Origin of the sequence: Streptomyces lunalinharesii, assembly GCF_039532155.1 — a bacterium.
GTDB classification, from domain to species: Bacteria; Actinomycetota; Actinomycetes; order Streptomycetales; family Streptomycetaceae; genus Streptomyces; species Streptomyces lunalinharesii.
This window is the reverse complement of the sequence record NZ_BAAARK010000050.1, coordinates 1-43,664: the sequence shown is the minus strand read 5'-3', so window position 1 is coordinate 43,664 and position 43,664 is coordinate 1. Positions and strand designations below refer to the sequence as shown.

The 43,664-nt window shown below is 73.8% G+C and carries 36 protein-coding genes and 1 pseudogene; 13 read left to right on the top strand and 24 right to left on the bottom strand.

Annotation, left to right across the window (positions count from 1 at the left end):
• Positions 1–209 (top strand): hypothetical protein (locus tag ABD385_RS37060; protein ID WP_344584138.1); only part of this gene is annotated, 209 nt, incomplete at its 5' end.
• Here the strand turns inward: ABD385_RS37060 and ABD385_RS37055 are convergent.
• The 11 genes from ABD385_RS37055 to ABD385_RS37005 form a co-directional block, all read right to left on the bottom strand.
• On the bottom strand, positions 199–822 hold the full coding sequence (locus ABD385_RS37055) for a TetR/AcrR family transcriptional regulator (protein ID WP_344584136.1): 624 nt from the start codon (positions 820–822) through the stop codon (positions 199–201). The two genes, ABD385_RS37060 and ABD385_RS37055, sit on opposite strands and share 11 nt — an antisense overlap.
• Positions 810–1,562, bottom strand: a complete 753-nt coding sequence (locus tag ABD385_RS37050) for an enoyl-CoA hydratase family protein (RefSeq protein WP_344584134.1) — start codon at positions 1,560–1,562, stop codon at positions 810–812. Before ABD385_RS37050 ends, ABD385_RS37055 begins: the two co-directional genes overlap by 13 nt.
• Positions 1,559–3,175, bottom strand: coding sequence for a 4-coumarate--CoA ligase family protein (locus ABD385_RS37045; protein WP_344584132.1), 1,617 nt, complete (start codon positions 3,173–3,175; stop codon positions 1,559–1,561). The genes ABD385_RS37050 and ABD385_RS37045 overlap by 4 nt, the downstream gene beginning before the upstream one ends.
• Positions 3,176–3,292: 117 nt before the next feature.
• Positions 3,293–4,468 (bottom strand): acyl-CoA dehydrogenase family protein, encoded by a 1,176-nt coding sequence (locus tag ABD385_RS37040; protein ID WP_344584130.1) that lies wholly within the window; start codon positions 4,466–4,468, stop codon positions 3,293–3,295.
• 101 nt (positions 4,469–4,569) lie between these two features.
• Entirely contained in the window at positions 4,570–6,510 is a 1,941-nt protein-coding gene (locus ABD385_RS37035) for an acetyl/propionyl/methylcrotonyl-CoA carboxylase subunit alpha (RefSeq protein ID WP_344584146.1), read from the bottom strand.
• A gap of 30 nt (positions 6,511–6,540) precedes the next feature.
• Positions 6,541–8,139, bottom strand: a complete 1,599-nt coding sequence (locus ABD385_RS37030; protein WP_344584129.1) for an acyl-CoA carboxylase subunit beta — start codon at positions 8,137–8,139, stop codon at positions 6,541–6,543.
• The gene (locus tag ABD385_RS37025; RefSeq protein ID WP_344584127.1) at positions 8,136–9,839 is read right to left on the bottom strand and encodes an acyclic terpene utilization AtuA family protein; all 1,704 of its coding nucleotides are present in this window, start codon (positions 9,837–9,839) and stop codon (positions 8,136–8,138) included. The genes ABD385_RS37030 and ABD385_RS37025 overlap by 4 nt, the downstream gene beginning before the upstream one ends.
• The gene (locus tag ABD385_RS37020) at positions 9,836–10,639 is read right to left on the bottom strand and encodes a TIGR03084 family metal-binding protein (RefSeq protein WP_344584126.1); all 804 of its coding nucleotides are present in this window, start codon (positions 10,637–10,639) and stop codon (positions 9,836–9,838) included. Before ABD385_RS37020 ends, ABD385_RS37025 begins: the two co-directional genes overlap by 4 nt.
• Positions 10,640–10,815: 176 nt before the next feature.
• Positions 10,816–11,019, bottom strand: coding sequence for a DUF397 domain-containing protein (locus ABD385_RS37015; protein ID WP_344584124.1), 204 nt, complete (start codon positions 11,017–11,019; stop codon positions 10,816–10,818).
• Between the two features lie 2 nt (positions 11,020–11,021).
• Positions 11,022–11,870 carry a helix-turn-helix domain-containing protein gene (locus tag ABD385_RS37010; protein ID WP_344584122.1) on the bottom strand — a complete coding sequence of 283 codons (849 nt, stop codon included), beginning with the start codon at positions 11,868–11,870 and terminating at the stop codon, positions 11,022–11,024.
• A 697-nt stretch (positions 11,871–12,567) separates the two neighbouring features.
• Positions 12,568–13,512 (bottom strand): EamA family transporter, encoded by a 945-nt coding sequence (locus tag ABD385_RS37005; RefSeq protein ID WP_425585567.1) that lies wholly within the window; start codon positions 13,510–13,512, stop codon positions 12,568–12,570.
• 200 nt (positions 13,513–13,712) lie between these two features.
• Here ABD385_RS37005 and ABD385_RS37000 point away from each other — a divergent pair, with 200 nt between their 5' ends.
• Together ABD385_RS37000 and ABD385_RS36995 are read left to right on the top strand one after the other, a co-directional pair.
• Positions 13,713–14,564, top strand: a complete 852-nt coding sequence (locus ABD385_RS37000) for a LysR family transcriptional regulator (RefSeq protein WP_344584119.1) — start codon at positions 13,713–13,715, stop codon at positions 14,562–14,564.
• Positions 14,565–14,802: 238 nt separating this feature from the next.
• Positions 14,803–16,581: an FG-GAP repeat domain-containing protein gene (locus ABD385_RS36995; protein WP_344584118.1), complete on the top strand. Its 1,779-nt coding sequence runs from the start codon at positions 14,803–14,805 to the stop codon at positions 16,579–16,581.
• Positions 16,582–16,684: 103 nt separating this feature from the next.
• Here the strand turns inward: ABD385_RS36995 and ABD385_RS36990 are convergent, their stop codons facing one another.
• Positions 16,685–19,678, bottom strand: a complete 2,994-nt coding sequence (locus ABD385_RS36990; protein WP_344584116.1) for an FAD-binding and (Fe-S)-binding domain-containing protein — start codon at positions 19,676–19,678, stop codon at positions 16,685–16,687.
• A gap of 74 nt (positions 19,679–19,752) precedes the next feature.
• Here ABD385_RS36990 and ABD385_RS36985 point away from each other — a divergent pair, with 74 nt between their 5' ends.
• The 3 genes and pseudogenes from ABD385_RS36985 to serC all read left to right on the top strand — a co-directional run bounded on the left by ABD385_RS36985 (position 19,753) and on the right by serC (position 21,468).
• Entirely contained in the window at positions 19,753–19,929 is a 177-nt protein-coding gene (locus tag ABD385_RS36985) for a hypothetical protein (RefSeq protein ID WP_344584114.1), read from the top strand.
• Between the two features lie 79 nt (positions 19,930–20,008).
• Positions 20,009–20,185 (top strand): annotated as a pseudogene (locus ABD385_RS36980) (WYL domain-containing protein); the annotation flags it as partial.
• Between the two features lie 164 nt (positions 20,186–20,349).
• On the top strand, positions 20,350–21,468 hold the full coding sequence (gene serC, locus ABD385_RS36975) for a phosphoserine transaminase (protein ID WP_344584112.1): 1,119 nt from the start codon (positions 20,350–20,352) through the stop codon (positions 21,466–21,468).
• A gap of 88 nt (positions 21,469–21,556) precedes the next feature.
• On the opposite strand, the gene ABD385_RS36970 is transcribed toward serC, so the two are convergent.
• Positions 21,557–22,333: a DUF6333 family protein gene (locus ABD385_RS36970; protein WP_344584110.1), complete on the bottom strand. Its 777-nt coding sequence runs from the start codon at positions 22,331–22,333 to the stop codon at positions 21,557–21,559.
• A 242-nt stretch (positions 22,334–22,575) separates the two neighbouring features.
• Here ABD385_RS36970 and ABD385_RS36965 point away from each other — a divergent pair, with 242 nt between their 5' ends.
• Positions 22,576–22,989, top strand: coding sequence for a PPOX class F420-dependent oxidoreductase (locus ABD385_RS36965; RefSeq protein WP_344584109.1), 414 nt, complete (start codon positions 22,576–22,578; stop codon positions 22,987–22,989).
• Positions 22,990–23,022: 33 nt separating this feature from the next.
• Here the strand turns inward: ABD385_RS36965 and ABD385_RS36960 are convergent, their stop codons facing one another.
• Entirely contained in the window at positions 23,023–24,078 is a 1,056-nt protein-coding gene (locus ABD385_RS36960) for a WD40 repeat domain-containing protein (protein ID WP_344584107.1), read from the bottom strand.
• Positions 24,079–24,177: 99 nt separating this feature from the next.
• Between ABD385_RS36960 and ABD385_RS36955 the strand changes: the two genes are divergently transcribed.
• A complete protein-coding gene (locus tag ABD385_RS36955; RefSeq protein WP_344584144.1) occupies positions 24,178–24,849 on the top strand; it encodes a GDSL-type esterase/lipase family protein in 672 nt (223 codons plus the stop codon).
• Between the two features lie 42 nt (positions 24,850–24,891).
• A complete protein-coding gene (locus ABD385_RS36950; RefSeq protein ID WP_344584105.1) occupies positions 24,892–25,893 on the top strand; it encodes an aldo/keto reductase in 1,002 nt (333 codons plus the stop codon).
• A 210-nt stretch (positions 25,894–26,103) separates the two neighbouring features.
• Here ABD385_RS36950 and thpR read toward each other — a convergent pair whose 3' ends face one another.
• From thpR to ABD385_RS36935, 3 genes are read right to left on the bottom strand one after another with little or no spacing between them, the layout of a single operon-like run.
• Positions 26,104–26,670, bottom strand: coding sequence for an RNA 2',3'-cyclic phosphodiesterase (thpR, locus tag ABD385_RS36945; RefSeq protein ID WP_344584103.1), 567 nt, complete (start codon positions 26,668–26,670; stop codon positions 26,104–26,106).
• Positions 26,671–26,714: 44 nt separating this feature from the next.
• Positions 26,715–28,202: an MFS transporter gene (locus ABD385_RS36940; RefSeq protein WP_344584101.1), complete on the bottom strand. Its 1,488-nt coding sequence runs from the start codon at positions 28,200–28,202 to the stop codon at positions 26,715–26,717.
• Positions 28,203–28,229: 27 nt separating this feature from the next.
• Complete coding sequence (locus ABD385_RS36935; protein ID WP_016572425.1) at positions 28,230–28,667, bottom strand: MarR family winged helix-turn-helix transcriptional regulator; 438 nt, start codon at positions 28,665–28,667, stop codon at positions 28,230–28,232.
• 141 nt (positions 28,668–28,808) lie between these two features.
• Here ABD385_RS36935 and ABD385_RS36930 point away from each other — a divergent pair, with 141 nt between their 5' ends.
• A complete protein-coding gene (locus tag ABD385_RS36930; protein ID WP_344584099.1) occupies positions 28,809–29,009 on the top strand; it encodes a hypothetical protein in 201 nt (66 codons plus the stop codon).
• Between the two features lie 21 nt (positions 29,010–29,030).
• On the opposite strand, the gene ABD385_RS36925 is transcribed toward ABD385_RS36930, so the two are convergent.
• On the bottom strand, positions 29,031–30,503 hold the full coding sequence (locus ABD385_RS36925; protein ID WP_344584097.1) for an NCS2 family permease: 1,473 nt from the start codon (positions 30,501–30,503) through the stop codon (positions 29,031–29,033).
• 271 nt (positions 30,504–30,774) lie between these two features.
• On the opposite strand from ABD385_RS36925, the gene ABD385_RS36920 reads away from it, so the two are divergent.
• The 3 genes from ABD385_RS36920 to ABD385_RS36910 all read left to right on the top strand — a co-directional run bounded on the left by ABD385_RS36920 (position 30,775) and on the right by ABD385_RS36910 (position 35,126).
• Entirely contained in the window at positions 30,775–31,056 is a 282-nt protein-coding gene (locus ABD385_RS36920) for a DUF2530 domain-containing protein (protein WP_344584095.1), read from the top strand.
• A 189-nt stretch (positions 31,057–31,245) separates the two neighbouring features.
• Positions 31,246–33,669, top strand: coding sequence for an HAD-IC family P-type ATPase (locus tag ABD385_RS36915; protein WP_344584093.1), 2,424 nt, complete (start codon positions 31,246–31,248; stop codon positions 33,667–33,669).
• Positions 33,670–33,914: 245 nt separating this feature from the next.
• A complete protein-coding gene (locus ABD385_RS36910) occupies positions 33,915–35,126 on the top strand; it encodes a cytochrome P450 (protein WP_425585566.1) in 1,212 nt (403 codons plus the stop codon).
• Positions 35,127–35,233: 107 nt separating this feature from the next.
• On the opposite strand, the gene ABD385_RS36905 is transcribed toward ABD385_RS36910, so the two are convergent.
• From ABD385_RS36905 to ABD385_RS36880, 6 genes are all read right to left on the bottom strand, one after another.
• Complete coding sequence (locus ABD385_RS36905; RefSeq protein WP_425585565.1) at positions 35,234–36,532, bottom strand: cytochrome P450; 1,299 nt, start codon at positions 36,530–36,532, stop codon at positions 35,234–35,236.
• Positions 36,529–37,191: a GTP-binding protein gene (locus ABD385_RS36900; RefSeq protein ID WP_344584089.1), complete on the bottom strand. Its 663-nt coding sequence runs from the start codon at positions 37,189–37,191 to the stop codon at positions 36,529–36,531. Before ABD385_RS36900 ends, ABD385_RS36905 begins: the two co-directional genes overlap by 4 nt.
• Positions 37,172–37,528 carry a DUF742 domain-containing protein gene (locus ABD385_RS36895; RefSeq protein WP_344584087.1) on the bottom strand — a complete coding sequence of 119 codons (357 nt, stop codon included), beginning with the start codon at positions 37,526–37,528 and terminating at the stop codon, positions 37,172–37,174. The genes ABD385_RS36900 and ABD385_RS36895 overlap by 20 nt, the downstream gene beginning before the upstream one ends.
• Positions 37,525–37,938, bottom strand: coding sequence for a roadblock/LC7 domain-containing protein (locus ABD385_RS36890; protein ID WP_344584085.1), 414 nt, complete (start codon positions 37,936–37,938; stop codon positions 37,525–37,527). The genes ABD385_RS36895 and ABD385_RS36890 overlap by 4 nt, the downstream gene beginning before the upstream one ends.
• On the bottom strand, positions 37,935–39,515 hold the full coding sequence (locus tag ABD385_RS36885; RefSeq protein WP_344584083.1) for an ATP-binding protein: 1,581 nt from the start codon (positions 39,513–39,515) through the stop codon (positions 37,935–37,937). Before ABD385_RS36885 ends, ABD385_RS36890 begins: the two co-directional genes overlap by 4 nt.
• Positions 39,516–39,901: 386 nt before the next feature.
• Positions 39,902–43,159 (bottom strand): sacsin N-terminal ATP-binding-like domain-containing protein, encoded by a 3,258-nt coding sequence (locus ABD385_RS36880; protein WP_344584140.1) that lies wholly within the window; start codon positions 43,157–43,159, stop codon positions 39,902–39,904.
• Positions 43,160–43,664: the final 505 nt, after the last annotated feature.

Genomic DNA, 43,664 nt, shown 5'->3' with positions numbered 1-43,664 from the left:
CACCCCTTTCCCACCCCCATACGGGAGGGGTCGGGTTGGCGGGTGGTGGGGTGCCCGGACGTAAAGCGCAGCAGTCCGGGCACCCCACCACCCGCCAACCCGACACCGCACCCCAACAAGCCCCGCGCAGCGGCAACGCGCCGCAGGCGCAAAACAGCAACCACCACGGCGGGAAAGCCAAAAACGTGGGAAGCAAAATCAACGGGTGAGGACGGAGTCCAGGATCTTCGCCCATTGGGCGACGACTCGGTCTCGGCGTGGTGTGTCGTCGGTCAGGAGGTTGGCGAGGCCCAGGCCGCGGGCCATGTCGAGGAGGCCCTGGACCGTTTCGCGGACGCCGGGGACGGATTCGTCGGCGGCGAGCAGGGCCACTGCGGTGCGGTGGGCCTCGCGGCCCACCCTGGCCTCCAGGGCGGTGACGCGGTCGCGGAGTTGTTCCTCGTCGGTGGCGGCCACCCACAGGTGCAGGGCGGCGCGGAACAGCGGGCCGGTGTAGAGGCCGACCACCTCTTCGACGATGCGCCAGGTGCGGGCGAGGGAGCCGGCCGGCGGCAGGTCGTGCGCGAGTGCCTTGAGCGCGCCCCGGCGTTTCTCGGCGACGTGCTCGACGGCCGCGGTGAACAGGTCCTCGCGGGTGCGGAAGTGGTGCTGGGCGGCGCCCCGGGAGACGCCGGCGCGTTCGGCGACGACGGAGACCGTGCTGCCGCTCCAGCCGCGTTCGGCGAGGCAGGCGACGGCGGCCTCCAGGAGTTTGAGCCGGGTGGCGCGGCTGCGCTCCTGTTGGGGCTCCTTGGGGCGGCGGGCGGGGGTCAGCGCGCCCATTTCGGGTCCCGTCGTTCGAGGAAGGCGGTCATGCCCTCGCGGGCCTCGGCGGAGCCGAAGAGCCGGGCGGAGTTTTCGGCGAACGCGTCGGTGTCCCGGTCGAAGGCGGCCAGGAGGGGGGCGGTGACGAGTTTCTTGGACTCGGCCAGGCCCTGGGGGGAGCCCTTGCGCACTCCGTCCACCAGGGGCGTCAGGCCGGCGTCGACGTCGTCGGCGGCGAGGGTGACGAGGCCGATCCGGGCCGCTTCGGTCGGGCCGAACTTCTCGCCGGTCAGGTAGTAGCGGGTGGCGGCGCGGGCGTCCAGGCGGGGCAGCAGCGGCAGCGAGATCACGGCGGGGGCGAGGCCGAGCCGCGCCTCGGTGAAGGCGAACGTGGACTGCGGGCCGGCGACGGACAGGTCGCAGGCGCCGAGCAGTCCGAGCCCGCCGGCCCGGACGTGGCCGGTCACTCGGGCGATGACGGGTTTGGGCAGGGCGACGAGGGCGCGCAGCAGTCGGGCGAGGGCGAGCGGGCCGTCCTTGGCGTCGCCGGCGGTGGCTTCGGATAGGTCCGCGCCGGCGCAGAACGTGCCGCCGGTGTGGGTGAGCACCAGGGCGCGGACGGTGTCGTCGGCGGCGGTGTCGGCGAGGGCCTGGTGCAGTTCGGCGACCAGGCGGGTGGAAAGCGCGTTGCGGTTGTGGGGGGAGTTGAGGGTGAGGGTGGTGATACCGCGCTCGTGGGCGCGCTCCACGTACGTCATCGGGGCGTCGAGCTCCTTTCCCTGGCGCGGAGTTCGCGCCGCAGGATCTTTCCGGTGGTGGCGCGCGGGACGCTGTCCAGGAACTCCACGCGGCGCACCTTCTTGTAGGGGGCGACTCGGCCTGCAACGTAGGCGATGACCTCGTCGACGGTGAGGGCGGCCCCCGGTCGGCGGACCACGAACGCCTTGGGGATCTCGTTGCCGTCCGCGTCGGGGACGCCGATGACGGCCGCGTCCGCGACGGCCTCGTGGGCGAGCAGCAGCGCTTCCAGGTCGGCGGGGGCCACTTGGTAGCCCTTGTATTTGATCAACTCCTTGACGCGGTCGACGACGTGGAGCCAGCCGTCGGCGTCGGTCCGTCCGACGTCGCCGGTGTGCAGCCAGCCGTCGGGGTCGATCATCGCGTCGGTCTCGGCGGGGCGGCCCAGGTAGCCGCGCATCACCTGCGGGCCCCGGATGACGATCTCGCCGCTCTGCCCCGGGCCGAGGTCCCGCCCGGTCTCCAGGGAGACGATCCGCAGCTCCGTACTGGGCAGGAGGGTGCCGACCGCTCCTGGCGGCGGGGCGTCCGCGTCGGGCGGTACGACGTGGGTGGCCGGGGAGAGTTCGGTCATCCCGTATGCCTGGAGGACGGCAGGCAGGCCCAGGCGGCGGGCGCAGGCGGCGGCGAGTGTGGCGTCCAGGGGCGCGGCGGCGCAGAGCACGCGCCGCAGGGAGGTCAGGTCGAAGTCGTCGACCATCGGGTGCTTGGCGAGCGCCAGCACGATCGGGGGCGCGGTGTAGACCTCGGTGATGCGGTGCTGCTCGATGGCGGTGAGGAACTGGCGCAGGTCGAAGCGGGGCAGCACGACGACGGTGGCGCCGTTGCGCAGGGGGGCGTTCATCAGCGCGGTGAGCCCGTAGATGTGGAAGAAGGGCAGGACGGCCAGGACGCGGTCCTCGGGGCCGTTGGCCAGCACTGGGGCCAGTTGGGCGAGGTTGGTGGCGATGCTGCGGTGGGTGAGCATCACGCCCTTGGGGGCGCCGGTGGTGCCGGAGGAGTACGGGAGCGCGGCCAGGTCGGTGGCGGGGTCGATCCGCGGGTCGGGTTCGGGGTGCTCCTCGGCAGCCAGGTCGAGGACGCAGCGGTGGCCGTCGGCGCGGTCGCAGAGGAGGATCTCGGCGATGCCGCCGGCCTGTTGGGCGGCGGCCCGGGCGGTGTCCAGCAGTGCCGCGACGGTGACGATCCGGGACGCCCGGGAGTCGGTCAGCTGGCGGGCGAACTCGGCCTCGGTGGCGAGCGGGTGGACGGTGGTGACCGCGGCCCCGCAGCGCGTGGCGGCGTAGAACACGACGGGGAAGAGGACCGAGTTGGGGCTGTGCAGGGCCAGCACGTCGCCCTTGCCCAGTCCGGAGGCGGCGAGGGCGGCGGCCAGGCGGCGGCTGAGGTGGTCGAGGGCGGCGTAGTCGAGGGTGTGGCCGGTGAGCGCGTCGACCAGGGCGGGGCGGGTGCCGTGTGCGGCGGCCCCGCCCAGGACGGCGTCGTGGATCGGCACCTCCAGGGGCGCGACGTCGGGGTGGGCGCTGCGGAAGACGTGGGCGGGGTGGGGCGTCTCGGGTGCCTTGCGTGCCATGGGAGGGACCTTCCCTGGGGGCGGCGGTGGACGACGGGGCCGGGCCTTCCTTCCCGTGTGCCGGGTCGGTGCGCGCCGCGCCCGGTGGTCGGGGCCCGGCGCGCACCGCCCGTTCGCTCAGTACGACTTGGGCAGTCCGAGGGACTGGTGCGAGAGGAAGTTGAGGATCATCTCCCGGCTGACCGGGGCGATCCGCGCCACCCGGGCGGCGGTGATCAGCGATGCCAGGCCGTACTCCTGGGTGAGGCCGTTGCCGCCGAGGGTGTGCACGGCCTGGTCGACGGTGTGCACCGCGGCCTCGGCGGCGGCGTACTTGGCCATGTTGGCGGCCTCGCCGGCGGCCAGGTCCTCGCCCGCGTCGTAGAGCAGGGCCGCCTTCCGCATCATCAGGCCGGCCAGTTCCAGTTCGACGTGGCACTGGGCGAGGGGGTGGGCGATCGCCTGGTGGGCGCCGATCGGCTCCTTCCAGACCTGGCGGGTGCGGGCGTAGTCGACGGCCCGGGCGAGCGCGTAGCGGCCCATGCCGAGGGCGAAAGCGGCGGTCATGATGCGTTCCGGGTTGAGGCCGGCGAAGAGTTGCAGCAGGCCGGCGTCCTCGTCGCCCACCAGGGCTTCGGCGGGCAGCCGCACGTCGTCCAGGGTCAGCTCGAACTGCTTCTCCGGGGCGGCGAGTTCCATCGGCACCGGGCTGCGGCCGAAGCCGGGGGCCGCGCGCTCGACGATGAACAGGCAGGGCTTGAGCTTGCCGGTGCGGGCGTCCTCGGTGCGGCCGACGATCAGCGTGGCCTCGGCGATGTCGACGCCGGAGACGAAGATCTTCCGCCCGTTGAGGATCCAGTCGGTGCCGTCCCGGCGGGCGGTGGTGGTGATCCGGTGCGCGTTGGATCCGGCGTCCGGTTCGGTGATGCCGAAGGCCATCTTGCGGCTGCCGTCGGCCAGTCCGGGCAGCCAGCGGCGTTTCTGCTCCTCGGTGCCGAAGCGGGCGATGACCGTGCCGCAGATCGCCGGGGAGACCACCAGCATCAGCAGCGGACAGCCGGCCGCCCCCAACTCTTCGAGTACGAGGGCGAGTTCGGTGATGCCGGCGCCTCCGCCGCCGTACTCCTCGGGCAGGTTCACCCCGAGGTAGCCGGCCTTGGCGGCCTCCTGCCACAGCGCGTCGGTGTGCTGGCCCGCGGCGACGACGGCGGTGAAGTACTCCCGGCCGTAGCGCTTGGCGAGCGCGGCGACGGCGGCGCGCAGGGCGCGGTGTTCCTCGGACTCGATCACGGAGTTGCTCAGGGCGGTGCGCATGACGGCTCCTGGGGCGGTGTGTGAGTGCCTACGGTGACGGGTGCGGTGCGTGGGCCGGTCGTGGGGCCGGTGCGGTGCCCGGGCCGGTCGTGGGGCCGGCGTCAGTCGGTGACGACGGCGAGCAGCGTGCCGACCTCGACCTGCTGGCCGGTGCGGGCCGGCAGCGCGGTCACGGTGCCGGCCGCCGGCGCGGTGATCCTGTGTTCCATCTTCATGGCCTCCAGCCACAGGAGCGGCTGGCCGGCCGCCACCCGGTCGCCCTCGGCGAGTCCGTCCGCGATCCGCACGACCGTGCCGGGCATCGGGGCGAGCAGCGATCCGGGCTCCGTGCGGGCGGTGGGGTCGGCGAACCGGGGCAGCGCGGTGAGGGCGCGGGCGCCCAGTGGGGAGTCGACGTGGACCCGGTCGCCGTAACGGGCGAGCGCGAACGTCCGCCGCACCCCGTCGACCTCCAGCACCACCTCGTCGCCGGCCAGGGCGAGCAGCCGCACGCCCGGGAAGCCCTCGGCGCTCAGCTGGCCGCGGCCGAGCCGGTAGCGGACCCGGTGGGTGCGCTCGCCGCAGGCGTACTCCTTGAACTGGGGGCCGGCGGGGACGTTGCGGAAGCCGCCGAAGCGGGAGCGGCCGTGCGCGTCGGCGAGCGCGGCGGCCAGCGCGCACAGGGCGTCGCCGGCCGCGTCGGCCGGGCCGGTCGCGGTGAGGGCGTCGAGGTGGCGGCCGTAGAAGCCGGTGTCGAGCCCGGTGGCGGTGGCGAATTCGGGGTGCCGCAGCGAGCGGACCAGCAGGTCGCGGTTGGTGCGGGGGCCGTGGATGCGGGCCCGTTCCAGGGCGCCGGCCAGTTTGCGCACCGCCTCGGCGCGGGTGGGTGCCCAGGCGACGACCTTGGCCAGCATCGGGTCGTAGTGGACGCCGACGGTGTCGCCGTCGGTCAGGCCGGAGTCCAGGCGGACGCCGTCCGGTACGGCGATGCGGTGCACGGTGCCGGTCTGCGGCTGCCAGTCGGCCGCCGGGTCCTCCGCGTAGAGCCGGGCCTCGACGGCGTGGCCGTGCGGTTCGGGCAGTGCGGCGGGCAGCGGGCGGCCCTCGGCGACGGAGAGTTGGAGGGCCACCAGGTCGAGCCGGTAGATCTCCTCGGTGACCGGGTGCTCCACCTGGAGGCGGGTGTTCATCTCCAGGAAGTGGGCCCGGCCGTCGGCGGTCACCAGGAACTCGACGGTGCCGGCGCCCCGGTAGTCGAGGGTCCGGGCGGCCTGGGCGGCGGCCCGGTGCAGGGCGTCGCGGAGCGCGTCGGGCAGTCGGGGTGCCGGCGCCTCCTCGATGACCTTCTGGTGGCGGCGCTGGAGCGAGCAGTCGCGGGTGCCGAGCGTCCAGACGGTGCCGTGCGCGTCGGCGAGCACCTGCACCTCGACGTGCCGCCCGCCCTCGACGTAGGGCTCGACGAACACCTCACCGTCCCCGAACGCGGCCGTCGCCTCGGTCCGTGCCGACGCCAACGCCTCGTCCAGCGCGTCGAGTTCCCGCACGATCCGCATGCCGCGCCCGCCGCCGCCGGCCGCCGCCTTCACCAGCAGCGGCAGGTCCGCGGCGGTGACGGCGGCCGGGTCGAGGGGCGCCAGCAGCGGCACCCCGGCCGCGGCCATCAGCTCCTTGGCGCGGGTCTTGGAGGCCATCGCCTCGATGGCGGCCGGCGGCGGCCCGATCCACACCAGCCCCGCGTCGCTCACCGCGGCGGCGAACGCGGCGTTCTCGGAGAGGAACCCGTACCCGGGGTGGACCGCGTCCGCGCCGGCCGCCAGCGCCGCCTTCACGATCAGCTCGCCGCGCAGGTAGGTGTCCGCGGGTGCCTCGCCGGGCAACCGGACCGCGGCGTCCGCCTCCCGGACGTGCGCGGTGTCGGCGTCCGCGTCGGAGTACACGGCGACGGTGGCGACGCCCAGTTCACGGCAGGTGCGAAAGACGCGGCGGGCGATCTCGCCGCGGTTGGCGACGAGGACCGAACGGATCTCGGTGCAGCCGGTCTCCCGGGCGTCGCCCCCGGGCACGGTCGCAGAAGCGTTGCTGGTCACGGAACCTCACATCCGGAAGACGCCGAAGCCGCCCCGCGCGCCCTCGACCGGCGCGGTGTGGACGGCGGACAGGCACAGGCCGAGGACGGTGCGGGTGTCGCGCGGGTCGATGACGCCGTCGTCGTACAGCCGCCCGGACAGGAACATCGGCAGCGATTCGGCTTCGATCTGCTGCTCCACCATGGCGCGCAGCGCCGCGTCGCCGTCCTCGTCGTAGGGCGCTCCCTTCGCGGCGGCGGAGGCCCGCGCCACGATGGAGAGCACCCCGGCGAGCTGCTGCGGGCCCATCACCGCCGATTTGGCGCTCGGCCAGGCGAACAGGAACCGCGGGTCGTACGCCCGCCCGCACATCCCGTAGTGCCCGGCCCCGTACGACGCGCCCATCAGCACCGACAGGTGCGGCACCCGCGAGTTCGACACCGCGTTGATCATCATCGCGCCGTGTTTGATGATGCCGCCCTGCTCGTACTCCCTGCCGACCATGTAGCCGGTGGTGTTGTGCAGGAAGAGCAGCGGGACGTCGCGCTGGTTGGCCAACTGGACGAACTGCGCGGCCTTCTGGCTCTCCGCGCTGAACAGCACCCCCTGCGCGTTGGCGAGGATCCCGACCGGGTAGCCGTGCAGCCGGGCCCAGCCGGTGGTCAGGCTCGTCCCGTACAGCGGCTTGAACTCGTCGAAGTCCGAGCCGTCCACGATCCGGGCGATCACCTCGCGCGGGTCGAACGGTGCCTTGAGGTCGCCCGGGACGATGCCCAGCAGCTCCTCCTCGTCGTACGTCGGCGGCGCGGCCGGGCCCGGATCGGCCTGCGCCTTGCGCCAGTTGAGCCGGGCCACCACCCGGCGCGCCTGCCGCAGCGCATCGGGCTCGTCCAGCGCGAAGTGGTCCGCCAGTCCCGAGGTGCGGGCGTGCATCTCCGCGCCGCCCAGCGACTCGTCGTCGCTCTCCTCGCCGGTCGCCATCTTCACCAGCGGCGGCCCGCCGAGGAAGACCTTGGCCCGCTCCTTCACCATGATCACGTGGTCCGACATGCCGGGGACGTACGCGCCGCCGGCCGTCGAGTTGCCGAAGACCACCGCCACCGTCGGGATGCCGGCCGCGGACAGCCGCGTCAGGTCCTTGAAGAGCGCCCCGCCCGGGATGAAGATCTCCTTCTGGCTCGGCAGGTCGGCGCCGCCCGACTCCACCAGGCTGACCACCGGCAGCCGGTTGGCGCTCGCGACCTCGTTGGCCCGCAGCGCCTTCTTGAGCGTCCACGGGTTGCTCGCCCCGCCGCGCACCGTCGGGTCGTTGGCGGTGATCAGGCACTCCACGCCCTCGATCACGCCGATCCCGGTGACCAGCGACGCCCCCACCGCGTAGTCGCTGCCCCAGCCGGCGAGCGGCGACAGCTCCAGGAAGGGCGTGTCCGGGTCCACCAGCAGCTCGATCCGCTCGCGGGCCAGCAGCTTGCCGCGCGCGCGGTGCCGGGCGACGTACTTGTCGCCGCCGCCGGCGAGCGCCTTGTCGTGCTCCCCGGCCACCTCGTCCAGCTTCCCCAGCATCGCCGCCCGCCGCTCGGCGTACTCCGCGCCGGCGGTGTCGAGCGCGGTCCTCAGGACGGTCACAGCAGAACCTCCGGTATCCGAACGTGACGGGAGCGCAGCCACTCCCCCAGCGCCTTGGCCTGCGGGTCGAACCGGGCCTGCGACGCGACGCCGTCCCCCAGCAGCCCCTCGACGGTGAAGTTCAGCGCCCGCAGGTGCGGCAGCACCTCCCGCCGCACCGTCAACTCGGCCGTCTCCGGGAGCAGTTCCCGCAGTCGCCGCACGGTCAGCTCGTGCGCCAGCCAGCGCCATCCGTCGTCCGTGCGGGCCCACACCCCGACGTTGGCCGATCCGCCCTTGTCGCCACTGCGGGCCCCGGCGACGAGCCCCAGCGGAGCCCTCCGGGTCGGGCCCGCGGGCAGCGGCTCGGGGAGTTCCCCCGTGACGGCGGCCGGTTCCGTGACCCGCGCCGGTGCGGGCGGCACCGCCACCCGCTCCCCGTCCGGCAACACCGCCACCTGCGCCACGTCCGCGGCCGCCACGTACGCCGCCTCGAACACGCCGTACGGGGCGCCCTTCCCCGGCGGCGCCGTCAGGTGGAAACCGGGGTAGCTGGCGAGCGCCAGCTCGACCGCGGCCCCGCTCACGGCCCGTCCGACGGCCTCCGCGTCCGGGTCCCGCACCACCAGCCGCAGCAGCGCGCCGGCCTCCTCCTGGACCGCCGCGTCCCCGTGATCGGTCCGGGCCAGCGACCAGTCGACCTCCCGCGGCCGGCGGCCGGCGCGGTCCAACGCCGCCTCCAACTGGCCCCGCACCAGCGCCGCCTTGGCCTCGATGTCGAGGCCGGTGAGCACGAACACCACCTCGTTGCGCCAGCCGCCGAGTCGGGTCAGCCCGACCTTCAGCGTCGCCGGCGGCGCCTCGCCCCGCACCCCGTCGATCCGCACCCGGTCCGGCCCGTCAGCCGTCAGCCGTACGGTGTCCAGCCGCGCCGTCACGTCCGGCCCCAGGTAGCGGGCGCCCGTCGTCTCGTAGAGCAGCTGGGCGGTCACCGTCCCCGTGGTGACGGCGCCCCCGGTGCCCGGGTGCTTGGTGATCACCGCACTGCCGTCGGCGTGGATCTCGGCCAGCGGGAATCCGGGCCGCCGCAGGTCCCCCAGCTCCTCGAAGAACGCGTAGTTCCCGCCGGTGGCCTGCGTCCCGCACTCCAGCACGTGCCCGGCGACGACCGCGCCCGCCAGCCGGTCGTGGTCGTCCGCTGCCCAGCCGAAGTGCGCCGCGGCCGGCCCGCTGACCAGCGCCGCGTCCGTCACCCGCCCGGTGACGACGACGTCCGCGCCGTCCCGCAGGCACGCCGCGATCCCCGCGCCGCCCAGGTAGGCGTTGGCGGTGAGCACCCCCTCGCCCCACCCCCGCCCCAACAGGTCGTCGCCCTCGACGTGCGCGACCCGCACCGGCACGCCGACCCGTGCGCTCAACTCCCGTACCGCTGCGGCGAGTCCGGCCGGATTCAGCCCGCCCGCGTTGGTCACGATCCGCACGCCGCGCTCGACGGCGAGCCCCAGTCCCTCCTCCAGCTGCCGCAGGAAGGTCTTGGCGTACCCCAGCCGCGGGTCCTTCAGCCGGTCCCGGCCCAGGATCAGCATCGTCAGCTCGGCCAGGTAGTCCCCGGTCAGCACGTCCAGCCGCCCGCCGGTCAGCATCTCCCGCACGGCCTCGAACCGGTCGCCGTAGAAGCCGGACGCGTTCCCGATCCGCAGCGGCTCCGCGCCCGCCGTCACCGTCGCGCCCCGCCCGGCGCCCGCCCCGGTCCCGCCGGCCCGGCGAAGGACTGCGCGATGCCCAACCACCGTTCGGCGTCCGCGCCTACGGCCACCAGGCAGACGTCGTCGCGATGCACCCGCTGCGTCACCAACAGGCAGAACTCCAGCGCCGTCCCGCTCACCCGCTGCGCGGCCCCCGCCGGCCCGAACGTCCACGCCTCGCCGCCGGGCCCGGTCAACTCGACCCGGAACTCCTCCCCCGGCGGCGTCAGCCCGCGCACCGCGTACGCGTAGTCCCTCGCCCGCACCCCGATCCGGGCGACGTGCCGCAGCCGCGCGGTCGGCACCCGCCGCACCCCCAGCGCGTCCGCGACGTCCTGCCCGTGCGCCCAGGTCTCCATCAGCCGCCCGGTCGCCACCGACGCCACGCTCATCGGCGGCCCGTACCAGGGCAGTTTGCCGCCGGCCGGCTGCGCCGCCAGCACCTCCAACAGCTCCGCCCGGCTCGCCCGCCAGCGCGCCAACAGCTCGGCGGGCGCCATCCGGGCCCCGCGCTCGGCCCCCGCGTCCACGAACGTCTCCGGCGACGCCATCGCCGCCGCCACCTCGCGCCCGAACCCCTCGGGGTCCACCGCCGACTGCACGGCCCGCTCGTCCGTCCACAGCAGGTGCGCGATCTGGTGCGCGACGCTCCACCCGGCCGCCGGGGTCGCCCGACCCCACTCGGCTTCGGGCAGCCCCGCCACCAGCCCGTCCAGCTCCTCACCCTCGGCCCGCAGGTCCGCAAGGACCTCCCGAACCTCCCGCGGATCGGCCATCGCGCGCTCTCCTCATCCACGCCGGTCGCCCATGTCCCTTACGGACAGGGCGCGTTGACAGCTGCGGTGATGCGAGAACCGAGCGTGGCAGCGCCACCAGAAACAATCAAGCACGCATGCATGATTTTCTGCCATGCCGCGCCGAACTCTCTCGACGCGCCCGCCCCCTGCCTGAACTACCGCCGCACGGGCGCCACGTCGGCCGCGTAGCGGAGGAAGGCGGCCCAGGTGGTAGGGGTGAGGGTGAGGTGGGGGCCGGCCGCCTCCTTGGAGTCGCGTATGTGGATCTGGGTGGTGGCCGCAGTGGCGGCGACCTCGACGCATTCGCCGCCGGCGGAGCCGCTGTAGCTCGACTTGCGCCAGACCGCTTCGCTGTTCATACCTAACCCGCCAACTTCTCGATGAATTGGATGGATTCCCCGGTGGAAAGAGCCTGCGTACGCATCATGGCATAGCGATCCACGAGCTCAGCGACCTTCTTTCGGTCGGAGACGACCTGGCTCCTTGCGTGGCCTTCCAGGTAGCCCAGCGTGCGCGGGTCGGGCATCTCCAGCAAGACCATTCCACCATCGATACAGGGATGTTCCTCAACGTTCGTCGGCATGACCTGAACGGATACATTGCGCAGCCGTAGCCGCTCCAAGACCCTCACCATCTGCTCCCGGTGAACTTTCCGACCACCGATTGGGCGCTCCAACGCACACTGCTCGACGACGAAATGCACCGGCGGCCGGTCCTCGCGGGTGAGCAGCACCTGCCGTTCGAGCCTGCCGGAGACCAGACGCTCCACCTCGTCGTCGCTATGGATGGGGACATGCGATTCGATCACCGCACGCGCATAGTCCTTCGTCTGCAACAGCCCGGGCACAACCAGCGTCTCGTACGAGCATCGCCGCATGCACTTCCGCTCCAGTTTGGCGACATCGCGGAAGAACGTCGGGTACTGGGCCTCCTCCAGCAGCGGGATCGCCGCCCTCAGCACGCCCCTCGCGCCCAACAGCTCGTCCGCCCGCTCCACCGTCGCCGGATCGGGGATGCGCTGGGCCAGCTCGTACGCCTTGATCGTGTGAGGCGCGTAGCCGAGCTTCGTCCCCAACTCCTCCCGGCTCAATTCGGCCAGTTCCCGGAAGAGTTTGAGCTGGCCCCCGAAGACGCGCAGCGCCTTGGACGTGCCCTCTCCACTCCCGCCTGAATTCATCATGTTGCCGACCTCCTCGGATACAGCCGTCACCGCACGTCACTACGGATACTCTCCGTACGCGCGCCATCACTGGCCAGGCTAGGCAGGTGGTTCGACGATCGGGGGTATGAACCAGAAAAAGCCCTCATCCGGGGACAGGGACAGTGCTTTGGCCCAAGGACAGCGGGCCGCAGAGGAGTTGGCGTCGGCGCTCGCCACCGTGGGGTTCGTATTCCCCTCCCTCCGCGGCGGTTTTCCCGTCCTGGAGCGGGGGCGGGTAGAACTGGGCGGAATTTCCGCTTCCGAAGTGTTCCGGCTGGCCGCGTGGATTCGTGAACGTACGGAAATGCAGCGGAGGCGGGCCCGGTGAAGATCAGCCCGCGTCGGATGACGCTCTCGGTGTACCGGGTTTCGGCGGCCGGTGAACGCACTCCGTTACGCACGGTCGTCGTGCGGACCGACGATCCGATGCGGCTCGTCGACGACATGCCGGGGCGCTATCCGCCCTGCGCGTGTCCGACGTGCAGGCCCACGGGCGGAAAGTCGTCAACGGCGTAGGCCGGAGGGGATGTCCCGGGGTGCGCCCGCAGGATCTCGAGCGAACGCCGGGGTATTCCTCATCCCACACCAGAAGCGCCCGCACCGAGGACGTACCCCGGGGCAGCCCCTCCGGCCCCACCCGCCAGGCACAACCCGCAAGGCGCCCGCCCCCACGGCGGCAGAGCCGACCACGCAGGCAGCCCAACTCTCAGCGCCGCGCCCCACTGAGCACGGCCCCCGCGCTGGCCACCACCACCAGCCCGATGGCCACCAGCTCCACCCACCCCAACGCCTGCCCCAGCACCAGGAACCCGGCCGTGGCGGCCGCCGCCGGCTCCAGGCTCATCATCACCGCGAAGCCCGACGCCGGCAGCTTCCGCAGCGCCAGCAGCTCCAGGGTGTACGGCAGCACCGACGACATCAGCGCCACGGCCGCCCCCAGGCCCAGCGTCACCGGGTTCAGCAGCGCGCCGCCCGCGCTGGCCACCCCGAGCGGTAGGCTCAGCAGCGCCGCGACCGTCATCGCGAGCGCCAACCCGTCCGCCTGCGGGAAGCGCTGCCCGGTCCGCGCCGACAGCAGGATATACGCGGCCCACAGCCCGCCGGCCGCCAGCGCGCACCCGGCGCCGACCAGATTCAACCCGTCGAAACCCGCACGTCCCAGCAGCACCACGCCGCCCAGCGCCAGCGTCGCCCACAGCATGCTCAGCAGCCGTCGCGACGTCGCCACCGACAGGATCAGCGGGCCCAGGAATTCCAACGTGACCGCGGCGCCCAGCGGGATCCGGTCGATCGCCTGGTAGAAGAGCGAGTTCATGCCGGCGAGCGCGACGCCGAACGCGACGATCGTCGCCCAGTCGCCCCGCCCGTAGCCCCGCACCTTCGGCCGGCACGCGACCAGCAGCACCAGCGCCGCCACCACCAGCCGCAGCGTGACCACGCCCAGCGCCCCGGCCCGCGGGAACAACAGCACCGCCACCGACGACCCGAACTGCAGCGAGACGATCCCGCCGATGACCAGTCCCACCGACACCAGCCGGCTGCGGGCCCGCGCCGCGCCCGCCCCGGCCCCGCCGCGGGCCGCGGCCGCCGCCTCGGCCGAGCGCACCTCGGGCGAGGGCGGCACGGGCGAGGACGGCACGGGCCGGGGTATCTCCCCGCCCGCCGCCTCGACGGCGGAACCGACGGGCGACGCGGGGGCCGGGCGGGAGCCGGCAAAACCGGCGGACGAGGGGGAGCGCTCGAAGTCGCCGGAGCCGGCGGGCGACGCGGGAGAAGCATTCACGTTCCCACGCTACGACCCGCGTTCGCGCACGTGAAATGCGTTTTCGCCGGTTGTTATGCTCCGCACGCATGAGCATCGAGCTGCGTCATCTCCGCTGCTTCCTCGCCGTCGCCGACACCCTCAGCGTGACCCGCGCCGCCGAACGCCTCCACCTCACCCAGCCCGCCGCCTCGCGCACCCTGCGCCAGTTGGAGGACGCCCTCGGCGTCCGCCTCGTCGACCGCTCCACCCACCACCTGGCGCTCACCCCGGACGGCGTCGCCTTCCGCGACCAGGCCGCCCTCGCGGTCGCCGCCTTCGACCGCGCCCTGGCCTACGGGCACCACGCCGGCTGGCCGCTCCGCCTGGGCCACGCCTGGTCGGCGGCCGGGGCGGACACCACCACGCTGCTGCGCCGCTGGCACGAGGAGCACCCGGACACCCCGCTCCAGCTCCTGCGCATCGACGACCGCACGGCCGGCCTCGCCCGCGGCGACGTCGACGTGGCCCTCCTCCGGGGCGAGGTGCGGGCCCCCGGCCTGGTCACCGAGCAGCTGACGACCGAGCCCCGGGTGGCCGGCCTGCCCGCCGACGACCCCCTGGCCGCCCGCCCCGCCCTCTGCCTCGCCGACCTCGCCCCGCGCACCCTCGCCGTGAACACGGTCTCCGGAACCACCACCCTCGACCTCTGGCCGCCCGAGGCCCGCCCCTCGTCGACGCTCACCATCGGCAACACCGACGACTGGATCGCCGCCATCACCGGCGCCCGCGCGGTCGGCGTCACCACCTCCGCCACCGCCGGCATGCACCCCCACCCCGCGATGGCCTACGTCCCCCTGACCGACGCCCCGCCCGTCCCCGTCGTCATCGCCTGGCGCGACGCCCCGGGCCACCCCCGCATCCCGGACCTGGTGGCGTTGGCCCGTGAGGTGATGGGCTGAGGAGCGAGCGGCGTTCGCGGCCGGGCGGCCCGCCAACTCCCCACCTGACACGGCACTTTCGATTCGTAACCGAAATCGGCTTCACCATTCCGTCACCGCTTGTACACTCCTTCCACCCGGGCGCCTTCACCCTCCGCGCGCCCCCTGGGGCACTCCCCAGCGGGCCCGCGTGAGCCGTGCACCCTGCACCCACCCCGTGATCCGCCCGGTCCTGTCGCTGCTTCCTGTGGGGGGAACCTTGACTTCCGCTGCACCCGTCCGCTCGGGCCGGGCGCGCTCCCGGCGCGCCCGCCGCCTCGCGGCCTGCACCACGCTCGTCCTCTGCGCCGGCACCCTGCTCTCCGCGCCGGCGTCGGCCGAGGACCGACCGACCGCACCAAACCGGCAGACCACCGCGCACCGCCCGGCCGACGACCGGCAGCCGACCCTGATGCGCCCGCCGCGCGGCGCGGAGCGGCGGGGGGTGGCGGGCGAGGGGACTGCCGTGACCACCGCCAAGGCTCCGCCGCGCTTCGACCTCAACGGGGACGGCCTGAGCGAAGTCCTCTACCGGGCCCAGGACGACGGAGTGCGCGTCGCCCTGTCCGACGGGTCAACGGTCAGCAGGTTCAACCTCGGCGGCTCCGCGGGCGAAATGTTCAAGGACATCGTTCCCGTCGGCGACCAGGACGGCAACGGGACCATGGAAGTCCTCTCCCTGTCGTCCGACGGAACCCTCGCCCTCCGCAGCAGCTACGCCACGTCCGATGCGACGTACCCGCACTGGTCGGGGAAGGGGTGGCAGGAGTACAACAAGATCCTCGCCCCCGGCGACCTGACCGGCGACGGCAAGACCGATCTGCTGGCCCGCGCGCCCTCCGGCGAGCTGTACCTCTACCGGTCCAACGGCCGCCTGGTCGCCCCGTTCGCCGCCCGCGTCAAGATCGGCGGCGGTTGGCAGGGCTACGACCAGATCGTCGGCGTGAACGACGCGAACGGCGACGGGCACGGAGACCTCTACGCACGCACCCCGGCTGGCGACCTCTACTTCTACGCGGGCACCGGCCACGCCTCGGTCCCGTTCCAGGCCCGGGTGAAGGTCGGCTACGGCTTCGGGATCTACAACCAGCTCCTCAGCGTCGACGACTACGACGGCGACGGGTACGGGGACCTTCTCGCGCGCAGCAGGGCGGGCGAGTTGTTCCTCTACCGCTCCGACGGCGCCGGGCAACTGCTCGCTCGCGACCGGCAGGGGTCGGGCTGGGGAGTGGCGTCGCTCTTCGCCGGTGCGGGCAGCAACCCGTACCTGGGCAAGTCCGAACTGCTGGGACTCGACACCCGCGGCGCCCTGTACTACTACCACTCACTGAACAACGGAATGCTCAGTGCACGTCAGCCGATGAGCAGAGAAGGAGCGTTCGCCGGGGCGCAGCTCTTCTTCGCCTCCTCGATGGACGGAAACGGCCGGGGCGACGTCTTCCAGATCTACGACGGCGGCCTGTACAACTACGAGCACCCCTCCGGCTCCGGTCCCGCCTTCCTGGGGGCCGGCTGGAACGTCTACCGCACCGTGTTCGGCCCCGGCGACCTCGACGGCGACGGCAGGGGCGACCTGTTGGCGCGTGACCGTGCGGGCGTGCTCCACCTCTACCCGGGTGACGGCACCGGCTACCGGGTCGGCGGCCGGATCAGGATCGGTGCCGGTTGGAACGCCTACGACGCGCTGGTCGGCGCGGGTGACTTCACCGGGGACGGCCGGCCGGACATCGTCGCCCGGACGCCCGGCGGCTCGCTCTACCTCTACGCGGGCACCGGCACGGCCGGCGCCCCGTTCAAGGCGCCGGTGAACCTCGGCGGCGGCTGGCACGCGTACGTCCAACTGGCCGCCCCGGGCGACCTCGACGGGGACGGCCGTGCGGACCTGCTCGCCACCGACTCCCGCGGCGACCTCTACCGCTACCTCGCCGACGGCACCGGCCGGTTCACGCCCCGGGTGAAGATCGGCAACGGCTGGAACACCTACACCGGCCTGTACTGATCCCGTACCGACCCACCCCCCTGCTCCCGTCCTCCCCGCGTCGGCGGCCGCCTGCACGTGCGGCCGCCGACGCGGCGTTGCGGACACCGGTGGTCGGCGACCGCTACCCCTCCCCCCGCTCCCGCCCCGCGTCCAGTGCCTCCGCCAGGACCTCCGCCAGGTGGCGTCCCGGGCGCGCGCCGAGTTGGGTGAGTTGGGTGCGGCAGGAGAAGCCGTCGGCGAGGATCTCGGCGTCCGGGGCGGCCGACCGCACGGCGGGCAGGAGTTGGTCCTCGGCGCAGGCGACGGAGACGTCGTAGTGGCCGCGCTCGAAGCCGAAATTGCCCGCCAGTCCGCAGCAGCCGCCGCTCAACGCACCCGTCAGACCGGCGCGTTCGCGCAGTCGGCGGTCGGCGGCGTCGCCGAGGACCGCGTGCTGGTGGCAGTGGGTCTGGCCGGCCACCGCGCGGTCGATGCGGGGCGGGGTCCAGTCGGGGGCGAGCTCCTCCAGCGCCTCGGCGAAGGTGCGCACGGACGCGGCGAGCCGGGCGGCCCGCGGATCGTCGGCGAGCAGTTCCGGCAGGTCGGTGCGGAGCGCCGCGGCGCAGCTCGGTTCCAGGACGACCAGGGGGCGGCCGGGCCGCACGAGGGGGTCGAGGACCTCCACCGTCCGGCGCATGACGGCCCGGGCCCGGGTGAGTTGGCCGGTGGAGACGTAGGTCAGGCCGCAGCAGAGGCCGGGGCGCGGCGGGCGCGGCAGGCGGCGCGCCGGGCGGTCGGTCACGGGGGCCGTGGGGGGCAGCAGCGGGCGGAGTCCGGCCGCTTCCAGGACGCGGACGGCGGCCCGCCCCACCTCCGGGGAGAGGTGGTTGGTGAAGGTGTCGGGCCACAGGACGACGGTCCGGCCGCCCGTGGGCGCGGTGTGCCGGCGCCACCACCAGCGGCGGAACGTCTCCCGCGCCAGCTGCGGGATCTCCCGCTCGGGGGCGATCCCGGCGAGCCGCTTGGCGACGCCGGCGAGCGGGGTGCGGGCGAGGGCGTTGAGGGCCGGCGCCGCGGGGGCGGCGGCGTGCAGCCACTGGGGCAGCCGGCCCATGGCGTAGTGGGCGGCGGGGCGGAGCCGGCCCGCGTAGTGGTGGTGCAGGAACTCCGCCTTGTAGGTGGCCATGTCGACGCCCACCGGGCAGTCGCTGCGGCAGCCCTTGCAGGACAGGCAGAGATCCAGGGCGTCGCGCACCTCGGGGGAGCGCCAGCCGTCGGTGATCACCTCGCCGGCCAGCATCTCGTGCAGCAGTCGGGCGCGCCCGCGGGTGGAGTGCTGCTCCTCGCCGGTGGCGCGGTAGGACGGGCACATCACGTCCGCTGAGCCCGAACCCAGCTGCTTCGTACGGCACTTGGCGACGCCGACGCAGCGGCGGACGGCGGCGGTGAAGTCGCCGTCGTCGTGCGGGTAGCCGAACTCCACCGGGACCGGGCCGGGCGGCAGCGGGGCGAAGCGCAGGTTGGCGTCGAGGCGGGCGGGGCGGGCCAGCATGCCGGGGTTGAGGCCAGCGGCCGGGTCCCACAGGTCCTTGAACCGGCCGAAGACGCCGACCAGTTCGTCGCCGTACATCGCGGGGAGCAGTTCGGCGCGGGCCTGGCCGTCGCCGTGCTCCCCGGAGAGCGAACCGCCGTGCGCCACCACCAGGGCGGCCAGGTCGGTGGAGAACTCCCTGAAGCGGCGGATGCCGGGCGGGGTGAGCAGGTCGAAGTCGATCCGGACGTGGATGCAGCCGTCGCCGAAGTGGCCGTAGGGGGTGCCGCGCAGCCCGTGCTGGGCGAGCAGGGCGCGGAAGTCCCGCAGGTAGGGCCCCAGTCGGACGGGCGGGACGGCGCAGTCCTCCCAGCCGGGCCACGCCTCGCTGCCGTCGGGCATGCGGGTCGCCGTGCCGGAGGCGTCCTCGCGGATCCGCCAGAGGGCGCGCTGGCCGGCCGGGTCGGTGACGAGGGCGTGGCCGGTGGCGCCGTCCGCGACCGCCACGCGGCACAGCGCCTCGGCCCGGGCGGCGGCCTCGGCGGGGCTCGCGCCGCCCGTCTCGACGAACAACCAGGCGCCCCCGTCGGGCAGTTGGGTGGTGCCCTTGCCGACCAGGTCGGCGGCCATGCCCTCGACGGTCAGCGGCCCGTGCGGGAGGAGGGTGTGCGCGGCCTCGGCGGCGGCGCCCTCGTCGGGGTAGGCCAGGACGGCCAGCGCGCGGGCCGCGGGCGTCGCCACGAGCCGGACGGTGGCCTCGGTGAGCACGCCGAGGGTGCCCTCACTGCCGGTGAGGGCCCGGGCCAGGTCGGTGCCGGCCTCGGGCAGCAGGGCGTCCAGGGCGTAGCCGGAGATCCGGCGCGGCAGGCCGGTCGGGTAGCCGGTGCGCAGCAGCGCCAACTCGCTTTCCACCAGGGTCTGGACGCCGTCGCGCAGGCGCGGCGGGAGGCCGGTGGGGCGGCCCTCGGGGTCGGTGCCGCGGCCGGCCCGGACCGCCTCGCCGCCGTAGGTGAGCAGTTCCAGGGCGTGGACGTTGTCGGCGGTGGTGCCCCAGGCCACCGAGTGCGAGCCGCAGGAGTTGTTGCCGATCATGCCGCCGAGGGTGCAGCGGCTGTGGGTGGAGGGGTCGGGGCCGAAGGTCAGGCCGTGCGGGGCTGCCGCCGCCCGCAGGTCGTCGAGGACGACGCCCGGCTGGACCACGGCGGTGCCGGCCTCGGGGTCCAGTGCGACGATCCGCCGCAGGTGGCGGGTGAAGTCCAGGACGACGCCGGTGCCGGTGGCCTGGCCGGCGATGCTGGTGCCGCCGCCGCGCGGCACCACCGGGACGCCGTGGTCGCGGCAGACCCGCAGCGCCGCGGCGACGTCCTCGGCGTCCCGGGGCGCGACCACCGCGTCCGGGATCCGCCGGTAGTTGGACGCGTCCATCGTCATCAGGGCCCGGTCGGCGGCGGTGGCCGAGACCTCGCCCCGCACCGCCGCGGCCAGATCGCGGGCCAGCTCCCGACGGGCGGCGGCCGCCCGCTCACTCTCCCGCCCGCCGGTGCCCCTGCCTCCGCCGTTCCGCTCGCCCGACTCCGTGCCCTCAGTCTCCGTGCGCTCAGCCATGCCTCCAGAGTGCCCCCGCGGGGCGGGGGCGGATCAAGCCCTGTGGACAAAGGTGTCGCGCCTGATGTGGACGCATGAGCGACGACGCCTCCGGCAGCACCTCCCACGACGCCGCCGGAGCCTCCCCGGGCGGGCGGTCGCACCACTCGTCCGACGGCCTGCCGTCGCTGGACCCGCTGCGCCGCGCGGCCCGTCGGGAGACCCTCGCCCCGCTCGTGGCGCTGCTCGTCCTGGCGGCCGTCTTCAGCTGACGGCACCGGACGGCGAACGAGCGCCGGCCGTAGGGGCGTTCACCTGACGTAGGGGTGTTCACGCCGCGTACGAGTGGAAGACGAGTTGCAGACCGCCGTCTTCACCGACCTGCGGCTCCGCATCCGCTACCGGCACGGCGGCGAGACCCGGCTGCGCACCTACACCGTCGGCCCGTACGGCCTGGTCGCCAAGGCCGGGACCTGGTACCTGGCCGACGCCGCGGCGGCGCTCGGCACCCTCTACGCGGCGGACCGCACCCCGCACCGCTCCGAGTGATCTCGCAGGTCAGAGGCGCCGCCGGGCAGGACCTCGGCAACCTGTGAGGCGCCTGTGACGGCCCGTGTCCACACTCCGACCGCCCGTCATCTCACCGGCTGGACGCGCCGCCCGACCCCCGCTTGACCCTCTAGGCTTCCCCCGTGGCTGATATCCAGATTCCCGCTGACATCAAGCCCGCCGACGGACGCTTCGGCGCGGGCCCCTCCAAGGTGCGTACGGAGGCGCTCGACGCGCTGGCCGCCACCGGCACCTCACTGCTCGGCACCTCCCACCGCCAGGCCCCGGTCAAGAACCTGGTCGGCTCGGTGCGCCAGGGCGTGCGCGACCTCTTCCAGCTCCCCGAGGGCTACGAGGTCGTCCTCGGCAACGGCGGTTCCACCGCGTTCTGGGACGTCGCGACGCACGGCCTGATCGAGCACAAGTCGCAGCACCTGTCGTTCGGCGAGTTCTCCTCGAAGTTCGCCAAGGCCGCCAAGCTGGCGCCGTGGCTCGCCGAGCCCACCGTCGTCTCCGCCGACCCGGGCACCCACCCGGAGCCGGTCGCCGAGGCGGGCGTGGACGTCTACGCCTTCACCCACAACGAGACCTCGACCGGTGTCGCGGCCCCGATCCGGCGGGTGGCCGGCGCCGACGACGGCGCCCTGGTGCTGGTCGACGCGACCTCCGGCGCCGGCGGCCTCCCGGTGGACATCACCGAGACCGACGTCTACTACTTCGCGCCCCAGAAGTCCTTCGCCTCCGACGGCGGGCTCTGGCTCGGCGTCTTCTCCCCGGCCGCCCTGGAGCGCGCCCGCGCCGTGCACGCGTCCGGCCGGCACGTCCCGGAGTTCTTCTCGCTGCCCACCGCGATCGACAACTCCCTGAAGAACCAGACGTACAACACCCCGTCCCTCGCCACCCTCTTCCTGCTCAACGAGCAGCTGGAGTGGATCAACGGCCAGGGCGGTCTGGACTGGGCGGTCGGCCGCACCGCCGCCTCCTCGCAGGCCCTCTACGGCTGGGCCGAGGACTCCAAGTACGCCACCCCGTTCGTCACCGACCCGGCGAAGCGCTCGCAGGTCATCGGCACGATCGACTTCAACGACGACGTCGACGCGGCGGCGATCGCCAAGACGCTGCGCGCCAACGGCATCGTCGACACCGAGCCCTACCGCAAGCTCGGCCGCAACCAGCTGCGGATCGCGATGTTCCCGGCGATCGACCCGGCGGACGTCGAGGCGCTGACCGCCTGCATCGACTACGTGGTCGGCCAGCTCTGACGGCACCTGCACACCGCCCCGGACGGGCCCCGGCACGGCGCACGACGCCCCGCCGGGGCCCGTCCGCGTGCCGGGGTGCCGGCCGGCCCTAGAACCGCGGGAACCACACCTCGGCGAGGTTGTCCGCGCCCTCCTGCGACCGCCGGACGCGGAAGGACGAGACGTGCCGCCGCTCGACGCCACCGGCGGGGCGACGGTGCCACCCGAGGGCCAGTACGCCCAGGTCGGACCAGGTGCGGTCGCACGGCTCGGCGTCGAGGTCGAACCCCACCTCCACCGCCGTCCTCCGGTCGACGCCGAGCGCCCGCAGCACCTCCTGCGGGTCTCCGACGAAGCTCCAGGCGTCCTCGTCGTCGCAGTCCCAGCCGCCGGCGAACACCTCCTCGCCGGTCGGCAGGAGCACCTGCTCCTCCAGGTAGCGGTTGCCGTAGTCGAGTTCGACCGAGCCGACGATGCGGGCCTCGGGGTGCCGGGCGCGCTGGCGCGCGACCTCCGCGGTCATCGCGTCGCAGAGCAGGTCGCTGCCGAGCGCCGGCTCGAAGACCATGACGACGTCGCCCCAGCAGCCGACCGCGACGAAGTCCAGGTCGGCGCGGACCGACGGCCACGCCAGCTCCCCGACGGGCCGTTCCGGCAACTCCTGAAGGACCTCGGCGACGGTGCCCAGCTCCTCGACGACCCGGCGGGCGCGCACCGGGTCGTGCGCCGGCAGCGGCTCCCGCTCGGTGACGTCCGGGTCGGGGAACGGCGGGAAGAGCAGGGTCAGGGTGACCTCGCTGTGCCGCCAGGGCTGCACCTCCTCGTCCGGATCGTGCGCCGCCTCGTCGTCGTGCACCGGGCCCTCGTGAACATCCGCATCGGTCATGTGGCCAACGTAACTCCCGCCACTGACAAGGCCGTTGACGGGCCGTCGCCCCCGGGGAGCGCGAGGTCGGCGGCGCGGACGCCGGGCGCGGCGCACCGCCGAAGGCGTCACGGCGGGCGTCGCCGAACGCGCGCCCCACGGCGGCGAACGCGCCCCCGAACGGACGCACCGCGCCCGGCCGCCACACCGGACGCACCGCAACGAGACGTGACGAAACGGGCCGGATGTGCCTCCATGGAGGGATGCGGACCCCTCCCAGCCCCGGCCTCGCCCCCTTCGAGCGCCAGGGAACGATCCTGCTGACCACCTACAAGAGGGACGGCACCGGCGTCGGCACCCCGGTCAACCTCGCGGTGGACGGCGACCACGCCTACTTCCGCACCTTCGGCAGCGCCTGGAAGGTCAAGCGGATGCGCAACGTCCCCGAGGTGGAGTTCTGCGCCTCGACCTGGCGCGGCAAGCCCACCGGGCCCACCGTCCGGGCCCGGGTCCGGCTGCTCGACCCGGCCACCCGCGAGTACCGGCGCGCCGAGCGGTCGTTGACCCGCAAGTACCCGCTGATCCACGGGCTGGTGGCGCCGCTCGTGCACCGGCTGCGGCGGGAGCCCACGCTCCACTACGAGCTGCGGCTGATCGAGGACGGCCCCCAGGGGTAGCGGGGACGGCCCGGACGGGGCCGCCCGCAGCCGCTACCGGCGACCGCGCCGCAGCAGGCTCCGGACCGCCAGCACCAGCGCCGTCGCGCCCGCCAGCACCAGCGCCCCCTTGCCGTAGCTGGACGCCCCGCCGGACCACTCCCCCGGCCGGCCGGCCGCCGTGCCGCCGCCCGACGTCCCGCCGTCCGCCGCGTCGTCGTCCCGCCGCGCCGCGTCCGGGAGCTGCTCCCCGCTGAGCGCCACCGGCTCGACCTGGCTGTTGCGCCCCTCCGACCCGTACATCAGCGTGCGGCCGTCGGGGGTGAAGCTGACCGACTCGCCCTGGCGTTGGAGCGGCACCGCCACCGGGCCGAGGGCCTCGGGGCGGCCGTCGCGCCAGCGGTACGCCTGCGCCCCGAAGTAGCCGCGCAGCACCAACCGGCTGCCGTCCGGGGAGAACGCGCCGTCGGTCACCCACAGGTCGATCGGGGCGACCCTGCGGAAGGTGTTGCTCCCGGCGGCGGACAGCCGGACCGGGCCCTCGTAGAGCGCGGCGCCGCCGCCCTGCTTCTTGCTCGCGAGGTAGACCCGGCCGGTCTTCGGGTGCACCATCAACGCCTCGGCGTCCCGCGGCCCGTCGGCGTAGCGGACGGTGAACTGCTCGGCGGTGACGGTGGTGTCGCGCAGCTGCGCCGGCTCGGGGAAGCGGTAGATCCAGACGTGGTCCCAGCTGCCGCCGAGGTTGTCGCCGATGTCGCCGACGTAGATCCTGCCGTCCGGGCCGACCGATATCGCCTCGACGTCGCGCGGCGCCCCGATGCCGCGCAGGGTGACGGTGGCGACCGTCCGGCCGGTGGCGGCGTCTACGGCGTAGACGTAGGGGCCGTCGTCGCTGTCGTTGTGGGTCCAGTAGACGCCGGGGTGGGTGCGGCTGGCGGCCAGGCCGCTGGACTCGGTGATCCGGGGGTCGGTGAGGGTGAAGGCGTCCGGCTCCGCGGCGGCGGCCGGCCCGCCGGCCGCGGCCAGCAGGGCGAGCGCCCCGGCCGCCACCCCCGTCGCGTACGGGAGCGGACGGCGGGGGCTCCTGGGGCGACGCACGGCGGCACACATGGGGCACAGCCTGCCACGGCGCCGGCCCTCCCGGGGCCGCGTGGCCAGCGTCACGTACCCGCAGGTAGCGTCGTCGGCCATCATTGCCGGATGAGGATCATGTGCGTCGGGGACTCCATGACGATCGGCAGCTCCGGCGACCACACGTGGCGCTACCGGATGTGGCAGCACCTCAATGCGACGTACCCCGGCCCGTACCGCATCGTGGGCCCGCGCCGCACGCTCCACGACCCGGCCACCGGCGACGCGGACTCCCACGCCTACGCCGACCCGGCCTTCCCCGAGAAGGCCCGCAACCACCTCGCCGGCTGGGGCGAGGGCTGGCTGCACATGGCACCGCTGATCGAGGACGCGGTGCGCGAGCACCGGGCCGACACCCTGCTGGTCTCGCTGGGCCTGATCGACCTCGGCTTCTACACCGACCCGGAGCAGACCGCGCACAACGTGCGGCTCTTCGTGGCGCGGGCGCGGGCCGCCCGGCCACACGTCCGGGCGGTGCTGCTGCCGGTGATACCCAACGTGCGGGCACTGGTGGACCCGGACTTCGACGCCCAGTGCACGCGCTTCAACGAACTGCTGGCGAAGGCGGTGGCCGACCTGTCCACCCCCGGCTCGCCGCTGCTGCTGGCCTCCGTACCGGAGCGCTGGGACATCGACCGGTCCACCTACGACGGCACCCATCCCGGCGAGCTGGGCGAGCACCAGTTGGCCGGCGCGTTCGCCGACGCGATGCACCAGGCGTGGGACGTCGGCGGCCCCTACACCGCCTGACCCCTTGCTTCGAGCGGGCTTCAAGGGCTTGGCTGGACGACCATGAAGTACACGCAGCTGGGACGCACCGGACTCAAGGTCAGCCGCATCGTCCTCGGGACGATGAACTTCGGTCCGCAGACCGACGAGGCGGACAGCCACCGCATCATGGACGCCGCGCTGGACGCGGGCATCAACTTCTTCGACACTGCCAACGCCTACGGCTGGGGCGCCAACAAGGGCCGCACCGAGGAGATCATCGGCTCGTGGTTCGCCCGCGGCGGCGACCGGCGGGACAAGACCGTGCTGGCCACCAAGGCGTACGCCAACATGGGCCCGGACGGCGAGCCGGTCTGGCCCAACCACGACAAGCTCTCCGCGCTCAACGTCCGCCGGTCGGTGGACGCCAGCCTCAAGCGCCTGGGCACCGACCACATCGACCTGTTCCAGTTCCACCACGTCGACCGGTCCACGCCCTGGGACGAGATCTGGCAGGCCGTCGACGTCCTGGTCCAGCAGGGCAAGATCCTCTACGTCGGCTCCTCCAACCACGCCGGCTGGCACCTCGCCCGGGCCAACGAGACCGCCGCCCGCCGGGGCTCGCTGGGCCTGGTCAGCGAGCAGTGCCTGTACAACCTCGCGGAGCGGCGCGCCGAGATGGAGGTCATCCCGGCGGCCCGGGAGTACGGCATGGGCGTGATCCCCTGGTCGCCGCTGCACGGCGGGCTCCTGGGCGGGGTGCTGCGCAAGGAGCGGGAGGGCGCCGGCGCGGCCCGCTCGACCTCCGGCCGCTCCGCGGACTCCCTGGCCAACTCGACGATCCGGGCGCAGATCCAGTCCTACGAGGACCTGGTCGACCAGCACGGCCTGGCGCCGGGCGAGGTGGCCTTGGCGTGGCTGCTCAGCCGGCCGGGGGTGACCGGGCCCATCGTCGGCCCGCGCACCGCCGACCAGCTCGCCTCGGCGCTGCGCGCGGTCGAGCTGGAGCCGTCCGCGGAGCTGCTGGCGGGCCTGGACGAGGTCTTCCCGGGGCCGGGGCCGTCCCCGGAGGCGTTCGCCTGGTGAGCCGGGTGCCCGGGCGGCCGGCGGCGCGCCGCGGCGGGCGGCGCGGTGGGGTCAGCGCAGCGCCGCCGCCACGATGACGACGATCAGCAGCACGGCGAGCAGACCGGACATGATCCGGTTACGGGTCTTGGGATCCACCCTTTGAGCGTAACCGGGGCCGAACCGGGCCCTGCGCCGACCCGGTCGTTCGCCGCCCGGGCCGCTTCCGGCTCAGCCGCCCAGCGGCCAGCGCGCCACCGGTTCGTAGTGCGGCTGGCCGCCGGGGACGCCGGGCGCCGGCGGGTGGCTGCGCATCAGGGCGATCTCCTCGACCGTCCAGGCGCCGCCCGCGAAGTCGGCCAGGGCGGCGGTGTACGGGACGAGGTCGAGGCGGCCGACGCGGTTCCGGGCGAGGGTGAGGTGCGGGGTGTACGGGCGGTGCTCGCCCATCCGCAGGCCCGCCCGGCGGCCGGCCGCCTCGGCCGCGTCCGCGAGGTGGCGCATGGCGGGTCGGTCGCCGTCCGCCCCGGCCCACACCACCCGGTCCCCGAACCGGCCGCCGCCGGCGATCCGCAGCTCGTAGGGGGCGTGCCGGTGGGCGGCGCGGCCCAGTCGCTCGTGCAGCTCGGTGAGGGCGTCCGCGGGCACCTCGCCGTAGAAGGCGAGGGTGAAGTGCCAGCCGTCGTGGCCGGTCCAACGCAGTCGTTCGGCGTCCGGCAACTGCTTCAACCGGCCCACCTCCGCGGCCAGTTGGCCGAGGAGGTGGGCCGGCGGCAGCACGGCGGCGAAGAGTCTCATGGGGTCAGTGTTGCCCCGCGTGAGCCGCCGTGCCCGGCGAACGGCTACGCCGCCGGCGCCAGCTCCTTCTCCGGCGCCTCACCGGCCACCCCGGCGGCGCCCCTGCGCGGGACGAACGCCACGTGCGGGTGCCCGCGCCGCAGGTCGATCTTGAGGCGGAGCCCGCCGGAACGGGCCAGGACCAGGCCGACCAGGGCCGCGGCCGCCGCGGAGATCGCCCCGCCGGCGAGGAACCCGATCCGCGGGCCGTAGGTGTCGGTGACCCAGCCGAGCAGCGGCGCGCCCAGCGGCGTACCGCCCATGAAGACCATCATGAACAGGCTCATCACCCGGCCGCGCATCGCCGGGTCGGTGGCCATCTGGACGCTGGAGTTGGCCGTGACGTTGATCGTCAGGCCGACCATGCCTATCGGGGCGAGCAGCGCCGCGAAGACCCAGAACCCGGGCGACAGGGCGGCGACGCACTCCAGCAGGCCGAAGACCAGCGCCGCCCCGACCAGCATCCGCAGCCGGGATCCGGACCGGCGGGCCGCGAGCAGCGCACCGATCAGCGAGCCGGCCGCCATCAGGCCGTTGAACAGCGCGTACGTGCCGGCCCCGGCGTGGAAGACCTTGTAGGTGAAGGCGGTCAGCCAGATCGGGAAGTTGAACCCGAAGGTCCCGATGAAGCCGACCAGGACGATGGGCCAGATCAGTTCGGGGTGCTGGCGGACGTAGGCCAGGCCCTCCCGCAGCTGCCCCTTGCTCCGCGGGACCCGGTCCACCTTGTGGAGTTCGGCGGTCCGCATCATCAACAGGCCGGTGAGCGGGGCGAGGAACGACAGGCCGTTGAAGAGGAACGCCCAGCCGCTGCCGAAGGCGGTGATCAGGACGCCGGCGACGGCCGGGCCGATCAGCCGGGCGGACTGGAAGTTGGCGGAGTTCAGGCTGACCGCGTTGCGCAGGTCGCGCTGGCCGACCATTTCGGAGACGAACGCCTGCCGGGCCGGGTTGTCGACGACCGTCACCAGGCCGAGGAGGAAGGCGCCCGCGTAGACGTGCCAGACCTGGACCTGGCCGCTGAGCGTGAGGCCGGCCAGCGCCAGGCCGGTCAGGCCCATCGCGGACTGGGTGCACAGCAGCAGCTTGCGCTTGGCGAAGCGGTCGGTGAGGACGCCGCCGTAGAGGCCGAAGAGCAGCATCGGCAGGAACTGCAGCGCGGTGGTGATGCCGACCGCGCCGGACGAGCCGGTGAGGCTGAGCACCAGCCAGTCCTGGGCGATGCGCTGCATCCAGGTGCCGGTGTTGGAGACCACCTGACCGGTGGCGAAGAGACGGTAGTTGCGGATGCGGAGGGAGCTGAACATGCCCGTGCGCGGTGTGGCGGCGGGGCCGGGGGTCGTGCCGGCCGTGGCAGTCCCGCCGGGGGGCGGGGCTGCGGCGTCACCGGGGGCCTCGATGGGGCCCGGGGTGGTCGCGTTCGCGTCGTCGGTAACCGTGTCGTGGTGGGAGTTCGGTGCGGGGGCGGAGTGTGCTCCGGGTCCCGTACTCAAAGTGGGTTCGCCTCCTCGGGCCAGGGTCTACAGCTGTGCGAGCTTCTCCAGTACGGGAGCGGCGTCCCGCACCTTGGCCCACTCGTCGTCGTCCAGCCCGGCGGCCAGTTCGGCGAGCCAGGCGTTGCGCTTGCGGCGGCTCTCCTCGAGCATCGCCTCGGCCTGTTCGGTCTGGGTGACCACCTTCTGGCGGCGGTCGTCGGGGTGTGCCTCCAGCCGGACCAGTCCCTTGGCCTCCAGCATCGCGACGATGCGGGTCATCGACGGGGGCTGCACGTGCTCCTTGCGGGCCAGCTCGCCGGGCGTGGCCCGGCCGCACCGGGCGAGGGTGCCGAGCACCGACATCTCGGTGGGGCTCAGCGACTCGTCGACGCGCTGGTGCTTCAGGCGGCGCGAGAGGCGCATCACGGCGGACCGCAGGGAATTCACGGCGTCAGCGTCGACACCGTTGGACAGTTCCGGCATGGTCTTTAGCATAGCTCATTAGCCTTTCTAAGGAAAGCGGGGTACCGGGGCCCGCCGCTGGACACCGTGGGATCACCCATATGAGTGAGGACGTCGCGGAAAGCGACACACCTGACCACACCGTGCGGGGACCGTGTCGGTATGGGATCGAGAGTGCTCAGCCTGCGCGTGGACGGGGAGCTGCTGGAGCGCCTTGGGCAGCATGCCGCAAAACGCGGAATGAGCGTCCAGGACTACGTGGTCCGGACGCTCATCCGCGAGGACTTCGATGAACGGTTGTCGAACTCGGTCGACGCGACCGAGCGGCTGCACGGCTGGGGGTCGGTGCCCCGCCCGTCGTGACGGGGCCGACCGGAGCGCCGCCTACTTGACCCCGAGCACCTGCTCGATCGGGTTGAGCAGGAAGTAGACGAGGAAGCAGACCCCGACCGCGTTCAGCAGCCACGGGACCTCCCTGAAGCGGCCGGTCGCCGTCCGCAGCAGGATGAAGGCGAGCACGCCGATGCCGATGCCGTTGGTGATGCTGTAGGTGAACGGCATCGAGATCACCGTCAGGAACGCCGGGATCGCGACGGTGAAGTCGCTCCAGTCGATGCCCCGGACGTTCGAGGCCATGATCAGGAAGCCGACGACCAGCAGCGCGGGCGTCGCGGCCTGCGAGGGGACGACGGTGGCCAGCGGCGTGAAGATCAACGACAGCAGGAACAGCCCGCCGGTGACCAGGTTGGCCAGGCCGGTGCGGGCGCCCTCGCCGACGCCGGCGGTGGACTCCACGAAGCAGGTGTTGGCGGAGGCCGAGCCGAAGCCGCCGGCGGCGACCGCGATGCCGTCCACCATCAGGATCCGCCCCATGTTGGGCAGGTTGCCGGTCTCGTTGTCCAGCAGCTCGGCCTCCTCGCCGACGCCGATGATGGTGCCCATCGCGTCGAAGAAGCCGGACAGCAGGACGGTGAAGACGAACAGGCAGCCGGTCAGCACGCCGACTTCCTTGAAGCCGCCGAAGAGACTGATCTTGCCGATGAGTCCGAAGTCGGGCGCGCCGACGATCCGGTCCGGGACGTTCGGGACGGCCAGCCCCCAGGACGCGTCCGGAATGGTCGCCACCGCGTTGATGATGATCGCGACGACGGCCATGGTGACCATCCCGATCAGGATCGCGCCCTTGGTCTTGCGGACGGTCAGCACGAACATCAGCGCCAGGCCGAGCACGAACACCAGCACCGGCCAGCCCTTGAGCTGACCGCCCTGGCCGAGGCTGAGCGGCACGGTGGTGTGCGCGGCGTCCGGGTTGCGGCTGACGAAGCCCGCATCCACCAGGCCGACCAGCGAGATGAACAGGCCGATGCCGATCGCGATGGCCCGCCGCAGCCCGCCCGGGATCGCGTCCATCACCCGTTGGCGCAGCCCGGAGGCGACCAGGATCATCAGCACCAGACCGGCGAGCACCACCATGCCCATCGCGTCCGGCCAGCTCATCTTGGGCGCGAGCTGGAGCGAGACCACCGCGTTGATGCCCAGGCCGGCCGCGATGGCGATCGGGACGTTGCCCATCACGCCCATCAGGACGGTGCCCAGGCCGGCCATCAGGGCGGTGGCGGTGACCAGCTGCCCGTTGTCCAGATGGTGGCCGTATTTGTCGACGCCGGCGCCGAGGATGATCGGGTTCAGCACGATGATGTAGGCCATCGCGAAGAACGTGGCGAGTCCGCCGCGCAGTTCGCGGCTGACCGTCGAGCCCCGCTCGGAGATCTTGAAGAAGCGGTCGAGTCCGTTCCTGGGCGGCTGTGGGCCAGGACTCTTCAGGGCGTCGACCGGCGTGGGGGTCGAGGGCGACATGCAGGACCTCAGTCGTACGGGCCGGAGCGGGCGCGAGGGCCCGAGGGCCGGACCACGCACGGACGGCGGGACAGCAACCAATGAACGGGAACAGTGTGGAGGGATCAGATTGGAGGAATCAACGATCCGAACCAGTCAGTTCCGGAAAGGTTCAGTATGAATAAACAATTCGTTGATCGCTATCTCCGCGCGTAGACCCGTGAACCGTTCCTCGCGCGCCCTCGTAACAGGCCCCCGCCGCCTCCTCGGGCGGCCCCGTAAGCTGGCCCCCATGTGGAAGAAGTCCGAACTGCGCGCGGCCCCGGCGCCCCTCGAAGGTCCCGTCGTCGGCACGATCACCGGCGGCACCGTCATCTGGTTCGTGCTCTTCCTCGCCCAGCTGCCCTTCTACGGCTGGTACGCCGACCACGGCCACGCCTGGTTCGTGTGGACCTGCCTGGCCGGCGGCGGGCTGGGCCTGCTGGGCGTCTGGTACGTGCGCAGGCGGGACGCCGCGATCAAGCGGGACGCCGCCGCCCGGCAGACGGCGGCCCCCGCCGCGAACGGCGCCTGACCGCGCCCCACCCCCGCCGGGCGCGCCGCTCCGCGCGCCCGCCCCGCGGGCCGTCCTCGGTCGCCGACCCCACGTCACCGGACGCCGTCCGCACACCCGGGGTTGCCGCGTAACCGGACAGAACCCCGCACAGTACTTCTGTCGACCGCCAGCGGGTGAGACGGGCATTCCCCCCGTAACGTCGAGGGCATGACGGACCCGGCGCAGACCGAAGTCGAGCAACCGGAGCCCGGCGACGACCGGCCCGCCGGCGGAAACGACCGGGAGGTGGCCCGGCGCGGCCTGAGCACCGCCCAGGTCGCCGAACGCGTGGCCCGGGGCGAGGTCAACGACGTCCCGGTGCGGTCCTCGCGCTCCACGGCCGACATCGTCCGCAGCAACGTCTTCACCCGGTTCAACGCCATCATCGGCGTGCTCTTCGTGATCATCCTGATCGTCGGTCCGATCCAGGACGGCCTGTTCGGCTTCGTCATCCTCGCCAACACCGGCATCGGCATCTTCCAGGAACTGCGCGCCAAGAAGACCCTGGACGGCCTGGCGCTGATCGGCGAGACCCGGCCGACGGTCCGCCGCGACGGGGCCGCTGTCCAGGTCCCCACCTCCGAGGTGGTCCTCGACGACGTCCTCGAACTCGGCCCCGGCGACAAGGCCATCGTCGACGGCGAGGTGCTGGAGAGCGACGGCCTGGAGATCGACGAGTCGCTGCTGACCGGCGAGGCGGACCCGGTCGTGAAGAAGCCCGGCGACCCGGTGATGTCCGGCAGCTTCGTGGTCGCCGGCAACGGCGCGTTCGCCGCGACCAAGGTGGGCCGGGCCGCGTACGCGGCGCAGCTCGCCGAGGAGGCCAGCCGGTTCACCCTGGTCCACTCCGAACTGCGCACCGGCATCAGCCAGATCCTCAAGTACGTGACCTGGATGATGGTCCCGACGGCGCTGGGGCTGATCCTGAGCCACCTGCTGACGCTGGGCCTGCCGGTCGACGCCGCGATCCGCCGGATGGTCGCCGGGATCGTGCCGATGATCCCCGAGGGGCTGGTGCTGCTGACGTCGGTCGCGTTCGCCATCGGCGTCGTCCGGCTCGGCCGGAAACAGTGCCTGGTGCAGGAGCTGCCGGCCATCGAGGGGCTGGCCCGGGTCGACGTGGTCTGCCTGGACAAGACCGGCACCCTCACCGAGGGCGGCATGGACGTCAGCGAACTGCGGCCGCTGGCCGACCAGGACCCGGCCCGCGTCCGGCAGGTGCTCGGTGCCTTCGGCGCCTCCGACCCGCGCCCCAACGCCTCCCTGGCGGCCGTCGTCGACGCCTACCCGGCCCCCGACTCCTGGCGGTGCACCGGCACCCTGCCGTTCTCCTCCGCCCGCAAGTACAGCGGCGCGGCCTTCGACGAGCCCGACGGATCGGCGTCCGCCTGGCTGCTCGGCGCACCGGACGTGCTGCTGCCCGACGACGACCCGCTGCTGCCGGAGATCGACGGGCTCAACGCCGAGGGCCTGCGGGTGCTGCTGCTGGCCCGCGCCGCCCGGCCGCTGGACCACCCCGACGTCGCGCACGAGGGGCAGCCGGCCGCGCTGGTCGTCCTGGAGCAGCGGCTGCGCCCGGACGCCCCCGACACCCTGCGCTACTTCGCCGAGCAGGGCGTCCGGGCCAAGGTGATCTCCGGTGACAACGCGGTGTCGGTGGGCGCGGTCGCCGGCAAGCTGGGGCTGGCCGGCGCGGACTCCCCCGTGGACGCCCGGCGCCTCCCGCACGACGACCCCGAGGCGCTGGCCCGGGCGCTGGAGGACGGCGCCGTCTTCGGCCGGGTCACGCCCCAGCAGAAGCGGGACATGGTCGGTGCGCTCCAGGCCCGCGGCCACCACGTGGCGATGACCGGCGACGGCGTCAACGACGTGCTGGCCCTCAAGGACGCCGACATCGGCGTCGCCATGGGCTCCGGTTCCGAGGCGACCCGGGCGGTGGCCCAGATCGTGCTGCTGAACAACAGCTTCGCGACGCTGCCGTCGGTGGTGGCCGAGGGCCGCCGGGTGATCGGCAACATCACCCGGGTCGCCACCCTCTTCCTCACCAAGACCGTCTACTCGGTGCTGCTGGCCGTCCTGGTGGCCTGCTGCCAGATCCCGTACCCGTACCTGCCCCGGCACCTGACGCTGCTGTCCACGCTGACCATCGGCGTCCCCGCGTTCTTCCTGGCGCTGGCGCCCAACAAGGAACGCGCCCGCCCCCACTTCGTGCGGCGGGTGATGCGCTACGCCGTGCCCTCCGGCGTGATCACCGGCCTCGCGGCGTTCACCACCTATCTGCTGGCCCGCGCCTACTACACCGGCCCGGACGGCTTGAGCGCGCAGACCAGCGCCGCCACCCTGACGCTCTTCCTCACCGCCCTGTACGTCCTGGCGATCATCGCCCGCCCGTACACCTGGTGGCGGATCGGGCTGGTCCTGCTGATGGGGTTGGGCTTCGTCGTCGTGCTGGTGACGCCGTGGCTCCAACGCTTCTTCGACCTGCGGCTGGTGGGCACGACGATGCCGTGGACGGCGGTGGCCATCGCGGCGGTGGCGGCGGTGCTGCTGGAGGTCGCCTGGCGGTGGGTGGGGCGCCGGTTCCCGGCGTGAGCGGCACCGGCCGGACCGGCCCGGCCGGCGGGCGGCGCGGCGGCGCGCCGTGCGGACCGTCGTGGACCCGTCCCCTCCTCACCCCGCCCCCTCCTCGGGCGGCCCCGGCCCGTTCTCCCCGCGTCGTCGAACCGTAGCGTCGGCGGTCTTGATAACCGCCCGCTCCAGCAACGATCTTGGGAGGGACGGACGGCCCGCGCCCGCCGCGGCCCCGTACCGCATCCCGACCGAGGAGAGCAGTGCCCGTGAACCGAGAAGCACCGGACATCCTGTCGCCGGAGTTCGCCGCGGATCCGTATCCCGCCTACCGCGTGCTGCGTGACGACTTCCCCCTGCTGCATCACGAGGCCACCCAGAGCTACGTCATTTCGCGGCACGAGGACGTCGAACGGGCCTTCAAGGACCCGGTGTTCACCACGGACAACTACGACTGGCAGCTGGAGCCGGTGCACGGTCGGACCATCTTGCAGATGAGCGGCCGGGAGCACGCGGTGCGGCGGGCGCTGGTCGCCCCGGCCTTCCGCGGCAACACCCTGGAGCAGTCCTTCCTGCCCGTGATCGAGCGCAACGCCCGGGAGTTGATCGACGCGTTCCGCGGGAGGGGGAGCGCGGACCTGGTGGCCGACTTCGCCACCCGTTTCCCGGTCAACGTCATCGCCGACATGCTGGGGCTGGACCGGGCCGACCACGACCGCTTCCACCGCTGGTACACCGCGATCATCGGCTTCCTCGGCAACCTCGCCCAGGACCCGGACGTCGTCGAGGCCGGGCTGCGCACCCGCGACGAGTTCGCCGCGTACCTGCTGCCGATCATCCGCGAACGCCGCACCGCCCCCGGCGACGACCTGCTCTCCACGCTCTGCGCCGCGGAGATCGACGGCACCCGGATGAGCGACGAGGACATCAAGGCGTTCTGCAGCCTGCTGCTGACCGCCGGCGGCGAGACCACCGACAAGGCCATCACCAGCCTCGTGCACAACCTGCTGAGACATCCGGAGCAGTTGGCCGCGGTGCGCGCGGACCACACGCTGATCCCGCGGGCGTTCGCGGAAACGCTGCGGCACACCCCGCCGGTCCACATGATCATGCGGCAGGCCGGCGAGGACGTCACCATCGGCGGCGGCCTGGTGCCCAAGGGCGCCACCCTCACCTGCCTGATCGGGGCGGCCGGCCGCGACGAGCGGCGCTACGCCGACCCGGACGTGTTCGACATCCACCGCACCGACCTGTCCGCCACCACGGCGTTCTCGGCCGCCGCGGACCACCTCGCGTTCGCCCTCGGGCGGCACTTCTGCGTCGGCGCGCTGCTGGCCAAGGCCGAAGTGGAGGTGGGCGTGGGCCAGTTGCTGGACTCCCTGCCGGACCTGGCGGTGGAACCGGGCACCGAGCCCCGGGAACAGGGGGTGTACACCCGCGGCCTGGACGCGCTGCCGGTGCGGTTCACCCCGGCCGGCTAGCGGCACGCGCACGTCGGGCGGTGTTTCACGTGAAACACCGCCCGACGCACGGACGTTACCGGCCAATACCCGGACCCCGAGGCGCCGCGCCGCAGGGTCGGGCGTCGTCAGCTGCGTCGGGTGCGCGCCGTCCCCATCGCGGGGATCGGGGTGTAGGCGGGCGTGAACTCCACGGGCAGGCTGACCAGTCCGCGCATCCACAGCGACGGGTGCCACACCAGGTCCTCGGACGGCACCGCCAGCATCACGTCCGGCAGCCGGTCGAGCAGCACCTCCACCGCGGCCTTGGCGATCACCTCGGCGATCTCCGGGGCGGGGTAGGGGCAGGCGTGCTCGCCGTGGCTGAAGGACATGTGGGCCTGGTTGCCGTCGGAGCCGGCGTCGCTGAAGTCCGGCCGCACCTGCGGGTCGGTGTTGGCGGCGGCCAGGCCGAGGATCACCAGGTCCCCGGTGCGGATCCGGCGCCCGCCGAGCTGGGTGTCGCGGACCGCCCAGCGCCCGATGAAGTTCTGCGTCGGGGTGTCGTGCCAGAGCACCTCGTTGAGCGCCTGGCCGACGCTGCGCCGGCCGCCGGAGAGGCTGAGCGCGAACCGGTCGTCGGTCAGCATCAGCCGCAGGGTGTTGCCGATCCAGTTGGCGGTCGGCTGCTGGGCGGCGGCCATCACCACCAGCAGGTCGATGACCACCTCCTCCGCGGCCAACCCGGCCGGGTGGGTCAGCAGTCGGGACGGCACGTCGGCGCCCGGCGCGGACCGCTTGGCCCTGACCAGGCGCTGCATCCGCTCGGCGACCCGCTGGTGCGCGGCGATCGCGCCCTCGTCCGCGTTGAGCGACGCGGCGATGTCGGCGGCGAGTTCGGGCACCTCGGTGTGCGGGAAGCCGAACAGCTCGGCGATGACCAGCAGCGGCAGCCGGGCGGCGTAACGGGCCATCAGGTCCGCCTCGCCGGAGCCGGCGAACGCGTCGATCAGCCCGTCCGCCAGCCGCTCGCAGATCTGCCGCAGCTCGAACTGGTCGATCGCGGTGAGCGCGTCGCTGATCGCCCCCGCCCGGCGACGGTGCTCGGGGCCCTCGGCGAACATCACCGACGGCTGGTGGCCGACGAACGGCAGCAGCGGCCAGTCCGCGGGGATCTGGTCCCAGGCGTGCCAGCGGCGGGAGTCCCGGGCGAACAGCTCCGGGTTGCTGGTGACCTGGTGCAGCTCGCGGTAGCCGAGCACGAACCAGCCGGGGACGTCGCCGTCCAGGAGGATCGGCGCGACCGTCCCGTGCCGGGCGCGCATCTCGCGGTAGAGCCGCGCCGGGTCGCCGCTGAGGCCGGCGCCGTAGAGCGGCACGGCGTCCGTGCCGGGGGTGCCGGCGCGCAGCGGGCAGCCGCCGGTGGTGGAGTGCTGCGGGTCGTTCACGGTGCGGTCTCCGCGGGTTCCTGAACGGGTACGGCGTCCTGGGTGGACAGGGCGTAGAGGTGGTCGACCAGCGCGATCAGCACGGCCTTGCTGGACTCCCGGTCGCGGGCGTCGCAGGCGACCAGCGGCACCTCGTCGGAGAGGTCCAGCGCGTCGCGGATCTGCCGGAGGGTGTGCCGGTCCCCGCCGAAGTCGTTGTGCGCGACGATGAACGGCATCCCGTGCGCCTCCAGCCGGTCGATGGCGTACCAGGAGTCGTCCAGCCGGCGGGTGTCGACCAGCACCACCGCGCCCAGCGTGCCGGAGAACAGCCGGTCCCACACGAACCAGAAGCGTTCCTGGCCGGGCGCGCCGAACAGGTAGAGCACCGCGCTGTCGTTGACGGTGATCCGGCCGAAGTCGAAGGCGACGGTGGTGGTCGTCTTGCCCTCGACGCCGCGGGGGTCGTCGACGCCGACCCCCGCCCGGGTCATCGTCTCCTCGGTGTTCAGCGGTCGGATCTCGCTCACCGAGCGGACCATGGTGGTCTTGCCGACGCCGAAGCCACCGACGACGACGATCTTCAGGCCGTTGTCGGCGGTGGCGCGCAGCGGCACGCGGTCGGCGTCGGTGCCGGTCGCACCGTCCGGGTGCGCGGGCTCAGAGGCGGTGGAGTGCATCGAGCACCTCCTTCAGCAGGTCGGCATCGGGTAGTTGGGCGCTCGCGGGGACCCGCGGGTGCCGGGCGGTGACCTGGCCGCGGTCCAGCAGGTCGGACAGCAGGATCCGGACCACGCTGACCGGCATCCGCAGCTCCGCCGAGATCTCGACCACGGCCGTCGGGCGACGGCACGTGGTCAGGATCCGGGCGTGCTCGGACTGCATGCCCGCGTCCGGGTCGGACTCGCTGACGATGAGGGTGACCAGGTCGAGCGCGTGGTCGTCGGCGGACCGGCTGCGGCCGCCGGTGACGGTGTAGAGCCGGTCCGGATCGTCGTCAGGACCGAGCCGCTTCATGCCGCCGGCCCGCCCTCGCCGCGCGGGGCGGCCTGGAGGTACTCGCCGATCTGCTCCACCAGTTCGTTCATGTTGAAGCCGATCAGGCCGACGTCGGCGTCCTCGACGGCGATCAGGGCCAGGTGGGCGCCGTTGCCGGCCTCGACGATGAACAGCAGCCCGCCGTGGAACTCCGTCATCGCCTGCCGCACGCCGCCGGTGCCGTCCCCGAACTCCACGGACGCGCCGTGCGACAGGCTCTGGATCCCGGAGGCGATCGCGGCGAGCTGGTCGGCCTGGTCGACGGTCAGGTCCTTGGAGTGGCAGAGCTTGAGCCCGTCCCGCGACAGGACCAGGGCGTGCCGGGCCCCCGGAGTCTTCTGGAGCAGGTTCTCCAGCATCCAGTCGAGGCTGTGGTCAGTGGTGTTCATCGGGTCTCGTCCTCCGGGCGTGCTGGCGAGGGGGCTGGGGCTGACGCGGGCGTGCCGCTCGTTCGGGGGCCGTCGGCGTCGTCCTGGGCGGGCTTGCCCTGGACGGCCTGACGGAAGGCGCGGAACCGGGCCGCCGACTCCTCGCGGGACCGTGCGGGCCGCGCGGCGTCGTCGCGCACCGGTTCCGTCCCCATGGGGGCGGCGGCCAGGGTCTGGCCACGACGGCGCTTGGGCAGCCCGCTCTCGCCGAACGCGGGCGCCGGGGCGGCGTCCGCTCCGGTCCCGCCGCTGCGGGCGGTGCGCCGCGGCAGCGGCGCCGGGGCGTCGGCCGGCGACTCGGGCCCCTGTGCCGCCCGGGGCGCGCGCCGCGGCTGCGGGCGGGCCGCCGGCAGCTCCTCGGGCGCGGCTTCGGGGGTGCGTCGGGGGGCCGGTACGACGGGCCGCGGTGCGCCCGCGATCGGGGCGGCGACCGGCTGTTCGGCCGCCACCCGGCTCTCGGTGACCAGCTGCTGCGGGATGAGGACGACCACGCCCGTGCCACCGCGAGCCGACGGCCGGAAGGAGACGTTCAGTCCGTGCTTGCGTGCCAGGCAGCCGACCACGGCGAGCCCCAGTCGCGTCCCGGACAGCGACATCAGGTCCAGGGTGTCCGCGGACACCGTCTCCTGGGCGCGCTGCAACGCGGCGTCGCCCATCACCAGCCCGCTGTCCTCGACGCTGACCACCACTCCGGCCTGCGCCTCCTCGACGTAGACGTGGACCGGCGAGGACGGCGGGGAGAACGAGGCGGCGTTGTCCATGATCTCGGCGAGCGCGTGCATGATGCCCTCGGCCGCGTGGCCGGCGATCGCGACGTCGCTGCTGCTGTGCAGCTGGATCCGGCGGTAGGCGCTGATCCGCCCCATGGCGCCGCGCAGGATGCTCTCCATGGCGATCGGCTTGTTCCAGCGGCGTCCGGAGCGGGCGCCGGTCAGCACCGCGATGCTGTCCGCCAGCCGCCCGGCCTGCGCCGTCGTGTGGTCCAGCTTCAGCAGGTCGCCCAGCACTTCCTCACCATGCCGGTTCTCCATCTCGCGCAGGTCGGCGAGCATCCCGGTGGCGAGCGCCTGCACCCGGCCGGCGGCGTTGGCGCACGCGGACATCGCCGCGGCCCGCATCCGTTCGCCGCGCCCGACCTCCTCGGCCAGCGTGCGCACGATCCGCTGGTGCGCGGCGATCGCCGGCAGATCGGTGCGGCCCAGCGCGGTGTCCACCGAGGCCCCGTCGCGCAGCTGCGCGACCAGTGCCGGCATCGTCACGTTCGCCAGCCGCTCGGCCTCGGCCTTGATCTCGCCGATCCGTTCCCGGTGGTGCCGGGCCAGCCGTTCCTGGTAGACCGCGGTGGCCACCGCGGCGCTGAGCAGCACCGCGCAGATCCCCCCGGACCAGGCGAGCGGCGTGCGCACGGAGTCCGGGACGAGCAGGACGGCCCCGAGGCACAGCACGCCGGTCACCACGAGGACGACCGCCAGCGTGCGCAGTGCGGCGCCCAACGGCGTGGGCGCTGCCCCGGGGCGGGAGGGTATCCGTGCTGGCATCAAACAGGTCCTCGTGAGCGGCGGGACGGCGGGCGGGACGGAAGGGCGATCGGCAGGAGCGGCGCCCGGGCATCGGGATACCGATCCGCGGCGGGCACCGACCCACGACGGGTCTCGGTGTGCGACGAGAGAATGATCGAAGATCGCCCTGGCACTCTAACCTGTCGGCGGCGTCCGGCAACTTCCCCATGGGGCTCCGTTTTTGACGGACCGGGCATCCAACGGACCTCGCCGTTCCGGAAATCGCGCGGGCCCCGGGACGGAACGCCGCAAGGACCGGAAATCGGGCCGCGACCCGCCGGAAGAACGACGGCGGCCGCCGGACCCGTACGTCCGCCGACCGCCGTCGAATTCGCTTCCGGATCACGCCCCGCGGCGCACCGCGCTCAGTCGAACCACCGGGCCCGCGCCAACTCCTCGCCCCGCTCCGGGTCCTCCAGCAGCGCCGCGACCTCGAACCGGCGCGGCCACTGCCCGCTGGCCCAGGCCAGACCGGCCGCCACGCCCTCCAGGGTCGCGGCGTGCAGGGTGCCGTCCGGGGCCCACCGCCAGTCCAGCTCCACGTCCCCGTCGGCGCCCTCGACCAGCAGCTCCTCGTGTTCGACGTACGCCTCGGGGGCGGCCGGGCCGAGCAGGGCACGGACCGCCTCCGGCACGTCGTGCGTCGCCCCGTCGGAACGGACCTCCGCGGCGACCGCCTCGCTCAGCCGCCGCACCTGGAGCAGTTCGGCCAACTCCGTGGCGCGGGCCGGCCGCACCGGCAGCAGCGCGCGGTCGCCGGCCAGCGGCATCAGGTCCGGCGCGTCGGCGACCAGCGCGTCGGCGGCGTCCACCACCTGCACCGCCCCGTCGACGACCGCCCGCAGGTCCTCGGGCAGCGTCACCTGGTCCGGGTCGAGGTCGGCCAACAGGCCGTACAGGGCGTGCAGTTGCCCGGCGCCGGCCCGCAGGTCCGGGTCGGCGAGCCGGCCCAGCAGTTCGGCCGCACCGCCCGGTTCGTCGAGCAGCGCACCGACCGAGGTGCGGACCCCGAGGGCGCGCAGCACCTGGGCGTCGACCTGCCCCGCGTCGGCCGCCTCGTACAGCCCGGCCAGCAGCGGATCGCCGCCCGTGGCACGCAGCCCGGCGGGCCGCCGGCCGTCCAGCACCGGGTGGCCGCGCAGCCACCAGGCGGTGTACGGCCGCACCGACTCCGTCGTGCCGTCCGGCAGCAGCACCCGCACCGGCGCGGTCAGGGCGTCCCGCAGCGGCGGCCGGGAGAGCATCTCCAGGACCCGCGGCCAGGCGTCGTCGGCGACCAGGTCGAGGTCGCGGACCGCGACCAGTTCGGTGACGACCGGAGGGACCGGCGTCTCCGGCAGCGCGTCCAGGACGTCCTCGCACCACACGTCGACGGCGTCCAGCAGTCCGGCGTCGTCCGGCTCGGGGAACTCACCATCCCGCGGCTCCAGTTCGTCCGGGTCGAGCACCACGTCGGTGGCCCGGACCAGAGCGAAGGTGGCCAGCACGCCCACCGCGGTGAGCGGCTGCGCACCCCACCTCTCGGCCAGTTCCGCTTCGCAGGCGGCGAGTTCGCCCTCCCTGATGACCTGCTCGAAGTCGCTTCCGGGGAAGACCAGTTCGCCCGCCGGCGCCAGTTCGCCGTCCTCGTCGGGCAGGGCCAGCGCGGCCAGCCAGGGCTCGTCCCCGGGCGCCAGGTCGGCGTCCCGGACCAGCCCGAGGACCGCCTCGGCCAGCTCCTCAGCACCCAGCGGCACCCCGGCGCCCGGCGCCAGCTCGTCCTCGAAGACGTCGTAGGCGTCCTCGTCGGCGTCCAACGAGTGCGCGACCGCCGCCCGCACCTGAGGGGTCGTCAGCACGGCGCGGGGTGCGGCGGGGGTGGCCCCGAGCTTCTCCAGGAGCGGATGGACCGCGTCCGGGTGGGCGACCTTGAGCCCCAGCCGGGTGAGGGTGCGGTGCCGGTCGGCGGCCTCGCCCTCGGCGTCCGGGTCGCCGCCGGGCAGCGGCAGCAGCACCTGGCGCGGCCCGATGGCGGTCCGCCCGGCGCCCGCCAGCGGCACCGGCAGCCCGCTGAGCCGGTCCGGGTCGGTGCCGGCCAGCGCGTCGTAGAGCCGCCACCACCACTGCGGCGACCGGTCCACGCCGGCCAGCCGGTCGATCATCTCGGTGAGCGGCACCCGGGCCACGCCCAGCGCCCGCAGCTCCGGGCGCCGTTCGAGGCCGGCCGGCAGCAGGCTGGGGAAGAGTTCCGCCAGCACCCCGACAGTCGCCGCACCGGCGCCCTCCACCAACTCCGCGTCCACCGGCCGCAACACGTACCGCTCGGCGTCCTCAGCGCCCTCAACGGGCTCAACGGCCTCAACGTCCGCGTCCCCCGCGGCGGCCCGCTCCGCCCCGGCCGCCGCCGCGCTCGGCAGGAACCGCACCCGCGGCAGCGACTGGACGACCTGCCGGCGGAGTTCACCGTCCAACCAGCCCTTGCCCAACGGTCCCGGTACGAGGTCCAGGGTGCCGGTCGACACCGGCTGCCAGTCGCCGAGCAGCCCCGCGTACGCGGCGGCAGCCCGGCCCACCAGGAAGTCGGCGAGCGGGCCCGGGGCGACGTGCCGCCGGGTCGGCTCCAACGGGAACGAGGCGATGAGCAGCGCGGGCAGGCCCAGGGGCTCGTCGGTCGGGGTCGGCGCGTGCAACACCGGCGCGGTGCCCGGCCCCACCGGCGCACCCGTCTCGTCCACCGGCACCGCCCAGGTCACCGACCAGGACGGCCGCAGCCGTTCCTCCACCGGACGGTCCGCCAGCAGCGCCGCGTCCAACGAACCGCCGTCGGTGGTCACCCGCCACCGGGTCGCCCCCCGCTCGCTGTCCTCGATGCGGACGTACCGCTCGTCCTGACGGCGGGTCAACGTCCGGACGCCCTCCGGCGTCTCCACCACGACCTCGGCCAGCCCGGGCAGCGTCAGCAGCAGCGCCGCGTCGATCCCGGCCACCAGCCGCTCGGCGAGGTCCTGCGCGGCCCCGTCGCGCAGCGGCAGCACCACCGAGGTGTCGTACCCCTCGGGCGCGGTGCCCTCCGCGGGCAACGGCAGCCGCAGCAGCGGTACGTGGCCCTCGCGGCGACGGAGTTCACCGCCCAGGCCGGGACTGTGCGCGGCCACCGCCTCGGCCAGCTCCCGGGCCTCGGCGAGCGACCAGCGGACGCCGCCGGTGCGGCCCACCAGCGCCGGTTCGTCGCTGACCGCCAGCACCGCGGCGAACCCGACGCCGAACCGGCCGACCGCGCCGACCGCCGCGCTGCTCTCCCGCTTCGCGGAGGCGCGCAACGTGGAGAGCGATTCGACGCCGGTGGCGTCCAGCGGGGCACCGGTGTTGGAGGCGACCAGCACCGCGGGCGCGCCGCCGTCGGCGGGGTGCAGGGTCAGCCGCAGCCGGCCGGGGACACCGGCCCGGGCCGCCGCGTCCGCCGCGTTCTGCGCCAGTTCCACGGCGAGCCGGTCGCGGTAGCCGCCGAGCGCGAGGTCCTCCTCGGCGTTGGCGTCCTCCCGGAACCGGGCCGGCGAGGCGGCCCAGGCATCCAGCACGCCGCGCCGCAACCGGGCCGTACCGAACGGGTCGGCGCCGTCGTCCGCGCCCCGCACCCACGGCATACCTGCCACGTTTCTCGTCTCCCTCGTCAGACCGTTCTGTCCCGACGGTACCCCCACGTTGTCGGCTTTCCCGCCGTACGGCGTCCGCGCTGGGGCGGGGGCCGCCGTGCGTTGGCGGCTGTTCCGCCGCGGGGGTGTCCGCCTTCGGCGAAGGGGGTGTTGGGGCGGGGGGCGCCCGGTGAGTGGTGGGTGACGGCTGTGGGGCCGGTGGGGTGGGGGTCGCGGACTGCTGCGCTTTACGTCCGCGACCCCCACCCCACCGGCCCCACACCCTCCCGCCGTCGACAACGACCCCGCCCCTTGAAGGGAAAGGGGAGGTCAGAGTCGCTCACGCCCGACCCGCACATCGACTCCAAGGCCCACCACGACGACGCCCTCCACCCCTCTCCCCCCACCGGGCGGGGGCCGCCACACATACGGGAGGGGGTGGGCCGGGGGTGCCTGTGGTGTGGACGTAAAGCGCAGCAGTCCACACCACAGGCACCCCCGGCCCACCCCCGCCCCC

Bases quoted from the DNA above. Each gene is read 5' to 3' on its own strand.
- ABD385_RS37040 (WP_344584130.1), bottom strand. From the start codon at position 4,468: ATGCGCACCGCCCTGAGCAACTCCGTGATCGAGTCCGAGGAACACCGC.
- ABD385_RS36950 (WP_344584105.1), top strand. From the start codon at position 24,892: ATGAAGTACACGCAGCTGGGACGCACCGGACTCAAGGTCAGCCGCATC.
- ABD385_RS36915 (WP_344584093.1), top strand. From the start codon at position 31,246: ATGACGGACCCGGCGCAGACCGAAGTCGAGCAACCGGAGCCCGGCGAC.
- ABD385_RS37015 (WP_344584124.1), bottom strand. From the start codon at position 11,019: ATGAACAGCGAAGCGGTCTGGCGCAAGTCGAGCTACAGCGGCTCCGCC.
- ABD385_RS37045 (WP_344584132.1), bottom strand. From the start codon at position 3,175: ATGGCACGCAAGGCACCCGAGACGCCCCACCCCGCCCACGTCTTCCGC.
- thpR (WP_344584103.1), bottom strand. From the start codon at position 26,670: ATGAGACTCTTCGCCGCCGTGCTGCCGCCGGCCCACCTCCTCGGCCAA.
- ABD385_RS36990 (WP_344584116.1), bottom strand. From the start codon at position 19,678: ATGGCTGAGCGCACGGAGACTGAGGGCACGGAGTCGGGCGAGCGGAAC.
- ABD385_RS37050 (WP_344584134.1), bottom strand. From the start codon at position 1,562: ATGACGTACGTGGAGCGCGCCCACGAGCGCGGTATCACCACCCTCACC.
- ABD385_RS36920 (WP_344584095.1), top strand. From the start codon at position 30,775: ATGTGGAAGAAGTCCGAACTGCGCGCGGCCCCGGCGCCCCTCGAAGGT.
- ABD385_RS36985 (WP_344584114.1), top strand. From the start codon at position 19,753: ATGAGCGACGACGCCTCCGGCAGCACCTCCCACGACGCCGCCGGAGCC.
- ABD385_RS36965 (WP_344584109.1), top strand. From the start codon at position 22,576: ATGCGGACCCCTCCCAGCCCCGGCCTCGCCCCCTTCGAGCGCCAGGGA.
- ABD385_RS36895 (WP_344584087.1), bottom strand. From the start codon at position 37,528: ATGAAGCGGCTCGGTCCTGACGACGATCCGGACCGGCTCTACACCGTC.
- ABD385_RS36955 (WP_344584144.1), top strand. From the start codon at position 24,178: ATGTGCGTCGGGGACTCCATGACGATCGGCAGCTCCGGCGACCACACG.
- ABD385_RS37055 (WP_344584136.1), bottom strand. From the start codon at position 822: ATGGGCGCGCTGACCCCCGCCCGCCGCCCCAAGGAGCCCCAACAGGAG.
- ABD385_RS36925 (WP_344584097.1), bottom strand. From the start codon at position 30,503: ATGTCGCCCTCGACCCCCACGCCGGTCGACGCCCTGAAGAGTCCTGGC.
- ABD385_RS37020 (WP_344584126.1), bottom strand. From the start codon at position 10,639: ATGGCCGATCCGCGGGAGGTTCGGGAGGTCCTTGCGGACCTGCGGGCC.
- ABD385_RS36880 (WP_344584140.1), bottom strand. From the start codon at position 43,159: ATGCCGTGGGTGCGGGGCGCGGACGACGGCGCCGACCCGTTCGGTACG.
- ABD385_RS36970 (WP_344584110.1), bottom strand. From the start codon at position 22,333: ATGACCGATGCGGATGTTCACGAGGGCCCGGTGCACGACGACGAGGCG.
- ABD385_RS36960 (WP_344584107.1), bottom strand. From the start codon at position 24,078: ATGTGTGCCGCCGTGCGTCGCCCCAGGAGCCCCCGCCGTCCGCTCCCG.
- ABD385_RS36935 (WP_016572425.1), bottom strand. From the start codon at position 28,667: ATGCCGGAACTGTCCAACGGTGTCGACGCTGACGCCGTGAATTCCCTG.
- ABD385_RS36885 (WP_344584083.1), bottom strand. From the start codon at position 39,515: ATGCCAGCACGGATACCCTCCCGCCCCGGGGCAGCGCCCACGCCGTTG.
- ABD385_RS36890 (WP_344584085.1), bottom strand. From the start codon at position 37,938: ATGAACACCACTGACCACAGCCTCGACTGGATGCTGGAGAACCTGCTC.
- ABD385_RS36930 (WP_344584099.1), top strand. From the start codon at position 28,809: ATGGGATCGAGAGTGCTCAGCCTGCGCGTGGACGGGGAGCTGCTGGAG.
- ABD385_RS36900 (WP_344584089.1), bottom strand. From the start codon at position 37,191: ATGCACTCCACCGCCTCTGAGCCCGCGCACCCGGACGGTGCGACCGGC.
- ABD385_RS37000 (WP_344584119.1), top strand. From the start codon at position 13,713: ATGAGCATCGAGCTGCGTCATCTCCGCTGCTTCCTCGCCGTCGCCGAC.